Annotated in this window: 43 protein-coding genes; 28 read left to right on the top strand and 15 right to left on the bottom strand. The window is 45.0% G+C overall.

The window, feature by feature from the left end:
* Positions 1 to 338 precede the first annotated feature (338 nt).
* Positions 339 to 1,346 (bottom strand): hypothetical protein, encoded by a 1,008-nt coding sequence (locus AACT52_RS34210; protein ID WP_073634904.1) that lies wholly within the window; start codon positions 1,344 to 1,346, stop codon positions 339 to 341.
* Between the two features lie 64 nt (positions 1,347 to 1,410).
* Positions 1,411 to 3,111: a multicopper oxidase family protein gene (locus AACT52_RS34215; RefSeq protein ID WP_233154137.1), complete on the bottom strand. Its 1,701-nt coding sequence runs from the start codon at positions 3,109 to 3,111 to the stop codon at positions 1,411 to 1,413.
* Positions 3,112 to 5,175: 2,064 nt separating this feature from the next.
* Between AACT52_RS34215 and AACT52_RS34220 the strand changes: the two genes are divergently transcribed.
* The 17 genes from AACT52_RS34220 to AACT52_RS34305 all read left to right on the top strand — a co-directional run bounded on the left by AACT52_RS34220 (position 5,176) and on the right by AACT52_RS34305 (position 25,087).
* Positions 5,176 to 8,061: a bifunctional transaldolase/phosoglucose isomerase gene (locus AACT52_RS34220; RefSeq protein ID WP_073634930.1), complete on the top strand. Its 2,886-nt coding sequence runs from the start codon at positions 5,176 to 5,178 to the stop codon at positions 8,059 to 8,061.
* 99 nt (positions 8,062 to 8,160) lie between these two features.
* On the top strand, positions 8,161 to 9,141 hold the full coding sequence (gnd, locus tag AACT52_RS34225) for a phosphogluconate dehydrogenase (NAD(+)-dependent, decarboxylating) (protein WP_073634906.1): 981 nt from the start codon (positions 8,161 to 8,163) through the stop codon (positions 9,139 to 9,141).
* Positions 9,142 to 9,201: 60 nt separating this feature from the next.
* Positions 9,202 to 10,716, top strand: a complete 1,515-nt coding sequence (gene zwf, locus AACT52_RS34230) for a glucose-6-phosphate dehydrogenase (RefSeq protein ID WP_096549585.1) — start codon at positions 9,202 to 9,204, stop codon at positions 10,714 to 10,716.
* Positions 10,713 to 10,907, top strand: a complete 195-nt coding sequence (locus AACT52_RS34235) for a hypothetical protein (RefSeq protein WP_096549586.1) — start codon at positions 10,713 to 10,715, stop codon at positions 10,905 to 10,907. Before zwf ends, AACT52_RS34235 begins: the two co-directional genes overlap by 4 nt.
* Before the next feature lie 423 nt (positions 10,908 to 11,330).
* On the top strand, positions 11,331 to 11,672 hold the full coding sequence (locus tag AACT52_RS34240) for a glucokinase (RefSeq protein ID WP_233154138.1): 342 nt from the start codon (positions 11,331 to 11,333) through the stop codon (positions 11,670 to 11,672).
* Positions 11,669 to 12,601: a Cof-type HAD-IIB family hydrolase gene (locus tag AACT52_RS34245; protein ID WP_083630707.1), complete on the top strand. Its 933-nt coding sequence runs from the start codon at positions 11,669 to 11,671 to the stop codon at positions 12,599 to 12,601. Before AACT52_RS34240 ends, AACT52_RS34245 begins: the two co-directional genes overlap by 4 nt.
* Complete coding sequence (locus AACT52_RS34250) at positions 12,598 to 13,518, top strand: class I fructose-bisphosphate aldolase (RefSeq protein WP_073634908.1); 921 nt, start codon at positions 12,598 to 12,600, stop codon at positions 13,516 to 13,518. Before AACT52_RS34245 ends, AACT52_RS34250 begins: the two co-directional genes overlap by 4 nt.
* A gap of 27 nt (positions 13,519 to 13,545) precedes the next feature.
* Positions 13,546 to 14,307: a 6-phosphogluconolactonase gene (gene pgl, locus AACT52_RS34255; RefSeq protein WP_073634932.1), complete on the top strand. Its 762-nt coding sequence runs from the start codon at positions 13,546 to 13,548 to the stop codon at positions 14,305 to 14,307.
* A 46-nt stretch (positions 14,308 to 14,353) separates the two neighbouring features.
* Positions 14,354 to 14,935 carry a flavodoxin domain-containing protein gene (locus AACT52_RS34260; protein WP_073634909.1) on the top strand — a complete coding sequence of 194 codons (582 nt, stop codon included), beginning with the start codon at positions 14,354 to 14,356 and terminating at the stop codon, positions 14,933 to 14,935.
* A 103-nt stretch (positions 14,936 to 15,038) separates the two neighbouring features.
* The gene (locus tag AACT52_RS34265; RefSeq protein WP_073634910.1) at positions 15,039 to 15,806 is read left to right on the top strand and encodes a glucose 1-dehydrogenase; all 768 of its coding nucleotides are present in this window, start codon (positions 15,039 to 15,041) and stop codon (positions 15,804 to 15,806) included.
* 134 nt (positions 15,807 to 15,940) lie between these two features.
* Entirely contained in the window at positions 15,941 to 18,700 is a 2,760-nt protein-coding gene (locus AACT52_RS34270; RefSeq protein WP_073634911.1) for an MGH1-like glycoside hydrolase domain-containing protein, read from the top strand.
* A gap of 1,008 nt (positions 18,701 to 19,708) precedes the next feature.
* Positions 19,709 to 20,056: a hypothetical protein gene (locus tag AACT52_RS34275; protein ID WP_096549624.1), complete on the top strand. Its 348-nt coding sequence runs from the start codon at positions 19,709 to 19,711 to the stop codon at positions 20,054 to 20,056.
* A 1,110-nt stretch (positions 20,057 to 21,166) separates the two neighbouring features.
* On the top strand, positions 21,167 to 21,391 hold the full coding sequence (locus AACT52_RS34280; RefSeq protein ID WP_073634913.1) for a hypothetical protein: 225 nt from the start codon (positions 21,167 to 21,169) through the stop codon (positions 21,389 to 21,391).
* Positions 21,392 to 22,933: 1,542 nt separating this feature from the next.
* Complete coding sequence (locus AACT52_RS34290; protein WP_083630711.1) at positions 22,934 to 23,521, top strand: thiamine pyrophosphate-binding protein; 588 nt, start codon at positions 22,934 to 22,936, stop codon at positions 23,519 to 23,521.
* Positions 23,522 to 23,648: 127 nt separating this feature from the next.
* Positions 23,649 to 24,500, top strand: a complete 852-nt coding sequence (locus AACT52_RS34295; protein ID WP_073634915.1) for a hypothetical protein — start codon at positions 23,649 to 23,651, stop codon at positions 24,498 to 24,500.
* 101 nt (positions 24,501 to 24,601) lie between these two features.
* Positions 24,602 to 24,754, top strand: a complete 153-nt coding sequence (locus AACT52_RS34300; protein ID WP_198941038.1) for a hypothetical protein — start codon at positions 24,602 to 24,604, stop codon at positions 24,752 to 24,754.
* 180 nt (positions 24,755 to 24,934) lie between these two features.
* Positions 24,935 to 25,087 carry a hypothetical protein gene (locus AACT52_RS34305; RefSeq protein WP_198941039.1) on the top strand — a complete coding sequence of 51 codons (153 nt, stop codon included), beginning with the start codon at positions 24,935 to 24,937 and terminating at the stop codon, positions 25,085 to 25,087.
* A 212-nt stretch (positions 25,088 to 25,299) separates the two neighbouring features.
* Here AACT52_RS34305 and AACT52_RS34310 read toward each other — a convergent pair whose 3' ends face one another.
* The 4 genes from AACT52_RS34310 to AACT52_RS34325 all read right to left on the bottom strand — a co-directional run bounded on the left by AACT52_RS34310 (position 25,300) and on the right by AACT52_RS34325 (position 27,116).
* Entirely contained in the window at positions 25,300 to 25,473 is a 174-nt protein-coding gene (locus AACT52_RS34310) for a hypothetical protein (RefSeq protein WP_198941040.1), read from the bottom strand.
* A gap of 21 nt (positions 25,474 to 25,494) precedes the next feature.
* Positions 25,495 to 25,668: a hypothetical protein gene (locus AACT52_RS34315; protein WP_198941041.1), complete on the bottom strand. Its 174-nt coding sequence runs from the start codon at positions 25,666 to 25,668 to the stop codon at positions 25,495 to 25,497.
* Between the two features lie 21 nt (positions 25,669 to 25,689).
* Complete coding sequence (locus tag AACT52_RS34320; RefSeq protein WP_198941042.1) at positions 25,690 to 25,863, bottom strand: hypothetical protein; 174 nt, start codon at positions 25,861 to 25,863, stop codon at positions 25,690 to 25,692.
* A gap of 389 nt (positions 25,864 to 26,252) precedes the next feature.
* Positions 26,253 to 27,116, bottom strand: a complete 864-nt coding sequence (locus tag AACT52_RS34325; RefSeq protein WP_073634916.1) for a hypothetical protein — start codon at positions 27,114 to 27,116, stop codon at positions 26,253 to 26,255.
* Between the two features lie 547 nt (positions 27,117 to 27,663).
* On the opposite strand from AACT52_RS34325, the gene AACT52_RS34330 reads away from it, so the two are divergent.
* Entirely contained in the window at positions 27,664 to 28,470 is an 807-nt protein-coding gene (locus AACT52_RS34330; protein WP_073634917.1) for a GNAT family N-acetyltransferase, read from the top strand.
* Positions 28,471 to 28,627: 157 nt separating this feature from the next.
* Here AACT52_RS34330 and AACT52_RS34335 read toward each other — a convergent pair whose 3' ends face one another.
* Together AACT52_RS34335 and AACT52_RS34340 are read right to left on the bottom strand one after the other, a co-directional pair.
* Positions 28,628 to 32,149: an NB-ARC domain-containing protein gene (locus tag AACT52_RS34335; protein WP_073634918.1), complete on the bottom strand. Its 3,522-nt coding sequence runs from the start codon at positions 32,147 to 32,149 to the stop codon at positions 28,628 to 28,630.
* Positions 32,150 to 33,429: 1,280 nt separating this feature from the next.
* Positions 33,430 to 33,780 (bottom strand): late competence development ComFB family protein, encoded by a 351-nt coding sequence (locus tag AACT52_RS34340; RefSeq protein WP_073634919.1) that lies wholly within the window; start codon positions 33,778 to 33,780, stop codon positions 33,430 to 33,432.
* Positions 33,781 to 34,164: 384 nt separating this feature from the next.
* On the opposite strand from AACT52_RS34340, the gene AACT52_RS34345 reads away from it, so the two are divergent.
* Positions 34,165 to 34,374 (top strand): hypothetical protein, encoded by a 210-nt coding sequence (locus AACT52_RS34345; RefSeq protein ID WP_143172940.1) that lies wholly within the window; start codon positions 34,165 to 34,167, stop codon positions 34,372 to 34,374.
* A gap of 31 nt (positions 34,375 to 34,405) precedes the next feature.
* Here AACT52_RS34345 and AACT52_RS34350 read toward each other — a convergent pair whose 3' ends face one another.
* The 3 genes from AACT52_RS34350 to AACT52_RS34360 all read right to left on the bottom strand — a co-directional run bounded on the left by AACT52_RS34350 (position 34,406) and on the right by AACT52_RS34360 (position 36,202).
* Positions 34,406 to 35,440, bottom strand: a complete 1,035-nt coding sequence (locus tag AACT52_RS34350) for an SMP-30/gluconolactonase/LRE family protein (protein ID WP_083630713.1) — start codon at positions 35,438 to 35,440, stop codon at positions 34,406 to 34,408.
* A 203-nt stretch (positions 35,441 to 35,643) separates the two neighbouring features.
* On the bottom strand, positions 35,644 to 35,928 hold the full coding sequence (locus AACT52_RS34355) for a hypothetical protein (RefSeq protein ID WP_073634920.1): 285 nt from the start codon (positions 35,926 to 35,928) through the stop codon (positions 35,644 to 35,646).
* A 19-nt stretch (positions 35,929 to 35,947) separates the two neighbouring features.
* Positions 35,948 to 36,202, bottom strand: a complete 255-nt coding sequence (locus AACT52_RS34360; RefSeq protein WP_073634921.1) for a hypothetical protein — start codon at positions 36,200 to 36,202, stop codon at positions 35,948 to 35,950.
* Between the two features lie 1,155 nt (positions 36,203 to 37,357).
* Here AACT52_RS34360 and AACT52_RS34365 point away from each other — a divergent pair.
* Positions 37,358 to 38,302 carry an NADP-dependent oxidoreductase gene (locus tag AACT52_RS34365; RefSeq protein ID WP_198941043.1) on the top strand — a complete coding sequence of 315 codons (945 nt, stop codon included), beginning with the start codon at positions 37,358 to 37,360 and terminating at the stop codon, positions 38,300 to 38,302.
* Between the two features lie 544 nt (positions 38,303 to 38,846).
* Here AACT52_RS34365 and AACT52_RS34370 read toward each other — a convergent pair.
* From AACT52_RS34370 to AACT52_RS34380, 3 genes are read right to left on the bottom strand one after another with little or no spacing between them, the layout of a single operon-like run.
* Positions 38,847 to 39,206, bottom strand: coding sequence for a hypothetical protein (locus tag AACT52_RS34370; RefSeq protein WP_198941044.1), 360 nt, complete (start codon positions 39,204 to 39,206; stop codon positions 38,847 to 38,849).
* Entirely contained in the window at positions 39,196 to 39,435 is a 240-nt protein-coding gene (locus AACT52_RS34375; RefSeq protein ID WP_198941045.1) for a hypothetical protein, read from the bottom strand. Before AACT52_RS34375 ends, AACT52_RS34370 begins: the two co-directional genes overlap by 11 nt.
* A gap of 59 nt (positions 39,436 to 39,494) precedes the next feature.
* Positions 39,495 to 39,818, bottom strand: a complete 324-nt coding sequence (locus AACT52_RS34380) for a hypothetical protein (RefSeq protein WP_198941046.1) — start codon at positions 39,816 to 39,818, stop codon at positions 39,495 to 39,497.
* 1,643 nt (positions 39,819 to 41,461) lie between these two features.
* Here AACT52_RS34380 and AACT52_RS34385 point away from each other — a divergent pair.
* The 8 genes from AACT52_RS34385 (at position 41,462) to AACT52_RS34420 (ending at position 50,542) form a co-directional block, all read left to right on the top strand.
* Positions 41,462 to 41,728, top strand: coding sequence for a hypothetical protein (locus AACT52_RS34385; protein ID WP_143172941.1), 267 nt, complete (start codon positions 41,462 to 41,464; stop codon positions 41,726 to 41,728).
* A gap of 554 nt (positions 41,729 to 42,282) precedes the next feature.
* Complete coding sequence (locus tag AACT52_RS34390) at positions 42,283 to 42,957, top strand: isochorismatase family protein (protein ID WP_073634924.1); 675 nt, start codon at positions 42,283 to 42,285, stop codon at positions 42,955 to 42,957.
* Positions 42,958 to 43,009: 52 nt separating this feature from the next.
* The gene (locus tag AACT52_RS34395) at positions 43,010 to 43,162 is read left to right on the top strand and encodes a hypothetical protein (RefSeq protein WP_158054888.1); all 153 of its coding nucleotides are present in this window, start codon (positions 43,010 to 43,012) and stop codon (positions 43,160 to 43,162) included.
* Between the two features lie 203 nt (positions 43,163 to 43,365).
* A complete protein-coding gene (locus AACT52_RS34400; protein WP_073634925.1) occupies positions 43,366 to 43,620 on the top strand; it encodes a CDGSH iron-sulfur domain-containing protein in 255 nt (84 codons plus the stop codon).
* A gap of 26 nt (positions 43,621 to 43,646) precedes the next feature.
* Positions 43,647 to 45,122 carry a catalase gene (locus AACT52_RS34405; protein ID WP_073634926.1) on the top strand — a complete coding sequence of 492 codons (1,476 nt, stop codon included), beginning with the start codon at positions 43,647 to 43,649 and terminating at the stop codon, positions 45,120 to 45,122.
* Positions 45,123 to 45,239: 117 nt separating this feature from the next.
* Positions 45,240 to 45,785, top strand: a complete 546-nt coding sequence (locus AACT52_RS34410; RefSeq protein WP_073634927.1) for a response regulator — start codon at positions 45,240 to 45,242, stop codon at positions 45,783 to 45,785.
* A gap of 221 nt (positions 45,786 to 46,006) precedes the next feature.
* Positions 46,007 to 47,257: an efflux RND transporter periplasmic adaptor subunit gene (locus tag AACT52_RS34415; RefSeq protein ID WP_073634928.1), complete on the top strand. Its 1,251-nt coding sequence runs from the start codon at positions 46,007 to 46,009 to the stop codon at positions 47,255 to 47,257.
* A gap of 12 nt (positions 47,258 to 47,269) precedes the next feature.
* Positions 47,270 to 50,542, top strand: a complete 3,273-nt coding sequence (locus AACT52_RS34420) for an efflux RND transporter permease subunit (RefSeq protein ID WP_073634929.1) — start codon at positions 47,270 to 47,272, stop codon at positions 50,540 to 50,542.
* Between the two features lies 1 nt (position 50,543).
* On the opposite strand, the gene AACT52_RS34425 is transcribed toward AACT52_RS34420, so the two are convergent.
* Complete coding sequence (locus AACT52_RS34425) at positions 50,544 to 50,666, bottom strand: hypothetical protein (RefSeq protein ID WP_272937129.1); 123 nt, start codon at positions 50,664 to 50,666, stop codon at positions 50,544 to 50,546.
* Positions 50,667 to 50,807: the final 141 nt, after the last annotated feature.

The following is a 50,807-nucleotide window of genomic DNA, read 5'->3' on the forward strand; positions in this document are numbered from 1 at the left end:
CGATACTCCACCTCAAGCATCCCCTTTGTCAATACCCCGCTACCTGAATCCTTACAAAAGATACGCAATAAGGCTACCTGATTTTTGTTAGCTTTTATCGCTAAATTAAGGGTTTTAGTTTAATACTGAGTTATTCATTTACATCAATTTTTCTTGGTGCAAGATGTGAGCTAATGTTACATGGATGCGTTCACCTTCTGTAAATCAGTTACAGAAAGGTATTGGCTGTTTTCACAGATGTCTAACTGCCAAACCTCAGAAAATACGAAGGGCAAAAGCTAGACATAGTAGGAGTTTTGGACAAGTTTGTAAAGGTTGCAGCTTTACTCTCACTAGGCCTAATACAGAACAGGATCAGAGACAGAGATGAGTGTAACATTGTCAATTAATAATCCAGAATCAATACTATCATCTCCCACATCTGCAACTCCGAGTCCCAAAGTGTATGTTCCGGTAGTCGGTATTGTGAAGGAAAAAGTTTGGAAGCCAGTCTCTTCAAAAAACTGTGTCGTCAAAGAAGTTACGGATGATGAGAACGTCGTATCAGCCAATTCTGACTGGGAACTGATTGAGACGAAGGAAAAATCGTTATGAGGGAACACTTGTGCCCCCTCATTCGTAAGAAAATTCCAATCGACAGTCAAAATGTCTCCAGCGTTCGCCGTGAATGTTTGTCGAATAGCTGAGCCTTGAGTAACGTCCCCATTGCCAAGATTATCCAAGCTTCCAGCTTCTAACCCTAAGAACGTTTCTATAATTGCGTCAGAAAATGTGGCACCCCCAGTTGACAATAAAGCCTGGAAAGTTCCCTCAGTTGGGCAGGTGCCAAATGCCGATGTCTCAATACTTGTAGAGCCTATTGTTGTCCATCCAGTAAAATCATCGGTTTCAAAGCTACCGTTGATGATTGTTGGGTTAACAGAGGATTCGGGTAAAGTAAATGACTTTAATGACAGTGTATAGGAACCAGATTGAAAATGGTTACCTGCAAAGGTGTCGTCCTTAAAGCCAGACACTGCAAAATTCAGACTGCCATTTGCTGGTACTATTCCGGTGAGTATGGGTATAACACTATTGTCAGCGCTGTCATCGCTTATTACTAGGATATCACCAGAATTATCAAGCAACCCCAGAATTGGATCAAATGTGTCTGAATTGACCTCTACGTTAAATAAGCTTCCGGAATCAAGACCTGAGATGGTTAAAAAGTCAAGGTCACCGCTCTCTAGTTGTCCATATACAGTACTAATACCAGATGGTAGATATTGTCTGGTAGTGAAAGAGTTATTAGGTTCATTCTCAGTTGCTGTAGAAGCAAGTTGAGATAAAGAGGAATTTTCTGTCATGAGAGTTACGATGGAAACTACATGTTTAATGTTTTTTGTGGCTCTGACGTGCTTGTGGTAGGGGCTACGGTACTACCTCGAAGGGCAGCATCATCTCGTTGTCCTCGTGATCGATCATGTGGCAGTGCCACACGTAGCGCCCGGTGAACGAGTTGCCGAAGGGCAGGTTCTCCGCAGCTTGGGCACCAAACGGGACGATGAGGCGAATGACCTCGCCCGGGTTGACTAAGACCGTATCCTTCCACCCGGCTTCGTTTGGCGCTGGCTGTCTCGCGGGACCAATTGCAAAAGGGGTGGGGTCGGGGGGCGGGTAGCCAGCTGGCACCGTCGGTCCACCGCGTACGTGGTGTGTGATTACCGTGCGAGGGCCGGTGGCAAGGTATGCCTTCATGTACTGGCTTGTATCGATCTTTTGCCGATTGAGGATCTGGAACAGGACCAGATGCAAGTGCATCGGGTGGGCAACCGGCTGAAGGTTAATGATATTCCACTGCTCCACGGTGTCCACCTTCGGCCGCTCCATCAGCATCGGGTCGTTGAGCGCCTCATCCCAGTAGACGTAGTTGAGCAGTACTGCAAGCGGTCCGGTTGGGCTCGATATCTCCACTAGCGTCAGGAACCGCTGCCGCACTGGCGTAGTAGCAATCGGTGTTATGAGTGGTTTATTGACTCGCAGTGTCTGGGGAATGACTTTAGGAGCGGCAGCGCCCGCGTTCATCGTGAACTGCATGATTTCGGGCAGTAAAACACTACCTAATACCGTGTTGGCTCTACCTTCCGGATATGGCGCAATAGCCTCATTTTCCAAAACGATCTTGTCTCCTGGCAGGTTTCTAGAGAAGTCAATAAGCACGTCAGCCCGCTCGCCAGGAGACAGCAGCAACTTCGACAGTTGCACGGGAGCGTTGAGCATCCCCCCATCGGTACCGATTTGAATGATTGGCTGATTTGACGACAGCTTAAGATTGTAGGTTCGGGAACTTGAGCCGTTAATGATCCGGAATCGGTACACAGTGCGGTCAACATTGAGGTTCGGCCACGCCTTGCCGTTGACGGTAGCGACGTTACCAAGAAACTCCGCTTCCCAATGTTCGGGGTGGTATATTGAGCCATCAGGGTTGAATGTCCGGTCTTGCAGCACCAGCGGTATCTCATACGGAGCCCCAGCGGGAATACCGAGTGGTCCATTGCCACCCGCAGGATCATCGATGTCCCTGAGCAGGTAGAACGCGGCGAGTCCAGCCATCACGTTCTGACCGGTGATACCGAGCGCATGGTCGTGGTACCACAGCGTCGCTGCTTCCTGATTGTTGTTGAAGTTGTATACATAGGACTGTCCCGGCGTAAATGTGTCCTCCGGGTAACCGTCGCTTTGTGGTTCGGTGTTGCTGCCATGCAGGTGCAAGGCCACCCGTGGGCTGGTTCTGTCGGACTCCAGCACGCCGTGCAAGCTCGTGTCGAGCGGCAGTGGGTGGGGCCCGAGTTTGTTTTCCACGGTGAGCCTAAGCGGCGTGCCCCGAGTAACCTCAATAGTAGGGCCAAGGTAGGAAGCCCCACCGTAGCCACACGTGGGACCTGCTTCCAGGTTGCTGTGGAACGAGTGTGAACTCGATGCTATCGTCAAGATGCTGGGTGCCGCACTCGGGAACGGAATGGGCAGAGTCTCGGTAAATTTTGATATCTGCGGCAAGGCTGCATAGGTTTTCTTCGCCTTAAACATTGCAGGAACGAGAAATGCTGCTCCCAACCCTGCACTTGCTATCATCAATTGCCTTCTAGTAAACATTGCTACTTTTCGATTAGATAAATACGTAAAATAAGCTCACGCAAGTTCGTTTGGACTTGATTTATGGTATTGCTCAATAAAGGGATAGTTGTATCCTCTTTTAGGATTATCGTATTCTCAAAAGCTATATGTATCATTTAACACAAGTTGCTTATAGTTGTTATCCCTCACGTGAGTGTACGCTGCGTGCGTATGACTGAAAACTTTTTACCGTTTGTATTGGGAGCGATCAAGTTATCAAACACAGCTATGATCCATTGTCATTTAGCTCCAAACTCTTTTGCTGTGAAACTTCGTTGATTCTGCCTATTTAACGGAGGTCTTGTCCATTGAAGATCGACATATTAGAGAAAACCTTAAGTTTTTCTCTTATCAATAAACCGAGCCGAGATTCGCTCGGCACTAGATACTTAGAGCGTATTTATAAAATAAAATCTTAAGCAGTTGAGCAACGATGATTACGGGTTCATCGACGTAACATTAACAGTTACCTTACATCTTGCACAAAAAAAAATGATGGAACTTTATCACTTAGTGTGAAACCAAAAGCCCTTTATTTAGCGAGAAAAGCCAAGAAAAATAATGTAGCTTTATCGCACATATTTTTGGTTTGTACGGACTTATACGGTTAGCTGCAAGATGTGAGCGCCCCACGAGGGGGAAGTCAAAAGTCAAAAGTCACGCATTCAAAAGTATTAAACTCCCTCACAACAAATGAAAGATGCACCTGCATTCTCGACTTTCTGAAAGCCTTGCTATAGGGGCGTTCTAAAATGTGCATCTTAAGAGTTACCAGTTATCAGTTATCAGTTTTATCGTTGAGGGAAATACCACACCAAAAGCACCAGAGAGCCTTGGTGGCGGGTTTAAATCCCCCACCAGACCGAGAAAGCGTCACTGCGTAGGTAGCTGTTCACTGATTTAAATGCGTTATAGCGGCACATATCATGGTTTCACTCGTGTGCAGAAGATATTCGTAATCCTTGTACTTTGGTAACCAACGAGTGATAGTCAGTAGACCGAAAAGATTTCTAGAAGGCTTACCATCCGTTCATTTGACGGAGTGTATACAATCCGCCAGAATGCCCGTATAATCTACTTTTTGAGTAATAAGGTTGTCGATCAGTTCTCCTGCTGAAGCAAGCGATCGCTCTGGTCAGTCCTAGAAACGTCGCCCCAAAGCCTTATTCTTTCGTCAACTTACAAAAGTTTTCGGTCTACTGATAGTTGCTTGATCACGTCCTAAACGTTCTGCTAGCGATTGCCCCAGGGGCACTGCGCTGCGCGCAATCGCCTGCTTGTCACTTGACCACTCTTGAGCCACGAGAACATTTGCACTTTTTCTTTACAGATCACCGCTTGTCGCATATCTCAGCGCTTTCTCGAGCTCTTCTTGGCTTTCTAATATCTCGATTTGAAATGGATGACTCATAACAAAAGTACCAAATACACCCACCTAATAGTTTGACGTAGTTTGGCTCATATTCACACAGAATTCGTATTATTATTTATTAAGAGTTATAATATAAGGCTTCTACATGAAGTTGGCGATCGCTCTTTTGGGACAGTACACAGAGGGCTATCGTATGTAAATCAAAGGATGAAGGACAAGCAACAAACCGATTATTTATATATCTGCTCTATTTAGATGCGTTTGCCCTGGATGCACAACAACTTAACACGGCTACGTTCCACTAAGTAGTTACGATAAAATTTACAGCAGAATTTAAGTTTGTCCTTAACTTAGCGATTTTGGCTGGTAAAAACTTTTTTAAAGCTAGAAACTTTAATACAGAGTTATCCTTCCCAGTACCGCCTTGGCTGTGTCGAACAAACCTTAACTAAAGGTGAAAACCAGTATATTGGCAACAGTAACTCGTGCATTGGATGTATAGCTTCGGGTCTCGGCTTTGAAGGAACTCCAGAGCAACTGTGGCTTCACCCCCGTTAAAGGTTGTTGCTGCGGAAGACACCGTAACTAGCAAAACGTGTAGAGAACGTGTAATGCAAGTAACGTTAATCAATGCTTTTAAAAACGCAACCATGAACCCTTTGCAAACGCTGCAGAATTACGGGCAGTCTGTCTGGCTAGACTACATTCGGCGCAGCCTGATTACTAGTGGTGAATTGCAACGCTTGGTGGATGAGGATGGGTTGCGTGGTGTCACGTCCAACCCTGCCATTTTCGAGAAAGCTATTGCTGGCAGCACTGACTACAATGATGCACTCATTGCACTTGAGCAGCAGCAAGACATGGACACCATGTCGCTCTATGAGCAATTGGCGATAAGCGATATTCAAGAAGCTGCTGATGTATTGCGACCTGTTTATGAGCAAACGAAAAAGCGTGACGGCTACGTTAGCTTGGAAGTATCACCGTACCTTGCTCACGACACGCAAGGCACGCTCACGGAGGCGCGGCGACTTTGGCAAGTGGTCTTTCGCTCAAACGTAATGATTAAAGTGCCCGCAACGCCTGCAGGTATCCCTGCCATCAAGCAACTTATTAGCGAGGGCATCAACGTTAACGTCACGCTGCTATTCTCTCAGGAAACCTACGAGCGAGTCGCAGATGCTTACATCAGTGGTTTAGAAGCGTTTGCAGCGCAAGGTGGGGACGTGAGTAAGGTGGCCAGCGTCGCCAGCTTCTTCATCAGCCGCATTGATACTGCGATTGATGCGATCGCCACTGCCCGCATTAAGACAGCTACCAGTGCCAGTGAGCAGGCGTCCTTACGCACCATCCTCGGCAAAGTTGCTATTGCCAATGCTAAGCTGACTTATCAACGCTACCAGGAAATCTATCAGAGCGCCCAGTGGCAAGCGTTAGCGGATAAGGGCGCACAAACGCAACGACTCTTATGGGCCAGCACCAGCACGAAGAACCCCTTGTACCGCGACGTAATTTACGTGGAAGAACTCATCGGTTCAGATACAGTGAACACGATTCCTCCAACAACGTTTGACGCATTTCGCCATCGCGGACAGCTACGTGCCAGCTTGAAAGAGCATCTGGAAGAAGCGCACGACATAATGGAAACCCTCTCTCGGGTCAACATCTCAATGCAGGATGTCACAAAGCAGTTATTGACCGAAGGGGTACAGCTATTCATTGAAGCGTTTGACAAGTTGTTAAGTGTCGTGGAGAAAAAGCGTGAAGCGGTGCTAGGCACAGACCTAGATCGGCAAACTTATTCTCTGCCAGATGACCTCGCCAAGAGCGTCCAAGCATCCCTCAAAGATTGGCTTGTTAACGGCAAGGTGCGGCGGCTGTGGGCACAGGACGCTTCGCTTTGGACTGGTAGAGATGAGAACCGTTGGCTCGGTTGGCTTGGTATTACTGAAGACCAACTGGCGCACATTGACCACCTGAAAAAACTTGCTGAAGAAGTTAGGAGTACAGATTTTGAACACGCACTACTACTAGGAATGGGCGGTTCTAGCCTGTGCCCTGAAGTGATGAAGCTCACCTTCGGCAGAGTGCTGGGCTACCCTGAACTACACGTGCTGGATTCGACAGATCCAGACCAAATTAAGGCGGTCGAGAGTAAAGTGGATCTTACCAAGACCTTGTTCATCGTGTCTAGTAAGTCGGGCGGCACCCTAGAGCCAAACATCTTCAAGCAGTATTTCTTCGACCAGGTACAGCAACTCCTTGGTGCTGAAGAAGCAGGTAAACGCTTCATTGCCATCACCGACCCCGGCTCGAAACTGCAGCAGGTGGCTCTTGGCGACAACTTCCGTGATATTTTCTTTGGCTTACCCAGTATCGGCGGCAGATACTCGGCGCTGTCACATTTCGGTCTGGTTCCTGCAGCGATTATGGGCGTGGATGTCGCGAAGTTCCTCGACTATACTGAGGAAATGGTACACTCTTGCGCTGCAACCGTCCCAGCCACAGATAATCCAGGTGTCGTTCTAGGAACAATTCTGGGGGTGCTTGCTAAAGCGGGTCGGGACAAAATCACCCTCATTACCTCGCCGGGTATCTCAGATTTGGGCGCGTGGTTGGAGCAGTTGCTGGCCGAGTCAACGGGCAAGGACGGCAAGGGACTGATTCCCATTGACCAAGAAGCCTTGGGGAAACCAGAGGTGTACGGTAGCGATCGCTTGTTTGTCTACGTTAGGCTGGAGACAGCCCCAGATGCAGACCAGGATGCAGCGGTAGATACCTTAGAACAGGCAGGGCAACCGATAGTACGCATTCTGATACAAGACCCCTACCAATTAGGTCAAGAGTTTTTCCGGTGGGAAATTGCCACTGCTGTTGCTGGTTCGATCATCGGAATCAATGCGTTCAACCAACCGGATGTGGAAGCAAGCAAAATCGCCACACGGCAATTGACGTCCGAGTATGAACAAACGGGTGTACTCCCAGCAGAAATGCCAATTTTAGCAGAAAACGGTATCCAGTTGTTCACCGACCAGAAAAATACGGCAGAACTCTTTGAAGCGGCAGGCGAACCCTCACTGGTGAGTTATTTGCGGGCGCACCTCGACCGCATCCAAGTTGGTGATTACTTTGCCCTGCTGGCTTATGTTGAGATGAACGACCAGCACCAGGCGCAACTACAAGCAATCCGGCAAGCTGTCCGCGATGCCAAGCAAGTAGCAACTTGTTTGGGCTTCGGTCCCCGCTTTTTACACTCCACAGGGCAAGCTTATAAGGGTGGACCGAATACGGGTGTCTTTTTGCAAATTACCTGCGATTCGACAATCGATTTGCCTGTGCCCGGACAGAAATACACCTTTGGTGTCGTCAAAGCAGCTCAGGCACGCGGCGATTTCCAGGTATTGGCACAGCGGGAGCGACGCGCTTTGCGAGTCCATCTGGGTTCGGATGTACACGCAGGTTTAGCCACCTTACAAACAGCAATCAAGCAAGTTTTGCTCTACAGCAGTTTTCAAGTAAATGAACCACATACCTAAAATTTAAATTCCTGTAATGAAAGTGCATGCACTTTCATTACAATGTGATCTATTTAAATTGCAAACAGCTGTAATTCAGCGATCTGAAGGAGAAATAATATGCAACTAGGTATGTGTGGTCTGGGGCGCATGGGCGCAAATATAGTCCGGCGTCTGCTACGGGACGGACACGAGTGTGTCGTATACAATCGGACCCCTGACAAAGTGAAGCAGTTAGAAAGTGAAGGGGCACAAGGGACGACTTCCCTGGACGATTTCGTCAATCAATTGACTAAACCTCGTGTAGCTTGGGTAATGGTGCCAGCCGGTGACGCAACAGAGCAAATAGTCATGGAGCTAGCACAGAAGATGGAGCCAGGTGACATCATTATCGATGGCGGCAATTCCTACTACAAAGATGATGTGCGCCGTGCTAAGCTTCTCCAAGATATGGGCATCAACTATGTTGATGTGGGAACCAGCGGCGGAGTATGGGGATTGGAGCGAGGTTACTGCCTAATGATTGGTGGTGAAAAAGGGATTGTTGAACATCTAGATCCGATTTTCAAGACGATTGCTCCCGGACAAGGTGACATCTCCCGTACGCCGGGACGGGAAAAACTGAGCAGCACTGCTGAGGCTGGTTACCTGCACTGTGGTCCAAACGGTGCCGGACATTTTGTCAAGATGGTTCACAACGGGATTGAGTATGCCCTGATGCAAGCCTACGCCGAAGGCTTCGATATCTTCCGTAATGCCAACTCGCAGGAACTGTCCGAGGCTTATCGCTATGACCTTAATGTAGCAGACATTGCTGAAGTTTGGCGTCGGGGCAGTGTTGTAGGCTCCTGGCTACTAGACTTAACAGCGATGGCTCTAGCCGAAAACCCAACTCTTTCCAATTATACAGGCTTTGTGCAGGACTCTGGCGAAGGGCGCTGGACAATTATGGCAGCGATAGAGTCAGCCGTGCCTGCCGATGTGCTGTCCGCGTCACTCTATACCCGCTTCCGCTCGCGCCAGGAGCACACCTTTGGCGAGAAGGTTCTGTCAGCGATGCGGCAAAAGTTTGGCGGGCACATAGAGCAAAAAGGCACATGAGAAGCGTGTTGACACTGGGCATTAAGAAAGATAAAGCCATGACGGGGCAAAACAATGAACATGACTGATGAACGGTTAAATCGACCCGGTGATCCCTGCGTAATGGTAATTTTCGGAGCTGCTGGAGATCTGACCAAGCGCAAACTCATTCCGGCTCTCTACAACTTAGTGCAAAGCAACCTGTTACCTAAAGAATTTGCCGTTGTGGGAGTGGCTCGTGCTCAAATGAGCACCGATGACTTCCGCCAGAAAATGAGTCGGGATATTCATGAATTTGCGACCAGCTCAGTCGATCCACAGCTTTGGGATTCGTTTGAAAAAGGGCTCTACTATCTGTCGGGTGATTTTCAAGACCCCAGCACTTATGAGCAGTTGCAGCAGCTACTGGCTACTGTGGATCAGGAATGCGGCACGCGCGGCAATTACCTATACTATCTAGCAACAGCGCCCAACTTCTTTAACGATATTATGTGGCAACTTGGGACTGCTGGGCTGGCTCGTGAAGAAGCAGATATTTGGCGGCGAGTGATTATCGAGAAGCCCTTTGGGCATGACTTTGATTCGGCTCGCGCTCTCAATAAAAATATCAGTAGCGTGCTGAAAGAAAGCCAAATTTACCGCATCGATCACTACCTTGGTAAAGAGACGGTGCAGAACATTTTGGTCTTTCGATTCGGTAATGGCCTATTTGAGCCAGTCTGGAACCGCCGTTACATTGACCACGTGCAAATTACGGTTGCCGAGAGTGTTGGTGTAGAAAGCAGGGGCGGCTACTATGAAGGAGCAGGTGCATTGCGGGACATGGTGCAAAACCACATGTTCCAGTTGCTGGCGCTGATGGCGATGGAACCGCCCCTTTCGTTTGAAGCCGATGCAGTCCGGGATGAGAAGTCTAAATTGCTGCGGGCAATCCAACCGCTGACCCCAGAAGAAGTTCTTACCCAGACTGTACGCGGACAGTATGGCGCAGGCATGGTGAAAGGCTCATCAGTGCCTGCTTACCGCACTGAGTCACGTGTTGCTCCTGATTCTGGTACTGAAACCTTTGTAGCGCTGAAGCTGATGCTCGACAACTGGCGCTGGGCTGATGTGCCGTTTTATCTGCGGACTGGTAAAGCTCTACCTAGTCGCGTGACTGAAATTGCCATTCAGTTCAAGCACGTCCCGTTTTTACTGTTCCGTCAGACACCCGTCGAGCAACTGACACCGAATTTTCTGGTTTTACGCATCCAGCCCAATGAAGGTATCAGTGTGCAGTTTGGTGCTAAAGTTCCTGGTCCTTCCGTACGCATGGGTGCGGTACAAATGGATTTTGAGTACGCTGACTACTTTGGCACTCACCCAAATACTGGCTATGAAACGCTACTCTACGACTGCATGATTGGCGACGCCACCCTATTCCAGCGAGCCGACAACGTTGAACTTGGGTGGAGTGTGGTAACACCAATTCTGGATGTCTGGAAAGCCTTACCTCCTCGTAGTTTCCCCAACTATGCAGCAGGTACCTGGGGCCCGAAAGAAGCTTTCGACTTGCTAGAGCGCGATGGGCGGCAGTGGCGGAGGATTGATCCATGATTCTAACAGGTGACATTGGCGGCACAAAGACAATCCTAATATTCTTCCAGGCTGAAGGCGGACGTTTGAGACCCATTATCTTTCAAGAAATAAGGCAGAAAGCAGAGGGTAGAAGCCAGAAGGGAAGAGGATTTAACTTGTTTGTTCCATTCGTAGCACGTGGCTACAGCCGCCTGTGTCCCTGCTCCTAAAAAAGAGTTTGTATAATGCTTATGTAACAAGGCTTTCAGAGATTTAAGTGAAATGTATTTTTTGCTAGTCAGAGGCTCATATCTTGCATCTATCCGTATAAAGCCAGGCTAGGTAAAAAGTAGTACAATAAAGTTACATTACTGATTTGGTACTCCGATTAGTGGTGGGTACTTCACAGAGGAACTACGTCATCAGCACCCGACTACGGTCATTGCTCAAGTAGCTTTGGCAGGAAAGTGCCATTGGTGTCAATTTAAGCCAAAACCCTGTCTTTAATCTCGTTTCCAGGTTTCACCTGGAAATGCCCTTGAAGCGGCTCTGCCGCTTTTAAAGCAGGCAGAGTCTCCCAATGGTATTCCGAGTCTCTGACTGGGAACAAGGCAATCTCTCAAAGCATTGCAAACGAGCGCTTTCACCTTAAGTTGACACCAATAGGAAAGTGCGCTCTCTGCAAGCAGGCACTGGATCTGTTTGTTTCTCTCTACGGTGCAGAGGCAGGCAACCTGGTGCTGAAATGGATGGCGACTGGGGGAGTGTTTACCGACAGTGGCATTGCACCCAAAATTATTGAGAAGTTGAAGAACTCAACCTTCATAGAAGCGTTTACAGCTAAAGGTTGTCTCCAGTCGTTGCTGGAAGCAATACCAGTGCGTGTCATCGTCAATGACAAAGCGGCGCAGCGCCTAGCAGCGCTTCGGGTTGCCGACACCCAAGTTGCACCGACACAGACCAATTTGTCAGCTATAAGAGGGCATAAATTGTGAGTATAATAAGCAACAAAAAAAACTGGTTAACGCCACCGAAAGTCTCTCTGCTGGTTGCCGACGTGGACGGCACTCTGGTCACCAAACAGAAAGTGCTCACTGAGGCAGCTGGAAATGCGGTGTCTAAGTTGCGTACGGCAGATATCGCCTTCACAATCACGAGCGGGCGTCCGCCCCGAGGTATGAAAACACTCATCGACGATCTCGCCTTAACAGCACCCATTGCCGCTTTCAACGGTGCGGTCTTCCTACGTCCAGATTTCTCAATCATTGAGCAGAATCTTCTGAGTGCGCCGATCGCCAAGCGCGTTATTGAGATTATTGATTCCTATGGTCTTGACGTTTGGCTCTACAGCGATCGCGACTGGTTTGTGCGCGATCGCCACGCCTCCCACGTTGACCGCGAAGAATGGACGATCAAGTTCCCGCCAACAGTTGTGCCAACATTTGATAACTTACTTGACAACGTGGCAAAGATTGTTGGCGTTAGCGACGACCTAGAGGCAGTGGCGCGGTGCGAAGCTGACACCCAGCGGGAGTTTAGAGAACAGGTTTGCTGTCAGGCTGGAGCGAGTTCAAGTGGTGGGGAGCAGGTTTCTGCTGCTCGCTCCCAGCCCTATTACCTGGACGTAACGCACCCACGCGCTAACAAAGGGTTTGTGGTCGAGCGGCTCTCACAAATGCTGGCAATTCCCACTCAAGAGATTGCAACCATCGGGGATATGCCTAACGATGTACCAATGTTCTCCAAAAGCGGTCTGAGCATCGCAATGGGCAACGCTAGCCTGGAGGTGCAACACAGCGCCAAATATGTGACTACCTCCAACGAAGATGAAGGCTTCGCTAATGCAGTAGAACGCTACATTTTGGTCAGCCAAAGTTCGGCTCACGCCCCCAGCGCAGTTTATCAGATGGAAGAAACAAGATGAACAAACACGTGCAAGAAATCTTAAGCTGGTACGGCAGCGACAATCCAGGGACGCTGACCAACCTGTCCCGACTCCTCAACCACGGCAAACTTGCAGGCACTGGCAAACTGGTGATCCTGCCAGTGGATCAAGGCTTTGAACACGGACCAGCGCGTAGTTTTGGTTTTAACTCACCTGCTTACGACCCTCGCTATCACTTTGAACTGGCAATCGAGGCTGGCTGTAATGCCTATGCTGCTCCTTTAGGTTTTTTGGAAGCAGGGGCGCGGGAGTTTGCTGGTGAGATCCCCTTACTCCTCAAAGTCAACGACCACGATGTCCTCTTCGATGAGCAAGACCCAAACCAGGCTTTGACTGGTAGCGTGGCAGATGCGTTACGCTTGGGGTGTGTGGGCATTGGCTTTACTATCTACCCTGGCTCAGCACATCGGATGGAGATGTATCAGCAGATCCGCGCCTACGCTGAGGAAGCCAAGCGCTGTGGCTTGGTGGTGGTCATTTGGGCTTACGCTCGTGGGTCCGGTTTGAGCAAAAAGGGTGAAACCGCGATTGATGTCATTGGTTATTCTGCACAGATTGCCGCCCAGCTAGGCGCACATATCATCAAAGTGAAGCTGCCGACTGCACATATCGAGCAAGAGGCGGCACGCAAAGTTTACGAAAAAGAGCAAATTCCAATTGGAACGTTAACAGAGCGAGTGCGTCACGTGGTACAGTGTACCTTCAATGGACGGCGTATTGTCATCTTCTCTGGTGGTCCAACCGAAAGCGATGAAACAATACTTGATGAGATCCGCTCTATTCACTATGGCGGTGGGTTTGGCTCGATTATCGGACGCAACTCGTTCCAGCGGCCCAAGTCTGATGCGCTGCGGCTGCTCAACAGCATCATGGAGATTTACAGAGAAGTTCTTTAGTCTCTCACACCCATGAAAGGACGGGCCATGTTATCAGTATTTGACGTCCAAGTTGTCACAAACACTGAAGAGCTTAGCTTAAAAGCTGCAGAGGAATTTGTCCACCGGGCTGAAGAAGCGGTACAAGCACGAGGGGTTTTTACCATTGCCCTAGCTGGCGGCTCGACACCCAAAAGTCTTTACACGTTATTAGCTAGCAATACCGCATCGTTTCGAGAACAAGTGCCCTGGAACAAAGTTCACTTTTTCTGGGGTGATGAGCGCCATGTCCCACCAGACCATCCCGATAGTAACTACCGCATGGTGCAACAGCGCCTGCTATCTCAAGTGCCTGTTCCACCAGAAAACGTACACCGGATCTTAACTGAAAATCCAGACGTTGGTAAAGCAGCAGACGAGTATGAGCAAGTATTACGGGATTTCTTTGAGTTGCACGAGGGGAAGTGGCCGCGCTTTGACTTAGTGCTTTTGGGAATGGGACCGGATGGACACACCGCCTCCCTATTCCCAGGAACCAATGCTATCCACGAACAAACACATCTCGTCGCTGCTCCCTGGGTAGAAAAGCAGAATACGTACCGAGTTACCCTGACACCACCAGTGCTAAATAATGCCCTATGCACGATCTTTCTCGTTAGTGGGGCAGAAAAGGCCGAAGCATTGCAAGCAGTTTTGGAGGGCAATCCTGAGCCTGATCGCTTTCCCGCTCAAATTATCCGTCCAAAACAAGGGACGCTGTTATGGTTGGTAGACCAGGCGGCAGCCCGCCTCTTACAGAAGCAGGCATAGATAGGGAATTTCATTTCACCTCTAAACAAAACTAAGGAGATAAAAAATGGCTAACGTATTAATAGTGTATGCAACAGACTATGGTAATACAAGGAAGATGGCTGAGGCGATCGCGTCAGGAGCTATGTCAGTCCCCGATACTCAAGTCTCTGTTAAATTAGCGGAAGATGCCACAAAAGATGACTTAATTGCCAGTGACGCACTTATTGTTGGGACGCCTGTTCACATGGGAAGCCCCGATTGGCGTGTCAAAAAATTTATCGATACAGTGTGCGGTCGGCTTTGGATGAAAGATAGCATGGTTGGCAAAGTTGGTGCTATATTCGCAACCGGCAGTGGCTATGGAAACGCTGGAGGTGGATCTGAACTCACGATGCTGGCTCTGCTAAATAACCTTGCTGAGCTGGGGATGGTGCTGGTGCCTCTTCCCAAAAATACCCCAGGCTACTACTTGGCAGGACTTCAGTGGGGACCTTACGGACGTTCTGCTGGGGAAAAGATGGACCAAACAGGCGTGACGGACGAGAGACTGGAAGCTGCAAGGCACCACGGCGCAAATGTATCTAGAATCGCTTCTGTTCTTAAAGGTCACGATTTGTTTGCCAAGCCAACTCCAGTTTTAGCGTGACATCCTCCCACACTAAGGGATTTCCAAGAAATAAATTATTCATCTTGTGGAGTGGGCGTCCCCGCCCGCCCAGACATCACATTACTTTAAAAGGAGAATACCATTGAAACTTGAAGGTAAAGTCGCTTTAGTAACCGGCAGCAGCCAAGGAATCGGTCAAGCCATTGCAGCGCGTCTCGCCCAAGAAGGTGCAGACATCGTGATTGACTACCGCAGCCATCGGGAGGGTGCCGAGGAAACGCTAGCCAAAGTAGAAGCCACAGGACGCTCTGGCTTCATTGTTAAGGCAGACTTGGGTGTAGTAAGCGAAGTCCGCCAGTTGATTGAGTCGGGTATCCAACACTTCGGTAAACTAGATATCTTAGTGAATAACGCTGGCATTGAAAAGAACGCTGATTTTTGGTCAGTATCAGAAGCAGATTATGACGCAGTGCTTAATGTCAACTTAAAAGGTGTGTTTTTTGTAACTCAAACCTTCGTCCAGCACTTAATTGAGACCAAACGGACTGGAAAGATTATTAACATCAGTTCAGTCCATGAAGAACTCCCTTTCCCACACTTTACTTCTTACTGTGCTAGCAAAGGTGGCGTCAAAATGATGACGCGCAACCTGGCTATTGAGCTAGGACCTTTTGGAATAACGATCAACTCCGTCGCACCAGGAGCGATTGAGACCCCTATCAATACCAAGCTTTTAAACGATCCAGAGAAGCTGGATGCTTTACTCAAGAATATCCCATTGGGTCGCTTAGGCAAGCCGCAAGATGTGGCTTCAGTAGTTGCTTTCCTAGCCTCCTCTGATGCTGATTATGTGACAGGTACAACCTTCTTTGTGGATGGTGGTTTGCTCTGGAATTATCAAGAACAGTAATGTGATTAGATACAGCAGAATTTAGGGGTCAGAAGTCAGAAGTCGGAAGTAAAAAGGGCTTTCTGTCCGACTTTTAAACAACAACGTTATACTTCATTTACTTGCAATATGCTGTATTATCTAGAAAGAAAATTATGACTCAAGAAGAAGCAAGATTGGCAGCGGCTCGCGATCGCACAGAGTACTGGAAGCGGTGGGGTCCTTATTTAAGTGAACGACAGTGGGGAACAGTGCGAGAAGATTACAGCGCGACTGGGGAAGCTTGGGACTACTTCACCCATGATCAAGCCCGATCCCGCGCTTATCGGTGGGGAGAGGATGGCATTGCCGGAATTTCAGATAACCACCAACGACTTTGTTTTGCCATTGCTCTGTGGAATGGTGAGGATGCCATTCTCAAAGAGAGAATGTTTGGCTTAACAGGAAGTGAAGGCAATCATGGGGAAGATGTTAAAGAATACTACTTCTATCTGGACAATACCCCCACGCATTCCTACATGAAGTATCTTTACAAATATCCTCAAGCTGCTTTCCCCTATGCTCAATTAGTTGAAGAAAATCGCAACAGAGGTCGCAAAGCCTGTGAGTTTGAATTGCTTGATACGGGTGTGTTTAGTGATGACCGCTATTTTGATGTCATTGTAGAGTATGCGAAGAATTCACCTGAAGATATTTTAATTAAAGTCAGTATTATTAACAGGGGACCAGAAGCAAAAACGCTGTATCTTTTGCCGACTCTTTGGTTTCGGAATACCTGGTCTTGGGATACCAGTAAAGAAAAGCCTTTTCTAAAGGTTTTCAAATCTGACACTGACTTAAGCATCATAGAAGCTTCGCATCCAACGCTAGGAGATAGATGGCTTTACTGTGATGGTGCAACCCAACTGCTATTTACAGAAAATGAAACTAACTATGAAAGATTATTTGGGGTGAAGAACGCTTCTGGGTACGTTAAAGATGGAATTAACGATTATGTGGTACATGGTCGAAAAGAAGCTGTCAATCCGAATCTGATCGGCACCAAAACCTCAGCCTATTATGAATTGTCAATCGGTGCAGGCGAAACTAAAATAGTGCAATTGCGGTTAAGCGATACTCCCCCTTATCAAGAGGGGACACAAGAAGATGTGGAACCGTTTGGTGCTGAGTTTGAGACAATTTTTCAAAATCGTATCTCAGAAGCAGATGAATTTTATCACCGCATCTGTCCCTTCCAGATATCTGAGGATATGCGGAATGTGCAACGACAGGCATTTGCTGGTATGCTGTGGAGTAAGCAATTCTATTACTACGTAGTTGAAGAATGGCTTAAAGGCGATCCAGGGAACCCACCGCCACCACCCGAACGCAAGCGCGGCAGAAATCATGAGTGGATTCATATGTTTAATGATGATATTCTCTCTATGCCGGACAAGTGGGAATACCCTTGGTTTGCAGCTTGGGATTTGGCGTTTCATCTGATCCCACTCGCAATGATTGACCCAGATTTTGCCAAGTACCAATTAGATGTACTGACGCGGGAGTGGTACATGCACCCTAACGGTCAAATTCCAGCGTATGAATGGGCTTTTGGCGATGTCAACCCACCTGTTCACGCTTGGGCTGCGATGCGTATTTATCAAATAGAAAGAAAAATATATGGTCGCGCTGATAAAGATTTTTTGGAACGTGTGTTTCAGAAGTTACTGCTCAATTTTACTTGGTGGGTGAATCGGAAGGATGTAGAAGGAAACAATGTTTTTCAGGGCGGCTTCCTAGGATTGGACAATATCGGTGTTTTTGACAGAAGTGCTGAACTTCCCACAGGTGGACACATTAATCAGGCGGATGGCACCAGCTGGATGGGGATGTATTGTCTGAATATGCTGGCGATCGCACTGGAACTGGCAAAAGACAATTCAACTTATGAAGATATTGCTAGCAAGTTTTTTGAACATTTCCTTTACATTGCTGATGCTATAGACGGCATTGGCGAGGAAGAAATTGCTTTATGGGATGAAGCTGATGGTTTTTACTACGATGCGCTGCATTTGCCCGATGGTCGCCATTGTCCCATGAAAGTGCGCTCGATAGTAGGGTTATCTCCACTGTTTGCCGTTACCACTTTGGAACCGGAAGATTTGAAGACGTTACCAGGCTTTAGACGGCGGATGGAGTGGTTTATTCGCAATCGTCCTGACTTGAGCCGAAATGTCGCTTGTATGGAAACACCTGGTGTTGGTGCCAGAAGACTGCTAGCGATCGCCTATCGAGATAAACTCCGCCGCATCCTGCAAAAAATGCTAGATGAGACAGAATTCTTAAGTCCCTATGGTATCCGCGCTGTTTCTAAATTTCATGCGTCCCATCCCTACATTCTTGCAATAGATGGTCAAGAATACCGGGTGGATTACGAACCCGCTGAATCCAGCACCAGTCTGTTTGGTGGTAATTCCAACTGGCGTGGACCGATTTGGTTTCCCATAAATTATCTGATCATCGAGTCACTCCAAAAATTTCATCATTACTTAGGCGACGATTTCAAAGTGGAATGTCCGACTGGTTCTGGTCAAATGATGACACTTTGGGAAGTTGCAGCTGAGTTATCTCAAAGGCTGACTCGGATTTTCTTACAAGAACCATCTGGTCGGCGACCTGTTTATGGCGGTACAGAAACGTTCCAAACAAACCCTCATTGGTGCGATCTGATTCTTTTCAATGAGTATTTTCATGGCGATAACGGTGCCGGAATTGGTGCTAGCCATCAAACGGGGTGGACAGGTTTAGTGGCAAAACTCATTCAGCAGTATGCAGAATATGGGGGAGAACATGGTTTTGTTCCAAAAACTGACAATGCTTTGGTAAAAGTTGGCAAGGGTAACGCTACGCTTTCCCCTGTTGGTTCGATAGCATGAAAACCGCTGTTTAAGTTTCGCCTTAAGTTAACGTTCTTTAGTTGTCAAAATTTTCAGAGTGCATAATACTAAATTGGATCATTTAATAAACAGGAGTGTTGGGAAAAACAAGACATGGTCAACAAGCACAGGAGGTCAACAATCTCCAAATTGAAGGATGTTGTTGGCGAATTACTAGAAAGCTCAATTTGTAGGGTGTGCAGTGCTTACCTACGGACACTGTTGGCGAATTAAAAACCTAACCCCCCAGCCCTCTTTCCTACGAGGCAAGGGGGAGCAAATTACAGGGTAAGTGCATCTTGTCGATAAGAATACCTAAGTGTCAATAAAGCCCAAAATAATTGCATTAACGTTTGCTTATTGACGATGATTAGCTGATCGCCTTCACATGCGTGAAAATTAATCAAAGAATAAATCCTGACTTTCTCGTTTATCCATTAACCAATAATTTTGTCAAGTCTAATTTAGATGTGCTTACCCTCGAGCAAATTATCCCCTCTCCTTGTAGGAGAGGGGTAGGGGGAGAGGTCAGCCCCTAAGCCCTTCGGGCACGCTACGCGAACGGGGAAGTCAAAAGTCAAAAGTCAAAAGTAAGAACCCCATAAATAAATTTAGGGGCTTGAGTCAGCGGACGCCGTAGACGCTTGCGCCTACTCGATGAAATACGTTTTTTCTTTTTCCATACCATAAGTTGGGGGCTTGTACCTTTTTCTTTCTGGTCAGTTACCTTAACTTTTTTTGGTACAAGATATCAGGATTTAAACGACTAACCGCTAACCGTCTTAACAACAGATATGTAACTTATAACCACATTAGCTTAGTTTTGTCAACGAAGAAGCAATGAACTATAGCAATTTGATTGAAGTTGTAAGAAATCTTGCTTTCACAAACCCGGTTTCTTCAAAAAACTGAATTTCTCAGCTTACCGAATCATCTACAATTGCTATTTATAATAGTAAGGCAAATTTCTTATTCTTAATGGACTACTATACCAGAATTTATAAGTTTGTGGCTAAGAAAGATAGTGACGAAATTGTAGTTGTTAAGGGAGCCATACCGAAAACTTTAAAGCTTCGGTTCAAGGTTATCTGTGTACAGAAAGAATTGGAGATGAGTGAGGTGTTGGAGGATTTGATTAGGCAATGGATACAAGCAGATGCCCCTATTACCGAATCTTTTGTTGATTTGTCTAACCAAGAGTCTGAGGATGTTAAAGGATACGTCCCAAAATCTTTAAAGCTTCAGTTCAAAATGCTCTGCACTCAGAAACGAGTCACGATACGTTCTGTCTTATATATGCTCATCAAGCAATGGATAGAAATGGGTGATTGTACTTGTGGGTATTTGCCGCTTTAATTAAATTTCTATAGAAGGTGGCCCACCTGAATGCTTATACCGTTTCTTTGTGAAGCTGCAATATATTTACCCCCGGCACTCTCCTCTGCCCAAGGCATCGGGGGGACTACAGGGGGGGTCTTAAGGGGGCGCATCTTCATACAGCATTGGTATTACGACTATTTTGCCAAAATGTCTCCATTTATAAAAAAATTACACTTGTGGTAGTCCCATTGAGCATCCTATCGCGGTTATAATTAAAGACTCTCAGCTTTTCAAAAATCGGAAAATACCTGATGCGACAGTTCCAGGTGAAGAATATAAGAACAAAATAAGACTTTCAGCACATCAATGCCTATTGCTGTTAAATTTGTCTTTAAATTATGGATCTTTAATAGACAAAAGTTTACAGACTTGAAATAGTTAGTAACAGAGAACTTCAGTCCACTAAAACGACCATGAGCAATAAAAGAAAATTTAAAATGCAATTTATTTTGCTATTTAAATTTTCAATTGCCTGAACAGAGCAATGTTTGTCTTACCAGACTCATCAAGAGTTGAGCCAACCTGTAATACCAAATCCACATTCAAAATACCGCTTTTCTTCCTCAGGTTAGAAATTTGGGACTACACAAATTATACCTGTCTATAGATAGAGGTCAAATACCTGTACTTTTGAATCACTTGCAATTTCAGGGAATAAAGCGAAAAAATAAATTGGAATTGAAGGGTATTGGCAGAATCTAGGTTACACAGCAAAATAAAAAATTTTGTGGATATGTCTAAAGTTGTAAAAATGTAGTAGGATCAAGCTAACAATGGGCTAGAAAAAATTAAAAAAAGTTTAAATAACTTTTCATTGATGTTTTTATAGCTACATTGTTTATGGCTTGCTTACGGAATTTAGTTTGTAGTGCATATCTGCAATCAGTTGTAGATCGAGCTATTTAAAAAAGCAGTTGTATCGAGGTATAAAATATGAAGTCATCAAAGTCTTTGTGATTTAAGCAGATGAACTCAAACGTCTCTAAAAGGTTTGAAAAATCGTATTGGAGTGAGTTGTTTATCAATGACTTGCTGCTATATACCCTGACACATTTAGGACTACTTCATACAAAAGAAGGGTGCATCATGTCTAATTCTTCCGCTTTGCCTGGACATTCTCTCTTGCCATCACAGATTGAGTCTGTTACCCGACAGCGACTTCAACAGAGTATAGTTGATGATTGGCCAAATGTGTCACTCGCTATGCTTTTGTCGCCAACGTTGCAATTAAAGGGTACTTTGGAATTCATATTACCCAATCAGAACGACAAGGGCAGTTGGGCAGTTGCAGTGCATATTGCATTGTCCTGAATTTAGCTGCAATAAGAAATTTCCTTTAAGATATTAAGCGTGTTCTAGCGCCAAGACTTTAGAATGCGATGTATAACTTTTAGAGTATTGGCTGAAAATGTAGGAATCTGTTGGAGAATCCTTAGGGCTTAACAGCTTTTGAGCAGTAATCAACGAGTTTTAATAAGTATTTTAGACCCTGAAAAAGTACTTTCTGCCTAAAGTACTTTTGTGCTAAAGGACTTTAAAACTTACATACCAACAGAGCTTTTAAACGAACAAAGCACCTACTAGGGATAAGTTGCGTGTTGCGTTTAAGGGATTTCCAACAAATAAATTATCCAATCTTGTATGGGGTGGGCATCCTTGTCCGCCAAGTTTCTAAGACGGGCGCTTAATGCCACTTGTGACAAGAAAAAGTTGGATATTTTTTAATTTGGAATTCCTTACAGCGCTTCTCAATTGCATAAACTACAAACCACATGGTAAAGGCACAGCAAGGCTAAGTGCCCCTACAAGCCAACCTGTGTTCTACCCAATTGAAAACTGCTGTAAGAGCAAAACATGATCAGGAGTAATTTTTCTAGAACTTACGCACTTTGCAAACATCTTGTCGTTTCCATGCGCCAAGCAGCACTGTTGCGTAGTTGTGAGACGTCCAGTTTGTGAGCGGTTTGCTGGCAAAAAAACTATTTCCATCCCTCAAGTGCATAAGTAGATTTTGGTCACACCTATGAAGAATATAGGGGAAATCTCACCAAACTTAACTGGCTTTCAGTTTTTCAAGTAAATCTAATACACAAAACTAGATGTATGTCAATGCATCAATCCTATTTAGGTAGTTGTGAGACGTCCAGTTTGTGAGCGGTTTGCTGGCAAAAAAACTATTTCTATCCCTCAAGTGCATAAGTAGATTTTGCTTACACTTATGAAGAATATAGGGGAAATCTCAGCAAAGTTAACTAACCTTCACTTTTTCAGGTAGGTCTAAGACACAGAATCAAATCTATATCGATGCATAAATCCTATTTACTTTGCATTTTGCTATGAACATACATTATAGAGTTGACAAACCCCCCTAGTTTTGCATTAACATACATACATCAAATACCAAGTTAGTAAACTACAGAGATACCCCAGCAGCACTGTTGCGCACCCTTCCCGATCCCTTGGTTCGGATTGGGGAGAGCTGTACTCCTATTTAGATGTAAAGCGCTGTATGTATCTTAGAGTAATGTAGCCGCCGCAAAATGTGCAAAATCTGAGGTGTTTAACGCGGCTACTTAAGGCAGCAAACTTTGGTGAACTACGGCCTATTCAGCTTTGCTAACTTTGAAGCTTCTTGATAATGACATCGAATCTGTCAATGATATGTCAGATGTTAATGAGATTTATAGCGATCGCCTAACTTGCTCTGGCATCTGTGCAATCGCCATCTGTGACCATTAATATGTTGAACCACTCGCGACCACCGCCGCTGCGTTCAATTGCCTTTCTTGCGGATGCCCTATAGCAACACAAGTATGGCTAATTGTCAACCTATGTGCATCTACTTTACCAATTATGAGTGCTACAGATCATCGTAATTACAGGAACACGACTGAAAAGTTAGAACGAGACACCCTTGTTTCATTCACGCCAAATCATTCCAAGCACCGAAAGTATTCATCTGACTCTTCGATTTTTTCTCCATCTAAGTCAACTGGAATCTGCTCGCCTCCTGCGGATGTCCATTCAAATCGCCCGTTGGATATCCTGCTTTGCCAGCAATGCACACCAGTCTTGGTAGCCGAGACACTGGTCAAGATGTTGGAGGATATGGGAGTGCAATATGCGTTTGGTGTCTGCGAAGGTGCAATTGCACTTCTGCGGCAGGCACTGAAACACGGTTTCATACGCGTACTGCACTTTCATCATAAAGCTAGAGCAGCTTTTGCAGCTTGTCAGGGGTATTTTGCGACTGGTCGGCTTGTGGTGGTGCTTACCACAACAATTCCGGAGAGCGCGATCGCCTTAACCGGGAAACCATCGCCTACACAATCGCCAATGCAGATGTTTTTACATTGGGGATCGCTATTCAATTATGTTAGCACTCAACAAGTGCAACGAGCAACTCCGGTGAGATTTCTCTCTAGCTCGCCCTCGGTCTAGCATAGCTGGATGGCTTCGTAGTTCATCTGAGTAACCCCACTGGTATATGGGCAAGTTGAAGCAAGAAGAATTTTTCCACGAGTGACTTTCTCTCATTCTCTAGCAACCACAAGCGAGGAAACGAACCATGCGTAATGACTTTTTAATTGATACTCAATCAGCGGGTTTTGTGGCTGACGAAGTAGTGGTAAAGGCTGGCAAGCGCAATTGGGTATATCAACCTACAGTTGCAGAGACCGGGGATCGCTTCGCCCCAAAGAAGATAGATGCAGACAGCGTAGCTAAAACCCGAAAGCTTTTAGATGGGGCTGTAGCATATGCGTGGAAGACTGTGAAGTCCAAGCGCAAACCACCTGCCTTAACCCGTACGCGTTGGGTATGGCGACTTGCAGGTTCTTACCATCTGTGCCACCCTACAAAGGCACTGATGGAGGAAGCGCTCTCACGCTTTGCTGCAACAGGTCGCGAGAGTTTGGCGCAGTGGGCTGCAGAGAAAGCCACAGAGGAAGCCGGTCACGACCGTCTCGCGCTGCTTGATATCCAGTCGATGGGATATGACGCTGAGGCTGTCGTAAAAGCGCTCTTCCCTCCTGCTGCAAAGACTTTGGTGGATTATTTCACCCAAAGTGTGTACGCGACCGATCCGATTGGTTGTGTTGGCTATTGCTATACGAGCGAACGCCTAGCAATATGCAGAGGAGAGGACTACATCCAGAAGGTAAAGGCTCAGCTACCACCAGACACTGCTGATGCCACCCGTTGCCTGCGCGTACACAGTGGTGTGGGTGCTGATATGAAGCATGTGGAGGAAACGATTGCAATGGTTGCGGGGCTTGCTCTCCAGGAGCGTACCCGCGTCGCCGCTGCCTGTTACGAAACTGCACTGCTGTGCTTCAGCCCACCTAAGGAAAACTACATATCAGAGGAGGAACTTGAGTATGTATTGAAACCACTAGAGCATACAAAGAACCACAACTGAAACCCTAATATCAACTGCTCACGTATTTACCGCAAAAGCAAAGACAACTTTTCTCAGATACCCTTAACAGTACTACTTGAAACAACGACAAGGAGAAGAAAATGCCACAATCTTTAAATTATTACTACTCTATTAGCAGCCTGATTGAAAGCAACTTTGAAATTTTGAATGACATGGAGTTTGAGTTGGAAAGCATCATGGTCAAGGAATTGGTGCAAGGATTGCCAAACGACCTCGACAACCATGTTGTATAGATTCCGCTTATCTGTCCGTTGAATGGATCAGGCTTGATTTAACAGTCAATATTCCTGAATGTCTAATATCAAGCTCGATTCATTACTGAGTACAACTTTGCAGAAAAACGTAAAAAGCAAAGACAACTTTTCTCAGACACCCTTAACAGTACTACTTGAAACAACGACAAGGAGAAGAAAATGCCACAATCTTTAAATCATTACTACTCTATTACCAGCCTGATTGAGAGCAACTTTGAAATTTTGAATGACATGGAGTTTGAGTTGGAAAGCATCATGATCAAGGAATTCGCGCAAGGATTGCCAAACGACCTTGACAACCATGTTGTATAGATTCCGCTTATCTATCTCTTTAATGGATCAGGCTTGATTTAACAGTCAATATTCCTGAATGTCTAATATCAAGTTTGGTTAATTACTTAGTACAACTTTGCAGAAAAACGTAGCGAATTGAAATGAACTTGTAGGGCGGGCATCTTGCTTGCCCTATGCTTCAAATCACTATCAATTCGCTAAGTAGGTATTACGTCCTTTTTGAAGTTGTTTTAAACCAGTGATTCAAGGTCGTTTGGCAATCCTTGCTCAAATTCTTGAACCAAAATGCTTTTCAAATCAAGTTCGATGTCGTTTGAAATTGAGAAGCTGTTTTGGCTCAGACGGGTGGTGAAATCCTGGTTGAAAGACTGCTGTTGTTCGATTGCAATTGTTGTATTCATCATTACGTCCTTTTTGAAGTTGTTTTAATGGACTGATTCAAGGTCGTTTGGCAAACCTTGCTCAAATTCTTGAACCAAAATGCTTTCCAAATCAAGTTCGATGTCGTTTGAGACTGAAAAGCTGTTTTGGTTCAGACGGGTGCTGAAATCCTGGTTTAAAGACTGCTGTTGTTCGATGGCAATTGTTGTATTCATCATTACGTCCTTTTTGAACTTGTTTTAAACCATTGATTCAAGGTCGTTTGGCAATCCTTGCTCAAATTCTTCAACCAAGATGCTTTCCAAATCAAGTTCGATGTCATTTGAGACTGAAAAGCTGTTTTGGTTCAGACAGGTGTTGAAATCCTGGTTTAAAGACTGCTGTTGTTCGATGGCAATTGTTGTATTCATCATTACGTCCTTTTTGAAGTTGTTTTAGACGGTAAGGTCAAAAATGCCCAGAAGAATGCAACGTTATCCTAGTACACTGCGACATAAATAATCCGTCGGTAGAGACCGTACATTACTGTCTCTACAGGTATTTAAAACTGTCGAAAAATTTTCGCGTCCGCTGTACTAGTGGTTTACCAAACAAAATTTGCTTTCTTTCGTAGTAAGCGATTTATCGCTTTTTCAGGACTAAAGTCCTGACTACAAACGAGCGCATAGTTGATTTGGCGGACTACTAGTGGTCTGTCAAGAAATAATTGAGGGTTAGAAGTAGTTTGTAGTAAGCGCTTTAGCGCTAAAGCGCTTACTACGAAGCCCTCTAATTAAAATTGACAGGCTACTAGGTTTTCAGGTCATTTTGTAACCTGCTGAAAATCAGATCTCACTCTTATCTGGGTATGAGACTCTAGTGGTTTCAACACATTCTGAAGTTCTTCATCTGATATGTAGCCCTCATTGGGTGGGCTGAAGCACAACAATGCAGTTTCATAACAAGCGATCGCCACGCGGGTACGTTCGTGGGGAGCAAGATCCGCAACCATCTGAACCGTCTCCTTCACATGTTCCACATCGCTGCCAACGCCACTGTGTACACGCAAGCAGCGGGTGGCTTGGGTACCCGGTGGGAGCTTTGTCTCTACCGACTGGATATACTTCTCTCCAATACGCAGTGCTAGACGTTCTATTGTATAAGAATAGCCAACACAATTAATTGGATCGGTCGCTTGGGCGCTCCGAGTGAAGTAATCGATTAAAGCTACTGCGGCAGGGGGAACGAGCGCTTCCACCACAGCAAGAGCTTTATAGCCCATCGACTCGATATCAAGCAGGGCGAGCTGGTCGTGATTCCGTTCTTCTCTGGCTTTTTGTGCAGCCCACTGCGCCAAACTTTTGCGACCAGATGCAGCAAAACGCTCTCGCGCTTGCTCCATGAGTCGTGAGGTAGGGTGACACAGATGGTAGGAACTTGCAAGCCGCCATACCCAGCGCCAGCGATTCAAAGTAGGCACTTTGCCCTTTGACGATACAGAGGTTTTAGCAAATGCTATAAATCCATCTAAGAGCTTCTGGGTTGTAGCTACACTGCCTGTGCCAACCATTGGTTGGGCAAAGCGATTATCACTTTGGGCAGGATCGAGTTGATGTAACCAAGCGCGTTCAGCAGTAGCTACCACAACTTTGTCAGATGCAATTTGCACCCATTCAATATCAACCATAGAAGTTACCACGCGATGTGTAACAACATTGAATTGGAAATGTCTAGTTCGCACTTGCTGCCCTAATGGCGCAAGCAAAACTTCTAGTCAAAGAGGCTTAAATTTCTGCTTAACCGAAAAATCTTCCCTAGATAAATTTATTGTTATGTGGTATTGCTCTACCAGTAAGATATTACAATCGGGTATGCTTACTTATATTCTTTAATTAAAAAAAATTAATATTTAGGCTGGCATCTTGCACCAATCCCAATAACCGCCATAGGTTAGAAACCTATGGCTAATAGCTAAAGTCTTCGCGCATAAGACTAAATATTTACTGAGTAAGTTTCAGTCCCTTTTAGCGCAATACAATTTGGATAAGACCAAAACCGTGATCAGGATGACAATGTAAAGACGCGCCATGGCGCGTCTCTACAATTCTGTCACTTCGGCTAAAAGCCTGTGAAAAATTTTTCCGGGTGGTCGTGTATGAAATGAAATAGCCCTGTAGTTTCATCACTGTGGTCTATTTATCTGAAAATTACTGGAATTATGGATCTTGTCAACAATGCTCAATTTAGAAGTTATCGAATCTAATACTCAATATATCGAAACATGGAAATACTTTGTTAGTCAATGTCCAAGAGGTGAAAACTTTGACATTGACGGATTAGCTATCATTTGGAGCAATATAGCAACCATATTCCTTAATGTAGTCTTTGTATCCAAACCTGTTCAAGATGAAGCTGATTTGGAAGCCAAAATAAAACTGGCTTACGATTATGCTGGCAAATATAATCAGCCTTGGTCAATAGTTATATGTGAAAATTTTCTGCCTGAGTCAATTCGTCCTCATGCTCCAGAAATCATGTCTCGACATGAACTTGTACCACTTCTTAAGATAACTGGAATGGCGGCGGATAACATCCTTCCTCCAGTAAGACCAATTCCTAGTTTAGATTGTATTCGTGTTGAAAACTTAGAAACCAGAAGAGCAGTAGCTGATATTAATGCTATCAGTTATGAAAAACCTCCTCAGTTGTTCCGTGAAATGTTAGAAATTGAAGAGTTCTGGGGGACAACAGTATTTGGCTCTGTAGGATATGTCAAAGATAGGGCTGTTTCTACTGCTGTGACATTGTTGATTAATAGTAAGTCATATGTAGCGCTTGTGGCAACATTACCTGAATTCCGTAAACAGGGTTACGCTGAAGCAGTACTGCGACATTCTTTAGCACAGGCACAACAGCATAGCGGTATCTCCCGCACAGTTCTGCATGCTACACCCGCAGGGATTCATTTGTACCAGAAGATGGGTTATCAACCAGTTGCAGATTTTCAAATTTATATTCCAAGGTCATTCTTAGTCTTTTAACGCTGACTTAAGTTGACAATATCATTCGATGGGCGTTGCTGAATCTAGGGATGATTCTTGTGGGGTAGGCATCCTGCCTGCCCAGAAAATTCAAGGGACGGGCAAGATGCCCATCCCACAAGAACACAAAATTCATCCTGCAAATATGCAACGCCATTCAATCAATAGCCCCCAGCACTTTCAGCGTAGCAATAGTCGCTGTAGTTAAACCTGTAACCCCCATAATATTCATGCGCTCATAGGGTTTCTCCGCTTTCAGAGTTTTTAAGCACTCACCTGTTGTGACATCCCACAGTCTAATTGTCTCATCTTCACCACTGCTAGCCAGAGTTTTATTATCAGGACTAAAGGCAACTGACCAAATCCTGCCTGTATGTCCTTGGAAAGTCCTCAGGCACTTACCGTCCGAAACATCCCACAGCTTGACTGTGTAATCTTGACTGCAACTTGCTAACGTCCGGCTATCTGGACTAAAGGTAACTGAGTATAACCAACCTGTATTTTCTTGCAAAATTTTTAGGCATTCACCAGTGCTGACACTCCATATCCTTATTGTTCCATCAAAACTGGCACTCGCCAGTAGCTTACCATCTGGACTAAAGGTAACTGACCAAGCCCAATTTGTATGTTCCTCGAAGGTTCTGAGGCACTGCCCGGTGCTAGCATCCCACAACTTGAATGTTTGCTCCGTAGCACCACTCGCTAGCATTCTTCCACAGGGACTGAAAGCAACTGAACAGACCCCTGCACAATGTCCCTGGCAAGTTCTTAAAGTTTGACCTGTGCTAACGTCCCACAGTCTTATTGTTTGATCCTCACTGCCACTCGCTAGTATTTGACCGTCAGGGCTGAAAGCAATTGACCAAACCAAAGCACGATGCCCTTGGCAAGTTCTCAAGGCTTGACCCGTGCTGACATCCCACAATCTTACCGTTTGATCGTCACTCCCACTTGCCAGTGTTTGACCATCAGGAGTAAAGGCAACTGACCTGATTCCAGCACGATGTCCCTGGCAAATTCTCAAGGCTTGACCCGTGCTGATATCCCACGACGTCACCGTGTGATTATGACTGCCACTCGCTAACATCTTGCCATCAGGACTAAAGGCTACTGAGAGTACCTGGTTGGTATGTCCTTGGAAAGTTTTGAGGCATTGACCAGTGCTAACGCTCCATAGCCTCACCGTCTGGTCGTAACTGCCACTGGCTAAGATATCACCTTGTGGACTGAAGGCAACTGAAAATACCCAACTGGAATATCCCTGGAAAGTTTTGAGGCATTGACCGATACTAACGTTCCATAGCCTTACCGTTTGGTCGTAACTGCCACTGGCTAAGATATCACCTTGTGGACTGAAGGCGACTGAAAATACCCAATTGGAATGTCCTTGTAAAGTTTTGTAGCATTCACCAGTACTGACATCCCATAACTTCACTGTGTGGTCTTCACTGCCGCTTGCCACGGTTCGACCGTTAGGACTAAAGGTGACTGACCGTATTCCATCACTATGTCCCTGGAAAATTCTTTTGCATTCACCAGTGCTAACATCCCATAACCTGAGAGTGTCGTCACTACTGCCACTGGCTAGGGTTTGACCATCAGGACTAAAGCTAACTGAGAGTACCCAATTTGTATGTCCCTGGAAAATTCTTTTGCATTCACCAGTGTGAACACTCCATAGCCTAATCGTCTGGTCAAGACTGCCACTGACTAACGTGTTACCATCCGGACTAAAGGCAACTGACCAAACTTCGTTCTCATGTCCTTGCAAGGTTTTAAGGCATTCTCCCGTACCGACATCCCACAGCTTCACAGTGTAGTCTGTACTACTGCTAACAAGGATACTGCCATCAGAACTAAAGGCAAGCGACGTCACCCAGTTGGTATGCTCCTTACAACTGAGGACTTGTTTCCCATCCGCAACTTGATACAAGCGAATTTCACCATTAGTATGTCCCGTAGCCAAAAGTTTTCCATCAGGGCTAAAGGCGACTGATATAACACCACCGAAAGCTTCAGCAAAAACAGACTTAGCTAGATTGGCGTTTTGGAAATTTACATCGTGCAATTTCAGACACTGCAAGTCTGCTTGCCAAACAGTGAGATGAGAAAAATCATAACCGCTTAGATCTGTCTCCATATGACAAAGCAGATTAAGAATATTTCCAGCCGTATAACTTTGTTCTAACGGAGATTCCTCTCGCAACCTTACTAAAATTTTACTTAGCTGATTTTCAAGATTTCTTTTGCTTCTAAAGACAGCAAGCAGCCCATCTATAAGTGGTTTAAGGATAAGGCGAACTTGAGTCTCCTTAACATAGTCTTTCGCCGTCGCCTTCATCAAAGCATGACACCTGAACAAATCGATATTCCCAGTTTCAATCTCCTTACAAACCTGATCTATTAATCGCTGAGTCACATACTCCATAACTACAGGTTGTAGCGTGAAGGTTGCTGCGCTTTTTTCAACAAGCGATCGCCTTACCAGAGACTCCAGCGCCTCGAGTAATTTTTGTGGTGGTACTTGTGATACAATATCTTCTCGCAACTCTGATAGCGAAACTGGCTCACGATTAATTGCTAGCCAGTACATTATGTCTACTTCTAAATATGACAAGCGCGAAAACTGCTGGTCTAAAAGCTCATGAATGTCACCAAAAACAGTTGCTTCTTGTTGCAAAAATTTAGTAACATTACCATCAAAAACATCTTGAATAGCCGTAGCAACTATCTTCAAAGCTAAGGCATTGCCTGCATAGCGCTCTACCAGTTTTCTGAATTCTGACTCAGAAGCAGTGATCCCCTTTATTTTCAAGATTTCCTGCCCATCCACCGATTTCAGACCATTTAGGCAGAATGAGCGTACGCATAGCGTGTTTCCTTCTAATGACGCCACATCTTTCGGTTTTTCCCGGCTTGTAACCACCAAGCAGCTTTGGTGAGTTGATTCTCCCACCCGTTTGAGCAGATCCCCATACCCCTCATATCCCTCTCGATAAACTCCCGCTCGACTACCACCACGCAAAATCGACTCCATATTATCTAGTATCAGCAGACAGCGTGAGGCTCGCAGATAATCAATCAGCAGCGACACTCTGTCCCCGACGCTTTCTGGTAATGAAGCTTCTGTTTCCTGCTCATCAGACAAAAACTGGAGCAAGTTACCCAGGATAGCTTTAACGGGAGGAGCTTCTCGTAGCGATCGCCATATAATATACTCAAAATTCCCCTTAATCTCTTCTGCAAGTTTTACAGACAGAGCAGATTTACCAATCCCCCCCATTCCCAACACTGCCACTAATCTACAGCGCTCATCAACAAGCAAATGCTCTAAACTGGCGATTTCTTCTGTGCGTCCATAAAAAACTGACACATTAGCCGCTTCTCCCCAATCTAGGCGCTGAGATTGGGTTGAGTTCGTATAGTCATCTTTCTCGAGTTCTAAATTAAAAGCTTGGAAAAAAAGCTCAAGTGTTCGTTTGTCAACCCCGTCTTCGCGAGACAGTACCTTGGCGATCGTAGCAGTATTGATTCCAATGCGTTCCCCTAAATCTTCAAGGGTGTACCTGTTTCCATAATTTTCATTTAATTCAGCCGCCAGTTTAGCAGACTGAAGTTTTTGCAATCCTACCGGAGTAAGAATAATACCGCGTTTACGCTTGTTCTTTGAGAGTTTCATTATAAACACCAGCTTTCAAGCAGTAACATAATTAGAGTGGAGCTACCAATGCCTCAGGTGCTATGAAGGGGACTATTTTAGAACTGTAACTACAACTTGCTACTTAATCTTTACCAAACTGGCGGAGCAACACCTAAAAAGGTATATGTGATACATCAAATATTACCATAAAAAGTTCCTAAAGACGCAAGTCCCTTAAACTTTAGAAATTATTAATAAATCGGAACTCCATAAAATTTTTAACAGTTATCAGTTATCAAGTCTCCGCACGCTTTAGTTATCAGTTTCATCATTTGCGTAACTTAAAGATCCACCTATTGCACCGAAAGCTTTGGTAGCAAGCCCCAGCCCCCTTTGCGTTTGAGGCAAGGGGGAGCAAATTATCCCTTCTCAGTAATAAAAGCTGCTCCTGGAACCAAACCTTTTAGGGGAGGGTTAAAAAGAGGTAGGAGAGAGGTCAGTTACGTTTGTTCGCCAAAAGTATCACTATATCGGCGAACACGTTAATACCATTTCTCTATGAAGTTGAGCTTAATTCAACTGAACTGTAGTCCCCCCAATGCCTTAAGGGGACGCGCCCAAGCGGGGGCAATTATTAAGCGCAAGCGTACAGGCAGAGGGGACTGAGATCTCCGTAAGGGCGGGTTCAAATTCCCCACCATACGCCTTACAGATGGTACTGCGGCTGGTACTGATTTAATGACCAAGGACTTACACATTGACAAAATTACCTCAATATAATATAAACGGAACTCGTAAATACTGCTTGTAGGTGCGTTCACTCAATTCCACAGTTAAGGCTTTTAAGTTTTTTCTCTCTTCGTAATAGATGTAAGTAAAATCAACTTATGCACTTGTAGGATACAGCAACCCCAAATACTGTGTAGCTATTCCCCGGCTATCGTGGTGCGGGGCTTTGTCCCCCTCCCAACACTACTAGCAATATTAGGTGCGGTACGAGTGTTGTTTGTGAAACAGGGGGGCGGTCTATTCTCCTTCCATACCGTGGAAGTTATGGGTTGCCATCGTTGCCTTCTTGTGATATTGCAGTCCTAAATGATTCGTGAACAAACAAGATCCCCGACTTCGTAAAAGTTGTCGGGGATCTGAAGTAGGTCAATTTTCAGAGATGATGCTAGATCCGCGTATTATACCGCCTTTAGAATTTAGTCCGCGCAGGCGGACTTTGTTTGTGTGCCCGTAAACTCCGCGATTACGAACATCGCCATGGCTTAAGAGGGGTTATAAAAACGGATTTGGTATGAAATAGGATTGCTATATTAGCCAAACCAGTTAGAAGGAGCGAAACCTGGATCAACGACTCCTGGAATTCGGTGAGTGATCTGTTCTTCTTTTTTATGAAAAATTTTTTCAATACCTTTATGAATCAAAATTTTGATACACAATGTTTCTTCTGTAAGCAAATGTAAGGACTTGAAAGAAGGCTGTTGTTCTTCATCAACTGCTACATAACGATTGGAAACTCGACTCAAAACATAAGCAATTAGTTCTTGACGTAAATCAGGAATTGAGAAAAGCTGTCGATAGGGATGATAAGGATAAGTTTCTAGAACATCCTCAATTTCTTCAACAACTGCTGAGAGTGTCAGATTAATAATTTTCTTAGTCATAGTTTTAGTCTCTAGGTTTGATCTGTTGTCTGCTGGTAATTTTTGTTTAAAGTGGGGCAAGGGCGTAGCATGCCCTTGCCTCCAACCGCACTCTGTGCAGTTGCCCTGTCCTTCTGGGATAGGGGGCAGGTTTTTTCTAGAAACCTGCCGAGGCTATACGACAATACAGTTGAGTTAATCATGTTCAATCCTCGAAGATTCCCCAACCCCCCTTTCTAAGGAGGGCTTTATTCCCCCCCCCTTCCAAGCAGGACTAGGGGAGATCAACTCTTATCACCAAGCGGGGCTATACGGGCGATCGCGTTAAATCAGTGAACAGTGACGCTTTCTCGGGCTAATGGGGGATTTAACAGTGAACAGTAAACAGTTATCAGTTAAATACGAGTGGTCGCGCGTCCCCCACCAAGAGCACCAGAGAGGGTTGGTGGCGGTGAGCGCATCCCCCAAAGCGCCCGCCTGACCGACTCAGGATTCAGGACTGATTTAAACCCGCCACCAACGCTTATGCCTACGGCACGTCTCTTGACGAACGGTGCTCTTGGTGTGGTGTTTCCCCGAACGATAAAACTGATACTGCGGGTATTTGGTAACTGATAACTGGTAACTGTTAAAAGTGAATGTCTAACTATCGCACCCCCAAATCTAGGCGGTAGATTCCTCCTGAACCATCTTCCGTTTCCATACCACCAGTCACGAAGAGATAATCCTGATTTAGACCGCCAAAAACACAGTTGCTGGTAGTGAGGTTGCCACTTGAATATTGACCGATCAGATGACCATTAGAATTGAGAACTTGCACTTGACGCATACCATAATGAGCCACGTAGAGGTTCCCTTTCGAGTCCTGGCATATCCCGTCAGGCTTATTGTCGATTTGCTCTCCCTGTTTGATAGGGAGTTCAGCAAACACTTTTTGTAGTCCGACTTTTCCTGGTGACAATACGTCATAGGCTAAAATCCGGTTTTTATGACTCTCGCTAACAAAGAGGCGCTTACCATCCCGGCTGAGGAGGATGCCATTGGCAAAAGCTAATCTGTTAATCACTCGGGTAATTTTCTGTTCAGGAGACACGTAGTAAACCGCGCCGGTTGGAGTCTGGGGGTTGGAATCACCGGAGTCAGTAAAGTAAAAACCTCCTTGCTCATCAATCGTGATGTCATTGGGATACTCTAGAGGCTTGCCGTTAAATTCGTTTACAACCACCTTTAAGAGTTTACCATTGGCATCTAGTTGCATAACAGAGTTTTTGGCAGCAATGATATGAGTACCATCCGGCATAATCTTATGTCCGTTAGCACCTTCGACTTTAGCCCAAACTCGAGGGGAGGTGATGGGAGGTAAAACCGTAATAGTTCCGGCTTTGGTTTCGGAAAAGTAAAGGTTACCCTCACGGTCAATGACAACTCCTTCAGAGTATTTTGGGCTTTTGAAAATCTGTATCGGTTTAACAAGATATGCTGACGGCTGCGGCGTTGTTTTAAATAAGTTAGGTGGTGTAGACGCAGTTACGGGAACGCTTTCTGCGCGGGATAGGGTCGATGTAGCGTCTAGTTTAACCGAGTTGCAAGAAACCAACAACAATAGAATGGCATAGTTCAAGATGCTTAAAGTGATTTTTCCAACAACAGGAAAATCTCTGTGTGTGATAGTTTGTCCCATAATATGGTAGTTTTAACAATCACAGTTTTTGTAACTTTAATACAAGTAAGTGGGCGCAGATAAACATAACTATGTTGATTGTCATCAATCATTTGTCCAAGGTTCTTCGCTCTTTATAAATGACACTTGACAAATGACTAATAAGGACTCTCACCAGTTAACTTTATTTATACCGACTTACTTAATACTACTGATGAAAGCCGTTAGTTGTTAATTGATACCGAAAGATTGAGGTGAGAGCCACTCAATTTCCCCAATGGAGAAATCGCAAAGAGTGACCCACCACCAGCAAACAATAACGCTGTAATCAGCAAACGAGTACCTTTATCAGGTATAAAAGCCTTCATTGACAAACCCTTACCAAAATTGAAGATAACTGCATTGAGTACTACAAAGAGATTACATGCAGTTCCAAGAAATTTTGCACCATATTCAGACCAGTGCAATCTACCGTACCTACTAAGAATTTGTTTTACTCCTTGAACCATTTTTGTTCTCCAAAATGAATCAATTTTTTTCCAAACTAATAGTTGTAACAGAAGCGGATAATGAGTTATGGCTTTCTAAATTCAGCAACGGCATTTCTTGCCAACAGGTTCGACAGAACCAGTACACACGGTTATTACGAATATGTTGCAACAGCCGATGGGAGCAACAAGGACAACTTTTCACCTGAACGGCTGGTTTAAAGCTAACCGTTGGCTGCTGACTGCGTCGAACTTTAATCGACGACTCACTCCAAGTGGTTCGTACCCAATGCATTGGCAAACCCTTCCTGTTCCATAAATTACAAGTAGGTCATACAAATAAACGTTGGTTTCTCAAAACTGCTAATAGCTCATGGTGATACAACAATTAGCAATTAGCGACTATATGCTTCTCAGTAAAAATATGCTTTGTAGGAGGAAAGAAGAGGGGAGAGGAAATTAAGGAATAAGAAAAAGGTGAAAAGTTAACTTTTCACCTTTGCCCTTAATTGTGGTAATGGCATTAAAGAAGAAAAAAGTTATGAATAATATTATTTATCTTCAAACGTATCTTCACCAGTTAAGATATGCACGTTAAAGCTGAACTTAGTGCTGGCAACTGGCATGCTATCAAATCTACTTATGCTCTCAATAAACAGCGGAAATGGTTTAAGTTGTTTGTTAACCTAAGCATTTTCTCGAGTTAAAACTTTTCAGGGATGAAAAACTAAAAAACGAGAAGCGTTCCATTCTTGATAAGACTGCAGTGAAAAGAGCAATGACAAGGATATCTGCACCTTTACTTATGATGGAAACTTAGATCAAGTTCGTTATCAAAGTTTTTAGTCTTACCACACAAGCACAGTTCACTTAGCGGCTTTGTGTGTTCCCAAACAATTTTTGCAATAGAATAGCAAAACTCATGTAAGAGGTGGAGAAAAATTATGAAACAGGCCGATCCTGTGATACTCGTTCAAGATGGAAAGGCAATTGCATACAAAAATACGGTTTTAGATGATAAAAAACTTTAAGATAGTTTTTAAAGCGTCAATCCGAAGTTTGGAGATTTTTGTACCCGCGTAGCAGGCGAAGCACGGGGTCTTCCATTAATTGACCAAATGTTGTGTGCGCTCGCATGAATTGATGGTTACGAGGTATCCAGAATTTCATAACCTGCAACTTAGGTTAATAAGATTTTGCTTAACATAAGGATCTTACCTGGTCAAAAATTTTTTGAAGGTGAAAACTATATTTAAACCTAATTCAATATTGAAAATGTTTGAAGGTGAATAGGTTATAAATGTTTATGCTAGCTGGATGGACATCAATAAACCGAATAAAAAACCTAACCGAGTTATTCTGGGGAAGGACAGCGTTATTCCAAACAGCAATAACCAGAATTCCCTGACCGCTGGAAGTACTAACCCAATTTTTGTGAATAGGAGAACTCATGATGACAAACATGAAAGCAGCACGTATTCATTCTTATGGTGCTCCGGAAGTTCTTGCTTATGAAGACGCTCCACGTCCTGAACCAGGTGAGGGCGAAGTGCTGATCCGCGTGCAAGCCGCTGGAGTCAACCCCATCGATTGGAAAATACGTTCTGGGCAGATGAAAGATATGATCGCGCACAAACTGCCTTTGATTCTTGGTTGGGATGTCGCAGGTGTACTAGAGGCGGTCGGTCCGGGTGTCACTAACCTCAAGACTGGCTCACCTGTGTATGGCAGCTTAAACATGACTCGAAATGGAGCCTACGCAGAGTATGTACTTGCAGGTGTGTCGGATGTGGCGCTCAAACCAACAACACTCAAACCAATCCAGGCAGCTGCAGTGCCGGTAGTAGCGCTGACGGCTTGGCAGGCACTATTTGAGATAGCTAAACTTTCGGCAGGGCAAAGGGTGCTGATACATGGGGCGGCTGGCGGTGTGGGGTCGCTAGCGGTGCAGTTTGCACGCTGGAAAGGGGCGCAGGTGATTGCAACAGCCTCTGCTCAAAATCACGCTCGCCTGCGGGAACTGGGCGCTAATGAGATCCTGGATTACAAAGCAGTCCGATTTGAGGATACTGTTGAGAACGTGGACGTCATACTTGACACAATAGGCGGAGATACGCAAGAGCGGTCTTGGGGAGTCCTGAAAAAAGGTGGTATCCTTGTTTCCACAGTCAGTCCACCGTCTGCAGAAACCGCCGCCGCGTATGGTGTTCGGGGAGAACTGGTCTTCGTGCAGCCCAACGCTAAACAACTTACTGAGATTGCTCAGCTGATTGACGCGGGACTCCTTAGGCTAAATATTGAGACGGTTTTGCCACTTGCGGACGCGGACAAAGCCCACGAATTGGGTCAGAGGGGTCAAACAAGGGGTAAGATTGTCCTGCAAGTAGTGGATTAACTCAAATCTTATACCTCTTATAGGAGGAACGGGCATGTTGCGCGTCCCACAAGTAGTTGATCAATTTATAGGGTGTGGGGGTGTAAATACCTGATTCCCCCTATACCTAAACCACTTACTCCCTTACCGCCAGAAGAATACCTATTTTTTAACCGCACGAGGCAAGAGAGGACACAGAGAGAGGAGTAAATCACTATAGGTAATCTTAGACTGGGAAGGGAGTAGTACAGCATTTCATTAATTCGTAACGTTTTTAAACGCAGAGGGGCGCGCTCGGTAAACGCAAAGGTACACAGAGTCTTCGTTCAAGTTTTCGCGCGTGAACTTATGGAATCATGTACTTAGTCAACATAGTTATTCCTCCAGGGCAAACACGCGTAATTTCTGAAATACTTACAGGCGAATGGCACTAAGATATAGCAGAATTCAGGAGTCAGAAGTCAGAAGTAAAAAAGGCTTAGTGTCTCGGCTTTGAGACAACAGGGTTGTACTTCATTTACTTGCAATGTGCTGTATTTATTTTTTTGTCAAGGTCTATTTAAACTCACATCTTGCACCTGGAAAAATTGATGTTAAAACCACAACTACGTGCAAGAGGAATCAATCGCTCAATATCAAGTAACATATGAGACACGACTATTTGAGGAAAAATAGATTCAAGGGCAGTTTGTGTAGCCTTACCCCAATCAGGTGGCAATGGGAAGTGAATTTCCAAATAAGTCCAATGAGCTATGAGGTAAGCAGTAAGAGAAAGAATAAACCAACGATACATCCCAAGTAGAGTACCCTGACCAAAACGGTGTAAACCAAAACGATGTTTGGCGGTTTTAAACCATCCCTCAATCTGCCATCTGCGCTTACCCCACCACTTAAGAGTAGAAGCTTTAATAGGTCTAGTGGACAAAACAAAACGCAATTCTTCGCTTTCCTTTGTCGCGCTTGAGGTAATACCAAGACACAGTAACAGGAAACTTTAAACCGACTAAACGTACTTGCTGTCCCTGTTTGTGTAAACGTCCTAAAATTCTTGTATAAACTAGTTTACGGTTAATCGCCAGACCTGTAATAGCATGATATTTAAGCTTGCGTATACCGTGGAGAAATTCCACACTACCAAAAGCTGTATCAGCCAAAATGACTACCTGAAAGTGTTTAGTTAGTAATTTTGGTAAACGTTTGACTAATTTCAACCCTAACTGTGCGGACGTGTTGGAGTACCTTTACCTCTCCATACTCGGAAGCTCCAAGGAATTCGCCATCTTCCGATTACCAAGTATAATACCACCAGATGTAATCCCCTCTTACCGTTATAAACGGAGATTAAATTCTCAAACTCTTTGAATTTTCCACGTTTTTCAAGAGTTGTCAGGTCAACAATTACCTGTAAAAATGGTCTACGTCCTTGACCAGATTCAGATAAAGTCTTTAAAACAGTCTCCAATACTTGGTTGCGAACAATACGAATGATTTCCCGTGTTGACCAAGGGTTGATATTTAAAAATCGGCAAGCGTGCACTTGGAGATTTAGTTTTAGAGTGTTGGGGTAAAGGATGTCCTTGTCCCTCCAAGAATAATCCTAGCATTGCTTCTAGGTTATCTTTTTGGTATTGCGTGGGCATCAACTCCGATAAGTTATAAACTAGCTCTTGGGCGTGGGCAAGCATTGTTCTTGCTTTAAAAGATTTCGATATTTCACGCCCTTTCTCTCATGTTTTGGGGTACAGGAGCAAATCAAAACTCGAAGTTAAAGAACAGAAATTCCGGCAACAATAATGATAATCGTTTTTTGGGGAGGAGAGGGCGAGCGACGCTCGCCCTCTCCTCCAGCCTCCGCATGATTATCATTATGATTAAACCTGATTCCTTTGCAATTAACAAGCAACTTTCTAAGTACTATCACGTTTTTAAAGTAATAAATATGTTTACTGCTTACTTAAGACATTCCTTCTTTTAGTCTTAGATTTATGTGCTGTAAGTAAGCTTGTTTGCGGTTTACTCGTATAGGTGCAAGATGTGAGTAAATGCGTTTGCCCTGGAGATGCTCCCATCCTTTGGGGCATTTTTTAGGTTTATGCCAAATTACTAACTTGTCCCAATCACCAACAATTCTGCCATTTCACATAAAGCTTTTTCGGTATTGATGCTTACGGAATAACGTGTTGCAGCCAAGATTTTTAATAGAAACCAAATCGGCATAAGCGCAAAAAGCTCTATCTCCTAAAAGCACATCTCCCTAATTAAAAAACTTATATAATTTTTTGGCTAATTGGATGTCATAAGTATTAAGAACATCAATAACCAAAGCAACGGCAGAACCTATAGCTATGCTAAATAGTACACTAATTTTCGCAATTGGAAACCCACAACTAGCCTTTTGACTACACATCTATCGGATAAGCTTTCTAGTTCTCAACAATATTAGGCATCGATATGATTGACCCATCTACTACTTTAATACTGTGACCACACCATAAATTTAAAGATGTTATACCAAATCCGTTTTTATAACCCCTTTTAAGCCCTGGCGATGTTTGTAAGCGCCGAGTTTACAGGGACACAAAAAAGTCCGCCTGCGCAGACTAAATTATAAAGGAGGTATAATACGCGGATTTAGTATTACTTTTTCTTGTAATTTTTGTCCAATAGAACCAAAGAATTTCTCTAAGACTTTTTCTAGTAATCTAGACCTTGCTTGACAGTACGTACTGATATCTTTTGAAGAATTTCTACCGATTCTCCTATCAAATAACAAATTATTTTCCTTGCTGCATTGTCGCAACTTTTATCATCATCTATAACTTGAGATAGAAACACCCACAGAGTTACTATTGGGTCAAACAGCCGACGGCATTTTCGGTTTTTATCTCGTCACTAGCTTGCTAAATTACAGACTCCGGTAAAACCTTTTGAAAAAGTAATCCCAGACTTTGCGTAAACTTTTCCTTGAGGATTTTTAGACGATTCGACACATTAAAAGTATTAAGAAGAATACAGAACACAGAACTCAGTAATCAGAATATCCCCACGGATGGAATCCGGGGGTATGGCAACGCGGAAGACTTTCTTTTTTTCCACAAATCAATTCGGGGGCTTGGAACCAGTTCTCAGGAACCAGAACTCTTAATTCATGACGAGAAAACGCGTTTAACATTCTGACGAATGATTCTGACGGATGATTCTTTCTTGGTCATATTCACTTCCAAGCATCAAATTCCTATTTTACGGGCTTGGAAGCTTTTTCTACGTACAGAACAATTTTTTAGCGATCGCCTGCATGAATACCGCATCAACATTAAGGTCGCTTGTCGAATGGTACTTGTCGAATGGTACTTGTCGAATGGTGTTCTTCACGGCTTAACCCCAACGAGCGAACCATTCTGCCATTCACCCTTATTCTTCAAAGATTTCGCCTTATACCAATTGTGAAGATGCACATAAAAGACCCCCCTGTAGTCCCCCCTTGGCAAGGGGGGACGGCGTAGCCGGGAGGTAAATATATGCAGGTTCACAAACAAACGGTATTAGTGCCATTTTTATTTAAACCGTATTGACATATAACTACTTGCGACAAGCGACTGAATATTTCAACAATTTTGTTAACTTTTTCCTTAATTTAGCGATCTTCCCTACTCAAAAATTGAGAAAAAGTAAACAATTATTTAGGTTATGGTTTCAACAAGAAAGAATTGACATATGTTATTTCTGCTGATTTTAGTGCTATTGTTTGTAGTTTTTAACAAATATGGCGATGATCAATGTCCTCACTGTGGCGAAGCTTACTACATTGTCAATCAGCTTCAGCAACGCTTAAACTACCAGTTCTGCAAATATTTCCCCTTAAAGAAGTTCGTCAAGCACACGAGTTGAGTCAGAACGGTCATGTATGTCGAAAGCTGGGACTGCAGATTTAATACTTCAATTCTTGGATGAATCCAAAGCAATTAACTTAGTCAACACGTTCAAAATTGTAAAAATAACACATGGAAATCACATCAAACAACAATTCTCAAAACGGTTCGTATCATGAGTTTCTCACGCCAGACAATGCAGCAATGGTATTAATTGATCATCAAACTGGAACCATGCTGGGTGTACAAGATATTCGGCTGGATCAGTTTCGCAGCAATGTTCTTGCTCTTGCCAAAACTGCTAAGCTGCACAATCTGCCAACGGTGATTACAGTGAGCTATGCTGAAGGGCCCAATGGTCCGTTGATGCAGGAAATTGCCGATCTGTTTCCAGATGTGAAAGTCATTTACCGTCCAGGTCCGATCAATGCTTGGGATGATTCGAACTTTGTCGATGCGATCGCAGCCACAGGTCGTAAGAAGCTGATCATGGCGGGTGTTACCAGCGACATCTGTTTATACTTTCCGGCCATTTCAGCTTTGAAAGCAGGCTATGACGTGTGGTGTATCTATGATGCGTCCGGCTGTTGGGACATGATATCTGAGTTAAGTTCAATTCTGCGATTACAGCAGGCAGGTTGTTTGGTCTGCAATTGGGCAACTGTTACCGCAATGCTGCAAAAGGATTGGCGCAACTCAACAGCCCCAGGCACACTGGACATTTTCCGCGAACATTTACCTTTCTACGGGATGTTGGCAAACAACCTAGAAAAAAACAAGGAACGGTCGGTAGTAACACAAAAGTAGAGAATTCCTGGAGAACAAGAGTGCAGTTGGACATGGCTATGACCTTTATGCGGTGATGAATGCCTCTGGAACAATTAATCAACAGGCTCTGTATGCATCAATGTTCCGCATCAGTCAGCTAGAACTGAGAATTGCTAATACCAACATGGTGATTGCTGAACTATTAGCAAATTGGTCAAGCTCTTTCGCATCTGCCTTAGAATAACTGTATGCTCAGCGATTGCCTAATTTTGGCTTTATCGCTGCTCACATCAATTATTTAGTTCAACACACAGAGAAAGTTCCATCTATGCATTGAAATACATATACATAGAGGAACATTTCTAGGGATTGCTCCAACGCATCAAGATCATGGTGCACCTGCCAAACAACACATGAACTATAAGGAAAACACGGAGGACTGAAACAATGGTAGTAAATCAACAACCAAATGAACCTGTCATCTTTGACAAGAAACCAATAGTGATAGAACTGGAACCTGGCACATATCACTGGTGTAGCTCTGGACTCTCCAGCAATCAACCCTTCTGCAATGGCGCTCACAAAGGAACTGGATTCAAACCAATAGCATTTGAGATTACAGAGAAAAAGCGTGTTGCCCTTTGTGCATGCAAACATACGGGTAAGGCTCCATTTTGTGACGGTTCTCACCACAATCTGTAAACATGACTGAAAATGGATATTAAATAATGAACAACGAAAAGGAATTCCTGACGACAGATGCTGGCATTCCAGTCAGTGACAACCAAAACACATTGACCGCAGGCGCACGCGGTCCAGTGTTAATGCAAGACTTTCATCTCATTGAGAAGATGGCGCACTTCAACCGGGAACGCATCCCAGAACGAGTTGTTCACGCTAAAGGATCGGGTGCTTATGGCACGTTTACTGTCACTAATGATATCAGCCAGTATACCAAGGCGAAACTGTTTTCACAAATTGGCAAACAAACCGAGGTAATTGCACGGTTTTCTACGGTTGCAGGCGAACGGGGTGCGGCAGATGCCGAGCGGGATGTACGCGGCTTTGCAATCAAGTTCTACACTGAAGAAGGCAACTGGGATATGGTCGGGAATAACACCCCAGTCTTCTTTGTCCGTGACCCACTTAAGTTCAGCGATTTTATCCGTACCCAAAAGCGCAATCCCAAAACTAATCTTCGCAGTCCAACGGCGATGTGGGATTTCTGGTCTCTATCACCAGAGAGTTTGCATCAAGTGACGATTTTGTTTAGCGATCGCGGATTGCCCAAGAGCCATCGCTACATGAATGGCTATGGTAGCCATACCTTCAGTTTCATCAACGAAGCTCAGGAGCGGTTTTGGGTCAAGTTCCACTTCAAAACTATACAGGGGCATCGGTACCTGACCAACGAAGAGGCAGCAAAGATTGTGGGAGAGGATCGCGAAAGCGCACAGCGCGACCTATTCTACGCAATTGAGCGGGGTGAATACCCACAGTGGCGCTTTTACGTGCAGATTATGCCTGAGGCGGATGTTGATAAAACACCCTACAATCCTTTCGATTTAACTAAAGTCTGGCCACACAAAGATTACCCATTGATTGAGGTTGGCATTCTTGAACTTAACCGCAATCCGGAAAACTATTTTGCAGAAATTGAACAAGCGGCTTTTTCTCCCTCTAATGTTGCGCCGGGAATATCATTCAGCCCAGACAAAATGCTCCAAGCGCGTATCCTGTCTTATCCAGATGCACATCGCTATCGATTGGGAGTGAATTATGAAAGCCTGCCGATCAATTACCCACATGCAAAGGAGGTGCACACTTACCACCGCGATGGCTTGATGCGCTTTGATGACAACGGTGGCGGGTCGGTCAACTATGAGCCGAACAGCTTTGGTGGTCCAGTTGAAGATCCACACTTTAAGGAACCGCCGCTTAAAATTTCCGGTGATGCTGACCGTTACGATCACCGTGCTGGCAACGACGATTATACTCAAGCTGGCAATTTATTCCGGTTACTGCCAGAAGACGAAAAGCAACGACTTTTTCACAATATTGCAGCAGCTATCCAAGATGTACCGCAGTTTATCATTGAGCGGCAGCTTGCACATTTTGTAAAGGCAGATCCAGCCTATGGAGAAGGCGTTGCCAAAGCACTTGGTCTTTTGGCTGAGATTAAAGAATTCAGCCTTAGAAAGTGAAAGTAAATGCGGTTGGTTTGAGACAGGCGTTCAGCCTTGTCTCTAAATCTTTTACGCTTGGTATTTCAGATAAATAACCCGACTTTTCACGGGATGTAAAAAAAAGAGTTTAAGCTTATGGTTGCCCTAGAAGTCCTAAAGGGTTTACGTGTGCTGGCGGTAGATGACGATGCTGATACTCTTGACTTGATAAAGGTCATTTTTGATGAGTATAATGCACAAGTCACTCTCGTAGCATCAGTCAGTGAAGCCCTTCAAGGAATTACGCGATTAAAACCGCATCTTCTAATAAGCGATATCGCTATGCCAAAAGAGGATGGTTATTCGCTGATTCGTAAAGTCAGGAACCTAACTGAAGAGGTAAGACAGATTCCAGCCATAGCTTTGACGGCACTAGCGACGGAGGAGGCACTTACTCTTGCTCTCAATGCAGGGTTCTCTACATACGTAGCAAAGCCATTTGACCCTGATGAGTTAGTTGCAGTTGCATCAAAGCTTGCTTGGATTGCGGTGCTGGATCGCCATCTTGCTTGGGGCAATGAAAAGCTATCCTTCATTAGGTACGAATCAAACAACAAAATTTGGTTTCAATATCGCTGCTGTAATTGGAACAAATTTTACAAGTTGAATGAAGCTAAAGAAGCTGGATTTATAAATCGGTAACAGTGTTATTCCTGCTTATTCTAGTGCTATTATTTATAATTTTTCACAAAAAATTCCTAGAGTAAACACTTATTATACGCATAGCTAAGTAGATAAGCACAAATAAACCCAATTATGTAAACAAACATTAATCTATTTGTATCCCGCCCACTAACCACTAACCACGCTTCGGTCATCACGCAAGGTATGTTTATTCACGCTGACCTATTTAAACACCTCCAATGTTAAAAGTTAATATTTTACTCACAACAAAGCTTTTAGGAACAGCGTTTCTAGCCTCTGTCCTTACCAGCGCCTGTACCAAAGGGAATAACCCTACAGCAACAGCAACAGCAGTTACACCACCTCCTCTTGCTACAAAGGTGCAAACAGTAGAGTCCAATCAAATCGAAAGAAGCTCTGAGTTTGTAGGAACGCTGGAAGCTCAGGAAAGAGTATCATTACAGCCGCAGGTTCAGGGTCGGATTGATAAGATTTTCGTTTCAAGTGGGAAGCGGGTTGAGCGGGGGACAGCCATTTTGTCGCTCAGTCTCGATCAAACTCAGGCGGAAGTTGCTAGCGCCGTCGCTGCCACTAAGTCAACCGTAGCTGCCCGTGCGACAGCCGCTGAGCAGCTTCAGGTAGCAGAGGCAGATCGAGCTAGTGTCGTGGCGGACGTGAAATTGCAGCAGGCACAGTTCGAGCGAACTCAGCAACTGGTGAGAGAGGGAGCGCAAGCGAGGCAGCAACTGGACATTGCCCAAAAAAACTTAGACACGGCGATCGCTAACTTTCAAGCTGCCTCGAAGCGGGTAAATGCAGCCAAAACCGCTATAAGTCAGGCAGAGGCTAATGTCCGGCAGGCTGAGGCAAATACCGCTGCTGCCCGTGTAAATCTCAATTACAAACAGTTACTTGCCCCCATTAATGGTGAGATTGGTGATTTCTTGGTTAAAGTCGGGGACTACGTCAATGTTGGTCAAACCCTGACCACCATCACCAAAAACGAATCTATTGATATGCGGATCTCCGTTCCCTCCAACTACTCATCACAACTGCGTCTGGGGTTGCCGACAGAGTTAATTGACGCGAATACTGGCAAGCGCTTGGTTATGGGGAGCGTTAACTTTATCTCAGCGCGAGTGGATACAGGCGCACAATCCATCTTGAGCAAAGCTCGTTTTCCCAACCGAGATGGGAGCTTGCGAGATGGGCAGTATGTCCGGGCAAGAATTGTATGGAACACAAGGAATGGGGTTTTGATTCCCACCATTGCTGTAACTCGTATCGGAGGGCAAAACTTTGTATTTGTAGCGCAGAAAGACACGAAGGGTGGGAAATCACGACAGGTCGTGCACCAACGACCTGTGAAGTTGGGTGACATTCAAGGAGGCAGTTATCAGGTGATTGAGGGGATTAAAGCTGGTGAGCAAATTGCCGTGTCAAACATTCTCAAATTGCGAGACGGTACTCTCATTCAACCACAGTCTTAGGAGCGAGAATTCATGGTTATCTTGTCAATTGCTGACATTTTTATCAAGCGACCGGTCCTATCCACGGTTTGCACCTTCCTGATTCTGCTAGTGGGTGGCATTTGCATCCCACTGTTACCCATCAACAACCTGCCTGATATTGCTCCGATTCAGATCCGAACATCGAGTACTTATATTGGCGCTGATGCCCAAACGGTGGAAGATACGGTGACCACGTCGATTGAGCGGCAGGTCAACGGGGTCGAGGGTATGCAATACATCAATTCGACAAGCAGTAATGACGGCTCTAGTACAATTTCAGTCTATTTTGATACGTCCACTAACAAAAACATCAATCAGGTAAACGTACAAAATAGGGTGGCGATCGCCGAACCCACCCTACCGGATGCTGTTAGACAAACTGGTGTGACCACTTTATCAAGGTCAAATAGCATCCTCCTTGTCTATGGATTCTATTCCGAAAATAACGAGTATGACAATATCTTTTTGAGCAACTACGTTGACTTGTTTGTCATAGACACCATTAAACGGATTCCCGGTGTTGGCGATGTTACTATCTCTGGCGAACGCCAGTACGCGATGCGGCTTTGGCTCGATCCCAATGCTCTTGCCAGTCGAAAATTGACTGCAACCGATGTCGCCAATGCACTTCGCTCCCAAAACATCCAGCTTGGTGCAGGGGGGATTGGTCAGTCACCTTCTTCTGAGAATCAGCCATACAATTTTACCCTGCGGGTACAGGGTAGGCTAAAAGAGGCGAAGGAGTTTGAGAACCTTGTCCTCAAGACACAGACAGATGGTACGCTAGTAAAACTTAAAGATATTGGTCGAGCAGAGTTGGGTGCGAGAGAATATACTTCATCAGCATTGGTTCAGGGTAAACCAGGCGTAGCCATGTTGATTTACCAACTTCCCGGTAGCAATGCACTAAACGTTGCCAAAACAGTCGAAGAGACGATGGCGGGATTAGAGAAAAATTTCCCGCCAGGGATGAAAGCTGTGATTAACTATGACACCACTAGGTTTGTAGAAGTCTCCATCGAAGAAGTGTTTCACACCCTCATCGAAGCGATTCTTCTAGTGGTTCTGGTCATTTTCGTCTTTTTACAGGACTGGCGCACCACCATCATTCCCGCTATTGCCGCTCCAGTTTCCCTAATTGGGGCACTAGCGTTTGCTCTGGTATTCGGATTTTCCCTCAACACCTTGACGATGTTTGGGTTGGTTCTTGCTACAGGTCTAGTAGTAGATGATGCCATCATCGTCGTTGAGGGTATCGCGACAAAAATGGAGTCGGGGATGAGTCCGCGTCAAGCTGCCAGTGAGGCAATGAACGAGCTGACCGGTGCGGTGGTCGCCACGTCCTTAGTGCTTATGGCTGTTTTTGTTCCGGTATCTTTCTTCCCCGGAGCAACGGGAATAATGTACAAGCAATTTGCTTTAATCATTATCTTTTCAATTGCCATTTCCTGCTTTAATGCCCTCAGCTTCACTCCAAGTATGTCCGCCATCCTCTTACGTCATAAGGAGGGGGAAGGAGGTGGTCCTTTCGGCTGGTTTTTCAGGCAGTTTAACCGGGTCTTTAACTGGGTCATTAAACGCTACCGGGGCATCGTCAATTTCCTGATTCGCATCCGAATAGTTATTGTGGGGCTATTTATTCTTGGATTAGTTGCCACAGGCTGGGTGTATAATTTGGTGCCATCTGGATTTGTCCCTGAAGAGGATCAAGGCATAATCGTTGGTATTGTGCAAGCCCCGGATGGAGTCCCCCTCAAATACACTGAAAAAGTCGCTGCTGACATCTACCAAACTCTGAAGCAGGTGAGCGAAATCCAAGCATCAGTCTTACTTCCGGGCTTTGGTTTGAATGGCAGTGGACCTAACCAGGGTACCTTTTTTGTTAAACTCAAGGACTGGGAAGAACGACACGGCGAAGAACACTCTGCTACAGCAATTTTAAAGCGCCTTAATCAAGAGTTTGGTAAGAATCAAGATGCTTTCATCACAGTATTTAATAATCCTGCAGTACCAGGGTTTAGTAGCACTGGCGGCTTTGAATTTCAGCTCCAGGATAGGACAGGCGGTAAACTTAGCATAGACCAGTTTCTCTCGATTGCCCAGCAAATCATTGCTAAAGCTAACCAGAACCCAGCGCTGAGCCGAGTATTTACCCAATTTACCGCCAGCGCACCTCAGCTTCAAATTGACATTGACCGTGACAGACTTGAGGCACTGAATGTCGATTTTAATCAGGCACTAAGCACGCTGGGGGCATATATGGGTGGTCAGTATGTGAATGATTTCACCTTTGGGCAACGCAATTATCGCGTATATATCCAGGCAGATGAAAAGTATCGCGATACTCCAGATGACATCAATCAAGTCTATATCCGCTCTATAGATGGTAATTTGGTACGTCTAAGTGAAGTGGCAACTGTAACACCGATTGCAGGTCCACAAAACATTGGTCATTTCAACTTATTCCGGACAATCAAAATTCAGGGGAACCCTGCACCGGGTTACAGTTCTGGACAAGCAATTCAAGCAATGCAGCAAACTTTTGAGTCAGTGGCTCAACCTGATCTCGGTTATGAGTGGACAGGACTCTCTAGAGAAGAAGTTAAGTCTGGAGGGCAAGCTGTGTTTATCTTCGGCTTGGGGCTGATAGTTGTCTTTTTGATCTTGGCAGCTCAATACGAAAACTACATTGACCCCTTAATTATCATGCTGACAGTGCCCTTGGCAATCTTAGGGGCAATGACGTTTGTTTCCTTACGGGGTTTGGTAAATGATGTTTACTGCCAAATCGCTTTGGTGATGCTGATTGGCTTAGCCAGTAAAAACGCTATTTTGATTGTGGAGTTTGCTAACCAGTCGCGAGAGCAGGGCATGACCATTGCCCAAGCAGCCATTCATGCAGCAGAACAGCGCTTTCGCCCAATTCTGATGACAGCATCTGCTGCTCTAGTCGGTTTCTGGCCCTTGGTAGTCGCGACGGGTGCAGGTTCAGCCAGTCGATGGTCTCTGGGTACCGCTGTCTTTGGCGGTTTGCTGATAGCAACTCTTTTGAGTTTCCTCCTAGTGCCCGTTCTTTATGTCGTGATTAAGAACCTGGCGGAGTTTGTGTTCAATAAGAATCGTCCCAAACCGCCAAAATCCTCCCAACCTCCTAATTCACCCGAGCCGACTCCATTTTTTGAACCTGAGGCATCTTTGAATGGTTCTGCTCAGGCACAACTAAAGTCAGATCCCACATTCCAAGATGATACTCCCTCTGCGTGAACTACCCATCACTAACCCGCAGTACTGGGTATAGTAGGGGACGAGAGCGTGGATGAGTTAAACTTTTACTGCGGTTTGGTTTCAAGCGAAAAGCATTGAGTGCTGGGACTAATTGCGTAGTCATCAACAACTGCACTTAACTGAGGTTCTAAGGCGCTTGAGCGATCGCTTTAGCATAGGATGTACTTAGTACAGAATTTCACAAGTTCGTAACGAATTAATTTCAGAAAGGCTCTGCGTTACTCTGCGCTGACTCCCTTCGGGT

It is taken from the genome of Scytonema sp. HK-05 (assembly GCF_963872035.1).
GTDB lineage: Bacteria > Cyanobacteriota > Cyanobacteriia > Cyanobacteriales > Nostocaceae > Kalymmatonema.

Bases quoted from the DNA above. Each gene is read 5' to 3' on its own strand.
- AACT52_RS34210 (WP_073634904.1), bottom strand. From the start codon at position 1,346: ATGACAGAAAATTCCTCTTTATCTCAACTTGCTTCTACAGCAACTGAG.
- AACT52_RS34215 (WP_233154137.1), bottom strand. From the start codon at position 3,111: ATGATAGCAAGTGCAGGGTTGGGAGCAGCATTTCTCGTTCCTGCAATG.
- AACT52_RS34220 (WP_073634930.1), top strand. From the start codon at position 5,176: ATGAACCCTTTGCAAACGCTGCAGAATTACGGGCAGTCTGTCTGGCTA.
- gnd (WP_073634906.1), top strand. From the start codon at position 8,161: ATGCAACTAGGTATGTGTGGTCTGGGGCGCATGGGCGCAAATATAGTC.
- zwf (WP_096549585.1), top strand. From the start codon at position 9,202: ATGACTGATGAACGGTTAAATCGACCCGGTGATCCCTGCGTAATGGTA.
- AACT52_RS34235 (WP_096549586.1), top strand. From the start codon at position 10,713: ATGATTCTAACAGGTGACATTGGCGGCACAAAGACAATCCTAATATTC.
- AACT52_RS34250 (WP_073634908.1), top strand. From the start codon at position 12,598: ATGAACAAACACGTGCAAGAAATCTTAAGCTGGTACGGCAGCGACAAT.
- pgl (WP_073634932.1), top strand. From the start codon at position 13,546: ATGTTATCAGTATTTGACGTCCAAGTTGTCACAAACACTGAAGAGCTT.
- AACT52_RS34260 (WP_073634909.1), top strand. From the start codon at position 14,354: ATGGCTAACGTATTAATAGTGTATGCAACAGACTATGGTAATACAAGG.
- AACT52_RS34270 (WP_073634911.1), top strand. From the start codon at position 15,941: ATGACTCAAGAAGAAGCAAGATTGGCAGCGGCTCGCGATCGCACAGAG.
- AACT52_RS34280 (WP_073634913.1), top strand. From the start codon at position 21,167: ATGTCTAATTCTTCCGCTTTGCCTGGACATTCTCTCTTGCCATCACAG.
- AACT52_RS34290 (WP_083630711.1), top strand. From the start codon at position 22,934: ATGAGTGCTACAGATCATCGTAATTACAGGAACACGACTGAAAAGTTA.
- AACT52_RS34295 (WP_073634915.1), top strand. From the start codon at position 23,649: ATGCGTAATGACTTTTTAATTGATACTCAATCAGCGGGTTTTGTGGCT.
- AACT52_RS34300 (WP_198941038.1), top strand. From the start codon at position 24,602: ATGCCACAATCTTTAAATTATTACTACTCTATTAGCAGCCTGATTGAA.
- AACT52_RS34305 (WP_198941039.1), top strand. From the start codon at position 24,935: ATGCCACAATCTTTAAATCATTACTACTCTATTACCAGCCTGATTGAG.
- AACT52_RS34310 (WP_198941040.1), bottom strand. From the start codon at position 25,473: ATGATGAATACAACAATTGCAATCGAACAACAGCAGTCTTTCAACCAG.
- AACT52_RS34315 (WP_198941041.1), bottom strand. From the start codon at position 25,668: ATGATGAATACAACAATTGCCATCGAACAACAGCAGTCTTTAAACCAG.
- AACT52_RS34320 (WP_198941042.1), bottom strand. From the start codon at position 25,863: ATGATGAATACAACAATTGCCATCGAACAACAGCAGTCTTTAAACCAG.
- AACT52_RS34325 (WP_073634916.1), bottom strand. From the start codon at position 27,116: ATGGTTGATATTGAATGGGTGCAAATTGCATCTGACAAAGTTGTGGTA.
- AACT52_RS34330 (WP_073634917.1), top strand. From the start codon at position 27,664: ATGCTCAATTTAGAAGTTATCGAATCTAATACTCAATATATCGAAACA.
- AACT52_RS34335 (WP_073634918.1), bottom strand. From the start codon at position 32,149: ATGAAACTCTCAAAGAACAAGCGTAAACGCGGTATTATTCTTACTCCG.
- AACT52_RS34340 (WP_073634919.1), bottom strand. From the start codon at position 33,780: ATGACTAAGAAAATTATTAATCTGACACTCTCAGCAGTTGTTGAAGAA.
- AACT52_RS34350 (WP_083630713.1), bottom strand. From the start codon at position 35,440: ATGGGACAAACTATCACACACAGAGATTTTCCTGTTGTTGGAAAAATC.
- AACT52_RS34355 (WP_073634920.1), bottom strand. From the start codon at position 35,928: ATGGTTCAAGGAGTAAAACAAATTCTTAGTAGGTACGGTAGATTGCAC.
- AACT52_RS34360 (WP_073634921.1), bottom strand. From the start codon at position 36,202: ATGCATTGGGTACGAACCACTTGGAGTGAGTCGTCGATTAAAGTTCGA.
- AACT52_RS34365 (WP_198941043.1), top strand. From the start codon at position 37,358: ATGATGACAAACATGAAAGCAGCACGTATTCATTCTTATGGTGCTCCG.
- AACT52_RS34385 (WP_143172941.1), top strand. From the start codon at position 41,462: ATGATTCTGACGGATGATTCTTTCTTGGTCATATTCACTTCCAAGCAT.
- AACT52_RS34390 (WP_073634924.1), top strand. From the start codon at position 42,283: ATGGAAATCACATCAAACAACAATTCTCAAAACGGTTCGTATCATGAG.
- AACT52_RS34400 (WP_073634925.1), top strand. From the start codon at position 43,366: ATGGTAGTAAATCAACAACCAAATGAACCTGTCATCTTTGACAAGAAA.
- AACT52_RS34405 (WP_073634926.1), top strand. From the start codon at position 43,647: ATGAACAACGAAAAGGAATTCCTGACGACAGATGCTGGCATTCCAGTC.
- AACT52_RS34410 (WP_073634927.1), top strand. From the start codon at position 45,240: ATGGTTGCCCTAGAAGTCCTAAAGGGTTTACGTGTGCTGGCGGTAGAT.
- AACT52_RS34415 (WP_073634928.1), top strand. From the start codon at position 46,007: ATGTTAAAAGTTAATATTTTACTCACAACAAAGCTTTTAGGAACAGCG.
- AACT52_RS34420 (WP_073634929.1), top strand. From the start codon at position 47,270: ATGGTTATCTTGTCAATTGCTGACATTTTTATCAAGCGACCGGTCCTA.
- AACT52_RS34425 (WP_272937129.1), bottom strand. From the start codon at position 50,666: ATGACTACGCAATTAGTCCCAGCACTCAATGCTTTTCGCTTGAAACCA.